At 70.0% G+C, this 51,926-nt stretch carries 64 protein-coding genes, 2 tRNA genes, 1 other RNA gene and 1 riboswitch (2 of these 68 cut by a window edge); of the genes, 34 read left to right on the forward strand and 33 right to left on the reverse strand.

Annotation, left to right across the window (positions count from 1 at the left end; all coding sequences use genetic code 11):
* The 3 genes from L1280_RS07285 to L1280_RS07295 all read right to left on the reverse strand — a co-directional run.
* Positions 1-813, reverse strand: partial view of a malate dehydrogenase gene (locus tag L1280_RS07285; RefSeq protein ID WP_253581431.1) — the 5' portion only. Its footprint begins 183 nt before the window's first position; only the first 813 of its 996 coding nucleotides appear in the window; its start codon is at positions 811-813; the stop codon falls past the left edge of the window.
* An 89-nt stretch (positions 814-902) separates the two neighbouring features.
* Positions 903-1,772, reverse strand: a complete 870-nt coding sequence (locus tag L1280_RS07290; RefSeq protein ID WP_253581432.1) for an aminoglycoside phosphotransferase family protein — start codon at positions 1,770-1,772, stop codon at positions 903-905.
* A 28-nt stretch (positions 1,773-1,800) separates the two neighbouring features.
* Entirely contained in the window at positions 1,801-2,637 is an 837-nt protein-coding gene (locus L1280_RS07295) for an enoyl-CoA hydratase/isomerase family protein (protein ID WP_253581433.1), read from the reverse strand.
* Between the two features lie 98 nt (positions 2,638-2,735).
* Here L1280_RS07295 and L1280_RS07300 point away from each other — a divergent pair, with 98 nt between their 5' ends.
* Positions 2,736-3,347: a hypothetical protein gene (locus tag L1280_RS07300; protein ID WP_253581434.1), complete on the forward strand. Its 612-nt coding sequence runs from the start codon at positions 2,736-2,738 to the stop codon at positions 3,345-3,347.
* 162 nt (positions 3,348-3,509) lie between these two features.
* Here L1280_RS07300 and L1280_RS07305 read toward each other — a convergent pair whose 3' ends face one another.
* The 6 genes from L1280_RS07305 to L1280_RS07330 are packed head-to-tail and all read right to left on the reverse strand — an operon-like array spanning position 3,510 to position 6,350.
* Complete coding sequence (locus L1280_RS07305) at positions 3,510-4,109, reverse strand: hypothetical protein (protein ID WP_253581435.1); 600 nt, start codon at positions 4,107-4,109, stop codon at positions 3,510-3,512.
* Positions 4,110-4,139: 30 nt separating this feature from the next.
* Positions 4,140-4,418 carry a hypothetical protein gene (locus L1280_RS07310; protein ID WP_253581436.1) on the reverse strand — a complete coding sequence of 93 codons (279 nt, stop codon included), beginning with the start codon at positions 4,416-4,418 and terminating at the stop codon, positions 4,140-4,142.
* A 12-nt stretch (positions 4,419-4,430) separates the two neighbouring features.
* A complete protein-coding gene (locus L1280_RS07315) occupies positions 4,431-4,775 on the reverse strand; it encodes a hypothetical protein (RefSeq protein WP_253581437.1) in 345 nt (114 codons plus the stop codon).
* The gene (locus tag L1280_RS07320; RefSeq protein WP_253581438.1) at positions 4,772-5,380 is read right to left on the reverse strand and encodes a hypothetical protein; all 609 of its coding nucleotides are present in this window, start codon (positions 5,378-5,380) and stop codon (positions 4,772-4,774) included. Before L1280_RS07320 ends, L1280_RS07315 begins: the two co-directional genes overlap by 4 nt.
* The gene (locus L1280_RS07325; protein ID WP_253581439.1) at positions 5,377-6,039 is read right to left on the reverse strand and encodes a hypothetical protein; all 663 of its coding nucleotides are present in this window, start codon (positions 6,037-6,039) and stop codon (positions 5,377-5,379) included. Before L1280_RS07325 ends, L1280_RS07320 begins: the two co-directional genes overlap by 4 nt.
* A complete protein-coding gene (locus L1280_RS07330; protein ID WP_253581440.1) occupies positions 6,036-6,350 on the reverse strand; it encodes a helix-turn-helix transcriptional regulator in 315 nt (104 codons plus the stop codon). The genes L1280_RS07325 and L1280_RS07330 overlap by 4 nt, the downstream gene beginning before the upstream one ends.
* A 66-nt stretch (positions 6,351-6,416) precedes the next feature.
* On the opposite strand from L1280_RS07330, the gene L1280_RS07335 reads away from it, so the two are divergent.
* Positions 6,417-6,932 carry a DinB family protein gene (locus L1280_RS07335; protein ID WP_253581441.1) on the forward strand — a complete coding sequence of 172 codons (516 nt, stop codon included), beginning with the start codon at positions 6,417-6,419 and terminating at the stop codon, positions 6,930-6,932.
* A 3-nt stretch (positions 6,933-6,935) separates the two neighbouring features.
* On the opposite strand, the gene L1280_RS07340 is transcribed toward L1280_RS07335, so the two are convergent.
* Both L1280_RS07340 and L1280_RS07345 read right to left on the reverse strand, forming a co-directional pair.
* Complete coding sequence (locus tag L1280_RS07340; RefSeq protein ID WP_253581511.1) at positions 6,936-7,553, reverse strand: histidine phosphatase family protein; 618 nt, start codon at positions 7,551-7,553, stop codon at positions 6,936-6,938.
* On the reverse strand, positions 7,550-8,026 hold the full coding sequence (locus tag L1280_RS07345) for an acyl-CoA thioesterase (protein ID WP_253581442.1): 477 nt from the start codon (positions 8,024-8,026) through the stop codon (positions 7,550-7,552). The genes L1280_RS07340 and L1280_RS07345 overlap by 4 nt, the downstream gene beginning before the upstream one ends.
* 191 nt (positions 8,027-8,217) lie before the next feature.
* Here L1280_RS07345 and L1280_RS07350 point away from each other — a divergent pair, with 191 nt between their 5' ends.
* From L1280_RS07350 to sugE, 6 genes are all read left to right on the forward strand, one after another.
* Positions 8,218-9,357, forward strand: coding sequence for an ABC transporter substrate-binding protein (locus tag L1280_RS07350; RefSeq protein WP_253581443.1), 1,140 nt, complete (start codon positions 8,218-8,220; stop codon positions 9,355-9,357).
* Positions 9,358-9,486: 129 nt separating this feature from the next.
* The gene (locus tag L1280_RS07355) at positions 9,487-10,347 is read left to right on the forward strand and encodes a branched-chain amino acid ABC transporter permease (protein WP_253581444.1); all 861 of its coding nucleotides are present in this window, start codon (positions 9,487-9,489) and stop codon (positions 10,345-10,347) included.
* 37 nt (positions 10,348-10,384) lie between these two features.
* The gene (locus L1280_RS07360) at positions 10,385-11,368 is read left to right on the forward strand and encodes a branched-chain amino acid ABC transporter permease (protein ID WP_253581445.1); all 984 of its coding nucleotides are present in this window, start codon (positions 10,385-10,387) and stop codon (positions 11,366-11,368) included.
* Positions 11,361-12,212, forward strand: coding sequence for an ABC transporter ATP-binding protein (locus L1280_RS07365; protein ID WP_253581446.1), 852 nt, complete (start codon positions 11,361-11,363; stop codon positions 12,210-12,212). Before L1280_RS07360 ends, L1280_RS07365 begins: the two co-directional genes overlap by 8 nt.
* Positions 12,205-12,912 (forward strand): ABC transporter ATP-binding protein, encoded by a 708-nt coding sequence (locus tag L1280_RS07370; RefSeq protein ID WP_253581447.1) that lies wholly within the window; start codon positions 12,205-12,207, stop codon positions 12,910-12,912. The genes L1280_RS07365 and L1280_RS07370 overlap by 8 nt, the downstream gene beginning before the upstream one ends.
* 100 nt (positions 12,913-13,012) lie before the next feature.
* Positions 13,013-13,084, forward strand: a riboswitch (guanidine-III (ykkC-III) riboswitch).
* 9 nt (positions 13,085-13,093) lie between these two features.
* Positions 13,094-13,414, forward strand: a complete 321-nt coding sequence (gene sugE, locus L1280_RS07375; protein ID WP_104989674.1) for a quaternary ammonium compound efflux SMR transporter SugE — start codon at positions 13,094-13,096, stop codon at positions 13,412-13,414.
* A gap of 189 nt (positions 13,415-13,603) precedes the next feature.
* Here the strand turns inward: sugE and L1280_RS07380 are convergent, their stop codons facing one another.
* The 5 genes from L1280_RS07380 to L1280_RS07400 all read right to left on the reverse strand — a co-directional run bounded on the left by L1280_RS07380 (position 13,604) and on the right by L1280_RS07400 (position 17,796).
* Positions 13,604-14,551, reverse strand: coding sequence for an acetyl-CoA carboxylase carboxyltransferase subunit alpha (locus tag L1280_RS07380; protein WP_253581448.1), 948 nt, complete (start codon positions 14,549-14,551; stop codon positions 13,604-13,606).
* A complete protein-coding gene (gene accD, locus L1280_RS07385) occupies positions 14,548-15,411 on the reverse strand; it encodes an acetyl-CoA carboxylase, carboxyltransferase subunit beta (protein WP_104989672.1) in 864 nt (287 codons plus the stop codon). The genes L1280_RS07380 and accD overlap by 4 nt, the downstream gene beginning before the upstream one ends.
* 106 nt (positions 15,412-15,517) lie before the next feature.
* Positions 15,518-15,976, reverse strand: coding sequence for a LapA family protein (locus L1280_RS07390; RefSeq protein WP_253581449.1), 459 nt, complete (start codon positions 15,974-15,976; stop codon positions 15,518-15,520).
* A gap of 62 nt (positions 15,977-16,038) precedes the next feature.
* The gene (locus L1280_RS07395) at positions 16,039-17,346 is read right to left on the reverse strand and encodes a thymidine phosphorylase (protein ID WP_253581450.1); all 1,308 of its coding nucleotides are present in this window, start codon (positions 17,344-17,346) and stop codon (positions 16,039-16,041) included.
* Between the two features lie 39 nt (positions 17,347-17,385).
* Positions 17,386-17,796 (reverse strand): DUF4279 domain-containing protein, encoded by a 411-nt coding sequence (locus L1280_RS07400; RefSeq protein WP_253581451.1) that lies wholly within the window; start codon positions 17,794-17,796, stop codon positions 17,386-17,388.
* A gap of 56 nt (positions 17,797-17,852) precedes the next feature.
* On the opposite strand from L1280_RS07400, the gene L1280_RS07405 reads away from it, so the two are divergent.
* Positions 17,853-18,257: an ACT domain-containing protein gene (locus L1280_RS07405; protein WP_253581452.1), complete on the forward strand. Its 405-nt coding sequence runs from the start codon at positions 17,853-17,855 to the stop codon at positions 18,255-18,257.
* Here L1280_RS07405 and L1280_RS07410 read toward each other — a convergent pair.
* Together L1280_RS07410 and L1280_RS07415 are read right to left on the reverse strand one after the other, a co-directional pair.
* Positions 18,254-18,784 carry a (4Fe-4S)-binding protein gene (locus L1280_RS07410; protein WP_253581453.1) on the reverse strand — a complete coding sequence of 177 codons (531 nt, stop codon included), beginning with the start codon at positions 18,782-18,784 and terminating at the stop codon, positions 18,254-18,256. The two genes, L1280_RS07405 and L1280_RS07410, sit on opposite strands and share 4 nt — an antisense overlap.
* Positions 18,759-19,745 carry a YafY family protein gene (locus tag L1280_RS07415; RefSeq protein ID WP_253581454.1) on the reverse strand — a complete coding sequence of 329 codons (987 nt, stop codon included), beginning with the start codon at positions 19,743-19,745 and terminating at the stop codon, positions 18,759-18,761. Before L1280_RS07415 ends, L1280_RS07410 begins: the two co-directional genes overlap by 26 nt.
* A gap of 78 nt (positions 19,746-19,823) precedes the next feature.
* Here L1280_RS07415 and L1280_RS07420 point away from each other — a divergent pair, with 78 nt between their 5' ends.
* From L1280_RS07420 to L1280_RS07435, 4 genes are read left to right on the forward strand one after another with little or no spacing between them, the layout of a single operon-like run.
* Positions 19,824-20,306, forward strand: coding sequence for a DinB family protein (locus L1280_RS07420; RefSeq protein WP_253581455.1), 483 nt, complete (start codon positions 19,824-19,826; stop codon positions 20,304-20,306).
* Between the two features lie 5 nt (positions 20,307-20,311).
* Complete coding sequence (locus L1280_RS07425; protein ID WP_253581456.1) at positions 20,312-20,626, forward strand: DUF1905 domain-containing protein; 315 nt, start codon at positions 20,312-20,314, stop codon at positions 20,624-20,626.
* A 40-nt stretch (positions 20,627-20,666) separates the two neighbouring features.
* Positions 20,667-21,188 carry a DinB family protein gene (locus L1280_RS07430; RefSeq protein WP_253581457.1) on the forward strand — a complete coding sequence of 174 codons (522 nt, stop codon included), beginning with the start codon at positions 20,667-20,669 and terminating at the stop codon, positions 21,186-21,188.
* Positions 21,188-21,706 carry a DinB family protein gene (locus tag L1280_RS07435; protein WP_253581458.1) on the forward strand — a complete coding sequence of 173 codons (519 nt, stop codon included), beginning with the start codon at positions 21,188-21,190 and terminating at the stop codon, positions 21,704-21,706. The genes L1280_RS07430 and L1280_RS07435 overlap by 1 nt, the downstream gene beginning before the upstream one ends.
* Before the next feature lie 61 nt (positions 21,707-21,767).
* Here L1280_RS07435 and ftsH read toward each other — a convergent pair whose 3' ends face one another.
* Both ftsH and L1280_RS07445 read right to left on the reverse strand, forming a co-directional pair.
* Positions 21,768-23,636, reverse strand: a complete 1,869-nt coding sequence (gene ftsH / locus L1280_RS07440; RefSeq protein ID WP_253581459.1) for an ATP-dependent zinc metalloprotease FtsH — start codon at positions 23,634-23,636, stop codon at positions 21,768-21,770.
* Between the two features lie 118 nt (positions 23,637-23,754).
* A complete protein-coding gene (locus L1280_RS07445) occupies positions 23,755-24,225 on the reverse strand; it encodes an ATP-dependent metallopeptidase FtsH/Yme1/Tma family protein (RefSeq protein ID WP_253581460.1) in 471 nt (156 codons plus the stop codon).
* 110 nt (positions 24,226-24,335) lie between these two features.
* Between L1280_RS07445 and L1280_RS07450 the strand changes: the two genes are divergently transcribed.
* Positions 24,336-25,742 carry a tetratricopeptide repeat protein gene (locus tag L1280_RS07450; RefSeq protein WP_253581461.1) on the forward strand — a complete coding sequence of 469 codons (1,407 nt, stop codon included), beginning with the start codon at positions 24,336-24,338 and terminating at the stop codon, positions 25,740-25,742.
* A gap of 63 nt (positions 25,743-25,805) precedes the next feature.
* On the opposite strand, the gene L1280_RS07455 is transcribed toward L1280_RS07450, so the two are convergent.
* The gene (locus L1280_RS07455; RefSeq protein WP_253581462.1) at positions 25,806-26,567 is read right to left on the reverse strand and encodes an ABC transporter substrate-binding protein; all 762 of its coding nucleotides are present in this window, start codon (positions 26,565-26,567) and stop codon (positions 25,806-25,808) included.
* A 73-nt stretch (positions 26,568-26,640) separates the two neighbouring features.
* Complete coding sequence (locus tag L1280_RS07460) at positions 26,641-29,067, reverse strand: glutamine--tRNA ligase/YqeY domain fusion protein (RefSeq protein ID WP_253581463.1); 2,427 nt, start codon at positions 29,065-29,067, stop codon at positions 26,641-26,643.
* A gap of 71 nt (positions 29,068-29,138) precedes the next feature.
* On the opposite strand from L1280_RS07460, the gene L1280_RS07465 reads away from it, so the two are divergent.
* Complete coding sequence (locus tag L1280_RS07465) at positions 29,139-29,864, forward strand: GNAT family N-acetyltransferase (protein ID WP_253581464.1); 726 nt, start codon at positions 29,139-29,141, stop codon at positions 29,862-29,864.
* A gap of 86 nt (positions 29,865-29,950) precedes the next feature.
* Here L1280_RS07465 and L1280_RS07470 read toward each other — a convergent pair whose 3' ends face one another.
* Positions 29,951-30,430: a multidrug DMT transporter gene (locus L1280_RS07470; RefSeq protein ID WP_253581465.1), complete on the reverse strand. Its 480-nt coding sequence runs from the start codon at positions 30,428-30,430 to the stop codon at positions 29,951-29,953.
* 106 nt (positions 30,431-30,536) lie between these two features.
* Positions 30,537-31,682: a S1C family serine protease gene (locus tag L1280_RS07475; RefSeq protein ID WP_253581466.1), complete on the reverse strand. Its 1,146-nt coding sequence runs from the start codon at positions 31,680-31,682 to the stop codon at positions 30,537-30,539.
* Between the two features lie 89 nt (positions 31,683-31,771).
* Here L1280_RS07475 and L1280_RS07480 point away from each other — a divergent pair, with 89 nt between their 5' ends.
* Positions 31,772-32,194: a gamma-glutamylcyclotransferase family protein gene (locus L1280_RS07480; protein WP_253581467.1), complete on the forward strand. Its 423-nt coding sequence runs from the start codon at positions 31,772-31,774 to the stop codon at positions 32,192-32,194.
* A gap of 43 nt (positions 32,195-32,237) precedes the next feature.
* On the opposite strand, the gene rpsO is transcribed toward L1280_RS07480, so the two are convergent.
* Positions 32,238-32,513, reverse strand: a complete 276-nt coding sequence (gene rpsO, locus L1280_RS07485; RefSeq protein WP_104989655.1) for a 30S ribosomal protein S15 — start codon at positions 32,511-32,513, stop codon at positions 32,238-32,240.
* A gap of 169 nt (positions 32,514-32,682) precedes the next feature.
* Between rpsO and L1280_RS07490 the strand changes: the two genes are divergently transcribed.
* The 3 genes from L1280_RS07490 to L1280_RS07500 all read left to right on the forward strand — a co-directional run bounded on the left by L1280_RS07490 (position 32,683) and on the right by L1280_RS07500 (position 33,516).
* Positions 32,683-32,766: transfer RNA gene (locus L1280_RS07490), tRNA-Leu, on the forward strand.
* An 81-nt stretch (positions 32,767-32,847) separates the two neighbouring features.
* Positions 32,848-32,946: signal recognition particle sRNA small type (ffs, locus tag L1280_RS07495), an RNA gene on the forward strand.
* 36 nt (positions 32,947-32,982) lie between these two features.
* Complete coding sequence (locus tag L1280_RS07500) at positions 32,983-33,516, forward strand: arsinothricin resistance N-acetyltransferase ArsN1 family A (protein WP_253581468.1); 534 nt, start codon at positions 32,983-32,985, stop codon at positions 33,514-33,516.
* Here the strand turns inward: L1280_RS07500 and L1280_RS07505 are convergent.
* Genes L1280_RS07505 through L1280_RS07515 form a run of 3 tightly spaced genes read right to left on the reverse strand, consistent with a single transcriptional unit; the run spans position 33,483 to position 35,147 of the window.
* The gene (locus L1280_RS07505) at positions 33,483-34,421 is read right to left on the reverse strand and encodes an aminoglycoside phosphotransferase family protein (RefSeq protein ID WP_253581469.1); all 939 of its coding nucleotides are present in this window, start codon (positions 34,419-34,421) and stop codon (positions 33,483-33,485) included. The genes L1280_RS07500 and L1280_RS07505 overlap by 34 nt on opposite strands.
* Before the next feature lie 5 nt (positions 34,422-34,426).
* Positions 34,427-34,807 carry a hypothetical protein gene (locus L1280_RS07510; protein WP_253581470.1) on the reverse strand — a complete coding sequence of 127 codons (381 nt, stop codon included), beginning with the start codon at positions 34,805-34,807 and terminating at the stop codon, positions 34,427-34,429.
* A gap of 34 nt (positions 34,808-34,841) precedes the next feature.
* Entirely contained in the window at positions 34,842-35,147 is a 306-nt protein-coding gene (locus L1280_RS07515; RefSeq protein WP_253581471.1) for a winged helix-turn-helix domain-containing protein, read from the reverse strand.
* A 134-nt stretch (positions 35,148-35,281) separates the two neighbouring features.
* On the opposite strand from L1280_RS07515, the gene L1280_RS07520 reads away from it, so the two are divergent.
* From L1280_RS07520 to L1280_RS07535, 4 genes are all read left to right on the forward strand, one after another.
* Positions 35,282-36,769, forward strand: coding sequence for an NADP-dependent isocitrate dehydrogenase (locus L1280_RS07520; protein ID WP_253581472.1), 1,488 nt, complete (start codon positions 35,282-35,284; stop codon positions 36,767-36,769).
* Between the two features lie 175 nt (positions 36,770-36,944).
* Positions 36,945-37,592 (forward strand): carbonic anhydrase, encoded by a 648-nt coding sequence (locus L1280_RS07525; RefSeq protein ID WP_104991842.1) that lies wholly within the window; start codon positions 36,945-36,947, stop codon positions 37,590-37,592.
* Positions 37,593-37,694: 102 nt separating this feature from the next.
* Positions 37,695-38,429, forward strand: coding sequence for a YebC/PmpR family DNA-binding transcriptional regulator (locus tag L1280_RS07530; RefSeq protein WP_253581473.1), 735 nt, complete (start codon positions 37,695-37,697; stop codon positions 38,427-38,429).
* A gap of 71 nt (positions 38,430-38,500) precedes the next feature.
* Entirely contained in the window at positions 38,501-38,665 is a 165-nt protein-coding gene (locus L1280_RS07535) for a hypothetical protein (RefSeq protein ID WP_253581474.1), read from the forward strand.
* A gap of 10 nt (positions 38,666-38,675) precedes the next feature.
* On the opposite strand, the gene L1280_RS07540 is transcribed toward L1280_RS07535, so the two are convergent.
* Entirely contained in the window at positions 38,676-40,181 is a 1,506-nt protein-coding gene (locus L1280_RS07540; protein ID WP_253581475.1) for an amidohydrolase, read from the reverse strand.
* A 77-nt stretch (positions 40,182-40,258) separates the two neighbouring features.
* Between L1280_RS07540 and L1280_RS07545 the strand changes: the two genes are divergently transcribed.
* The 3 genes from L1280_RS07545 (at position 40,259) to alaS (ending at position 44,796) form a co-directional block, all read left to right on the forward strand.
* Positions 40,259-41,293 carry a response regulator gene (locus tag L1280_RS07545; protein WP_253581476.1) on the forward strand — a complete coding sequence of 345 codons (1,035 nt, stop codon included), beginning with the start codon at positions 40,259-40,261 and terminating at the stop codon, positions 41,291-41,293.
* Positions 41,294-41,436: 143 nt separating this feature from the next.
* A complete protein-coding gene (locus tag L1280_RS07550) occupies positions 41,437-41,994 on the forward strand; it encodes a hypothetical protein (RefSeq protein WP_253581477.1) in 558 nt (185 codons plus the stop codon).
* A 123-nt stretch (positions 41,995-42,117) separates the two neighbouring features.
* Positions 42,118-44,796 carry an alanine--tRNA ligase gene (gene alaS / locus L1280_RS07555; protein WP_253581478.1) on the forward strand — a complete coding sequence of 893 codons (2,679 nt, stop codon included), beginning with the start codon at positions 42,118-42,120 and terminating at the stop codon, positions 44,794-44,796.
* A 48-nt stretch (positions 44,797-44,844) separates the two neighbouring features.
* Here alaS and L1280_RS07560 read toward each other — a convergent pair whose 3' ends face one another.
* Together L1280_RS07560 and L1280_RS07565 are read right to left on the reverse strand one after the other, a co-directional pair.
* Positions 44,845-45,201, reverse strand: coding sequence for an MmcQ/YjbR family DNA-binding protein (locus L1280_RS07560; RefSeq protein ID WP_253581479.1), 357 nt, complete (start codon positions 45,199-45,201; stop codon positions 44,845-44,847).
* Between the two features lie 72 nt (positions 45,202-45,273).
* Positions 45,274-46,158 carry an alpha/beta fold hydrolase gene (locus L1280_RS07565; RefSeq protein WP_253581480.1) on the reverse strand — a complete coding sequence of 295 codons (885 nt, stop codon included), beginning with the start codon at positions 46,156-46,158 and terminating at the stop codon, positions 45,274-45,276.
* A 141-nt stretch (positions 46,159-46,299) separates the two neighbouring features.
* Between L1280_RS07565 and L1280_RS07570 the strand changes: the two genes are divergently transcribed.
* A complete protein-coding gene (locus L1280_RS07570) occupies positions 46,300-46,845 on the forward strand; it encodes a TetR family transcriptional regulator (protein WP_253581481.1) in 546 nt (181 codons plus the stop codon).
* A 3-nt stretch (positions 46,846-46,848) separates the two neighbouring features.
* Here the strand turns inward: L1280_RS07570 and L1280_RS07575 are convergent, their stop codons facing one another.
* Complete coding sequence (locus tag L1280_RS07575; protein WP_253581482.1) at positions 46,849-47,292, reverse strand: Rrf2 family transcriptional regulator; 444 nt, start codon at positions 47,290-47,292, stop codon at positions 46,849-46,851.
* A gap of 185 nt (positions 47,293-47,477) precedes the next feature.
* On the opposite strand from L1280_RS07575, the gene L1280_RS07580 reads away from it, so the two are divergent.
* Genes L1280_RS07580 through hmpA form a run of 3 tightly spaced genes read left to right on the forward strand, consistent with a single transcriptional unit; the run spans position 47,478 to position 49,483 of the window.
* Positions 47,478-47,900 (forward strand): group III truncated hemoglobin, encoded by a 423-nt coding sequence (locus L1280_RS07580; RefSeq protein WP_253581483.1) that lies wholly within the window; start codon positions 47,478-47,480, stop codon positions 47,898-47,900.
* Complete coding sequence (locus L1280_RS07585) at positions 47,890-48,177, forward strand: cupin domain-containing protein (protein WP_253581484.1); 288 nt, start codon at positions 47,890-47,892, stop codon at positions 48,175-48,177. The genes L1280_RS07580 and L1280_RS07585 overlap by 11 nt, the downstream gene beginning before the upstream one ends.
* Before the next feature lie 52 nt (positions 48,178-48,229).
* Complete coding sequence (hmpA, locus tag L1280_RS07590; RefSeq protein WP_253581485.1) at positions 48,230-49,483, forward strand: NO-inducible flavohemoprotein; 1,254 nt, start codon at positions 48,230-48,232, stop codon at positions 49,481-49,483.
* A 95-nt stretch (positions 49,484-49,578) separates the two neighbouring features.
* Here the strand turns inward: hmpA and L1280_RS07595 are convergent.
* Positions 49,579-49,652 (reverse strand) — tRNA-Phe (locus L1280_RS07595).
* A gap of 246 nt (positions 49,653-49,898) precedes the next feature.
* On the opposite strand from L1280_RS07595, the gene L1280_RS07600 reads away from it, so the two are divergent.
* From L1280_RS07600 to L1280_RS07615, 4 genes are all read left to right on the forward strand, one after another.
* The gene (locus tag L1280_RS07600; RefSeq protein WP_253581486.1) at positions 49,899-50,168 is read left to right on the forward strand and encodes a hypothetical protein; all 270 of its coding nucleotides are present in this window, start codon (positions 49,899-49,901) and stop codon (positions 50,166-50,168) included.
* Positions 50,169-50,458: 290 nt separating this feature from the next.
* Entirely contained in the window at positions 50,459-51,307 is an 849-nt protein-coding gene (locus L1280_RS07605; protein ID WP_253581487.1) for a PrsW family glutamic-type intramembrane protease, read from the forward strand.
* Positions 51,304-51,690, forward strand: coding sequence for a hypothetical protein (locus L1280_RS07610; RefSeq protein ID WP_253581488.1), 387 nt, complete (start codon positions 51,304-51,306; stop codon positions 51,688-51,690). The genes L1280_RS07605 and L1280_RS07610 overlap by 4 nt, the downstream gene beginning before the upstream one ends.
* Positions 51,691-51,699: 9 nt before the next feature.
* Positions 51,700-51,926, forward strand: partial view of an SHOCT domain-containing protein gene (locus L1280_RS07615; RefSeq protein ID WP_253581489.1) — the 5' portion only. The gene runs 499 nt beyond the window's last position; 227 of the gene's 726 nt are visible here — the first part of the coding sequence; it begins with the start codon at positions 51,700-51,702; its stop codon lies off the right edge, out of view.

A 51,926-nucleotide genomic window follows, 5' to 3' on the forward strand; every position in this document is an offset into this window, starting at 1 on the left:
CGACGGGATACCCATGCTGACCCACTCGCCTTCGGGGGTGCCCAGCGCCCAGTCGCGCATGTGGTCGATGGCGGCGCTCGCGGCCGAGGCGGCGCTGCTGGCCCCCCGCGCCTCGATGATCGCCGCGCCGCGTTTGGCGACGGTGGGGATGTAGGTGCCCTCGTACCACTCGCGCTCCACGAGGTCGAGGGCGGGCTGGCCGTTCACGGTCGCCTGCGAGAGGTCGGGGTACTGGGTCGAGGAGTGGTTGCCCCAGATGGTGATGTTCTTGATCGCGCTCACGGGCTGGCCGGTCTGCTCGGCGAGCTGCGAGATCGCGCGGTTGTGGTCCAGGCGGACCATCGCGGTGAACTGCCTGGGGTCGAGGTCGGGCGCGTTCTGCTGCGCGATCAGGGCATTGGTGTTGGCGGGGTTGCCCACCACGAGCACCTTCACGTCCCGGCTCGCCACGGCGTTCAGCGCCTCGCCCTGCGGCTTGAAGATGCCGCCGTTGGCGCTGAGCAGGTCGCCGCGCTCCATCCCGGCCTTGCGGGGCATCGCGCCCACGAGCAGCGCGTAGTCCGCGTCCTTGAAGGCGACCATCGGGTCGTCCGAGGTCACGATGTCGGCCAGCAGGGGGAAGGCGCAGTCGCGCAGCTCCATCACGACACCCTGAAGGGCCTTCAGCGCGGGCGTGATTTCCAGCAGTTGCAGGATGACGGGCTGGTCCTTGCCCAGCATGTCGCCGGACGCGATGCGGAAGAGCAGGCTGTAGCCGATCTGCCCGGCGGCGCCAGTAACGGCCACGCGGACGGGTTTCTTGGTCATGGTCATGGGGAATCCTCCTGAAAGGTGAGATTGATCGCCCAACAATAACGCGGGGGCGGGAGGAGAGGCGGGAGCGTTCCCCGTGGGGAGACAGTTCACCCCACCCGCCCCAAGCTCTCTATCACCCGCTCACAGCGGGGCGGATCGACGGTCAACCCCGCTTCCAATCCCCAGAGCCAGTAATCGAGGGTGCGAACGTAAGTCCAGGCGCGGGTCAGGTCGGCGTCCAGGTCTGCCGAATCCACGATGCGGTCGAGCGCCCGCCTCACCCCGCCACTCGACTCGATCTCCTCCAGCCCCCACCACAGGAGTTGGGCCACGCCGTATTCCAGGTCCCCCGCGAGCACCTGAGGGTCGGTAACCAGCCAAGGCTCGCGCTCTGCACGCAGCACGTTCCCGTCATGAATGTCCCAGTTGACGAGCAGGTTTCCGACCGAGGGGGCGAGCTCGGAAGCGAGGGCAACGGCTCGTTCGACGACCTGCCGGGATAACGGTCGGCCCTGCTGCTCCCAACGCTGGGGCAACGTGGTCCCCACCCGCCGGGCCACCGCCGCCAGTGAGGGGAAACTCGCCGGGGCCGGGACAGCAAGCCGCCTCAGCAGGCTCCCGGCCACAGGGAGGGCTTCCTCCACCCCGACCCGGCTCAGGTCTGCCGTGCTGTCGAGGCGTTCGAGGAGAAGGGCCTGCCGTACTGTGTCTGCCCGCAGCAGCCGCACCGCACCCCGCCCGTCCCACAGCGTCAGAGCCTTGACCGCCCGTTCCATGCTGCCGTCCTCGCTCGGCCAGGTGACCTTGAGCACGGCGGGGGTGCCCGCGCCGCGCACGGCGAAGACCAGGCCCCATTCCCCATGCCTGGCCGGACCCTCCACCTCCAGGCCCCAGGTGGCGCAGACTTCAGCGACCAGAGTGGGCAACGACTCGAGCCAGCGGCGACCCGCCTCGCCCGACCGGGAGACCGTCCTCATGGCAAACGCTTTGGGAACGGCGATCATCTCAGATCGGCGCGTCCTCCTGAAACGTCGGCTCCCGCTTCTCGCGCAGGCTCGCTAGCCCTTCGCGCACGTCGGGGCCAGTGAAGCCCAGGAATTCCAGGGCGAGGCTGGTGTCGAAGGTCGGCCCCATCGCCCGCAGCCAGTTGTTCAGGGCGTATTTCGTCCAGCGCACGGCGGTGGGGCTGCCGGAGGCGAGCTTGCGGGCCACGGCCCAGGCGCGGTCGAGGAGTTCCTCGTCGGGCACGCACAGGCTGACCAGACCGATACGCTCGGCCTCCTCCCCGGAAACGGGTTCCCCCGTCATCAGGTGGTATTTGGCCTTGTTCAGCCCGCACAGCAAAGGCCAGATGATGGCCGCGTGGTCGCCCGCCGCCACGCCCAGCCGAACATGGCCGTCCAGAATCCGGGCGCTTTTGGCGGCGACGCTCACGTCCGCGAGCAGGGCGACCGCCAGCCCCGCGCCCACGCAGGGGCCGTGAATGGCACTTACGACGGGCTTGCCGCAGTTCACGAGGTTGTACACGAGGTCCCGGGCTTCCTTCCACACGCGGGCGAGGGCGGTGAAGTCCTGGCTCATCTCCTCGATCAGCGCGAAGTCGCCGCCCGATGAAAACCCTCGGCCCTCGCCGCGCACCAGCACGCAGCGGACGCCCGAAGCGGCGTCGATGTCGCGCCAGATGTACGTCAGGGCGCGGTGGGCCTCGGCATCCACGGAGTTCAGCGTCTTCTCGTTGCGGAGGACGACTTCGAGGATGCCGTCCCCGTGCAAGGTGAGGTGCAGGCCGGGGTAGGCGCCCGGCGCGGTGAGTTGCTGGGCGGTCAAGGAGTGGGCGGACATGGCGGGAGGCTAACACCCCCCGGCGGGGGTGCGAATGTGCGCAGACGCGGGAGCGGCGCACGTCCTACGCTGGCACCGGTTTCCCCGGAGGTGCCCCCATGCGTCTGACCCTGCCCGCCCTGCTGTGTTCCCTGCTGCTCGCCGCCTGTGACGGCGGAACCCCCGCCCCGACCCAGGTCACGGTCGAGGTCAGCGATCCCGACTTTGGCGACACTTTCAGCTACCAGACAACCACCGACTTCCGCCCCGCGCTCAGCCCCCTGGCGGGCTTCCCACAGACGGGGGCCGAGAAGGCCATGCTGGACGCGGTGAACGCCGAGCGCAGCCGAGGCGGCAGTTGCCCGGACGGCCGGACGTTCCCGGCCCGCCCCACGCTGACCTTCGAGGGGCACCTGCACGAAGCGGCCGACGGCTACGCGGCGGTGCTGGCAGGTCGGGGCACCCTGGAGCTTCCCCACAAACTCGGCACGAGCACCCCGGCCCGGCGCATGGTGGGGGCAGGCTTCAAGCCCGCGCCTCCCACCGGAACGGTCCTGCGCTTCGAGGAGAGTCTGGCCGCCGGAATGACCGACCCCGCCGAGGTCATCGCGGCCTGGAAAGGCAGTGCCTCCCACTGCGCGGCCCTGTACAGCGCTGTGTCCTACGGCAGCGTGGCGCGGGCCGAGGGGGCAGGCCGGGCTTACTGGGTGCTGAACACGGCGGGCTGGTAATACGGTTGCCGTCCCATCGGTTCTCGAACCGGGAGAGCGCCGACAGGGAAACGCCTTTCCCGGCCACCGTTGTGTTCCTGCTCGCTCTGCCTCGCAGCTTTGCCAGTCCGCTCGGGGTGAACAGGGTGTGTCACCGCTGGGCCGGAATCTGTAGCAGGCCCATCAGGGCAGGCCCACCAGCAGCCCCTGCCCGTTGACCAGGGCCGCCCCCACCTCCAGCTCGGCGGCGAGCGCGGGGGCGGGGCGGCCCGGTTCGCCTGCAAACAGCAGCACCGGGCGAGCCTCCAGGCCCACACTGCCGTGCTCGTCCAGTCGGGCCAGCACCGCCCCGAAGGTCCAGTCCCGCGCCCACAGCCGCTTGAGGGCATGCAGGGCGGCTGTTCCAGGCGGCGTGACGGCCGCAGCCTCCGTCTGCTGCCCACCGGGACGGCGCAGATGCACCTCGCCCATGCTCAGGCCCGCGTTGCCCAGCGCCCGGTAGAACAGTTGCACCGCGTCGTCCGACAGGGCGCTCGTGCGGACCAGCTCGGCGGCGCGGGGCGCGAGCGTCTCCAGCAGGTCCTCGTCCAGCCGGGCGGGATTAAGGCCCGAAAAGAGGCGCCGGAGTTGCTCGGGCAGGTTGTTGCCCCGGTAAAAGGCCTCCTCATAGCTCGCGGGGACCACCATCCCGGCGCTCAGGCGCCCGGCGTGCGCGGCCAGCCGGTGCGTCTCGGCCCCGACCACGGCGGCGGGCTGCCGGGCCGCCTCGGTAAAGGTCAGCATATGGAGGGGAGCTTAACAGGGCAAAGGGGATCAGCGGGCGCCGCGCAGGGCTTTGGGGAGGTGGGACCAGAGGGGACGCAGCAGGATCAGGTGGACAATCCCCGCGCCTACGGCCACCCCGAGGATGGCCGCCCCGAACGAGGAATCCTGCGAGAGCCAGATCGCGTAGAGGCTGAGCATGACGAACAGCGACCGGGCCGACCGTAGCACCACCAGCACCCGTGCGCTGCGGGCGGGCCAGCGGCGAGGAATGGCCCATTCCACCGCGCCCAGCACCAGCACTCCAGCCACATAGATTCCGTAGGCCACCCAGGAAAAGCCTCAGCCCACGAGGAGGGACATGAAGGGCAGGGCCAACCCGATCACCGCATCAAAGACGAGTCCACCCCATTCTCGCGGATCAGCTTTTCGGTAGGCCCGGTTCGCCCACAACTCCTCTTCCTCCAACCGCGTGAAGTGCGCCCCCATCGGCGCCTGCTGCACCTGGGACGCCGACCCCAGCGCCGCCTGGGCCGCGCCCTCCGGGTCGGGGTGCCCCGCTGCCCGCAGGGCGTCGGCGTGGGCCAGCGCGTGTTCCTCCAACTCGTGCCGGATACGGCGGGCCGTGTCGGGCGGGAAAGGAGCGGTCACGGTGTCCAAGTAGCGGCTGAGCGGAGTCTGGGTCATGGGCGGCTCTCCTTCAGGGCGAGGGTGCGGCGCAATCGGCGGTCGTCCCGAAAGGCGACGGCCAGCGCGGCCAGCAAGGCGGTTCCCAGCAGCCCGACTCCCCAGACCTCCGTCTCCTGACCCCGCCACACATCCACCACGTCATTGATCCACAGCATGGAGATCACACACAGACTGCCCCACTGCGTGCGCCACAGCCGACGCCGCTCGGGGACGGTGCGGGCCGTAACGCCCCACACGAGCAGGTTGAGCAGCGTCGCCAGGGCAGGCCCGGCCGCGCCCCAGGGGAGGGTCACCCCCTCACCCCGCTCCCAGCTCCACCAGTCCCAGACCATGTAGCCGCCATACAGCAGGGGCAGCAGCCAGACGAGGCCGAACAGTCCCCGCGCCAGCGACTCTTCCCTCAACGTTTCCAGCCGTTCCGCGCCCAGATACGTCTGCCCCAGCGACCGCCGCACCGCTTGCGGTGAACCCAGCGCCGCGACCGCCTCGGCCTCGGGCACCCCCGATTCCGCGACGTGGGCGGCGTACTCGGCCCGCACCCGCTGGGCGACTTCGGACGGCAGCCCAGCGGTGGCCTCCCGCAGCCAGTGCTCCAGGGTCATGCGGTTTCCCCCTCCTGCTTGGCGGCGGCGCGGAGAGAAGTCGGGAGGCGCAGGAGGTGAGACAAAGGCAGCAGCGCCAACCCCAGGATGAAGACGTATTCCAGCAACGTGGCGTCAGGGCCAGGCCGCAGCCCCCCCAGCGGTTCGCGGCCCGACTTCAGGCTGGCGACCGTGATTCCCACGAGCAGCCCACTCAGCACGGTCCACGGGTGCAAGAGCCACGAGGCCACAACCCGCCAGCGCACCCTGGACGCGAGCCGGGAGACGACCAGCCAGCGCAGGCCCGTCAGCAGCAGGACAATCCCGGCCCACCCCCAGAACGCGGGCGCTGACCCGGCTTCCCCACGCACCATCTGAAGCGTCACGATCAGGGCGGGACCCACGATGAACCCCAGATCTTCCCCCAGCGCCTGCCGCAGCCCGGCCCAGGTCGGCGCGTAGCCGGGGTGCAGGGCGCGGGCTTCCTGTTCGGTCAGGTGGACCCGGCGCAGTTCCCGGCCCACCCGGTGGGGGTCGCCCCAGCCAGCGAGGATCTCGTACGGCCATTCCCCAGCGGCCTGGGCATCCTCGAAAGCCGCCGCGTACTCCCGCCGCACCCGTTCGGCCGCCGCCGGGGCCAGGCCGCGTGTGGCGAACTCCAGCCAGCGCTCCAGCGTCACGGCGTGCCTCCCAGCACCGCACCCACCGCCCGCACCTGCTTTTGCCAGTCGCCCCGCGCCTTGGCCAGCACCTTACTGCCCTTCTCGGTCAGGCGGTACTCGCGCCGCACCCGGCCGCCCGCCTCGCGCTCCTCGCTCTCGACCAGTCCCTCGGCCTCCAGCGCGTGCAGGGCGGGGTAGAGGGTGCCTTCCTTGGCGGTCAGCAGCCCCTCGGAGCGGGCCTTGATCGCCTGCGCGATGGCGTAGCCGTGTTCGGGTTGCCGCTCCAGCACGGCCAGAATCAGCATCCGGAGCTGCTCGCGGGAGTTCATGGTTCCAGTATACCTCTAAATTCAATGTATCGGGAAGGAAGGTAACTGGGCGGGGGATACTGCCCCATGGCAGACGACGCCCGCCGCTTTCCCATCGGCCCGATTCAGGACCTGCCCACGCGGGACCGGGCGGCGCTGGAAGCCGTCGCCGCGCGGATGGAGGCGACCGGGCGCGAGTGGCGGGAGGCCGTGACGGGGCTGGACGCGGCCGGGCTGGCCCGCAGCTACCGCCCTGGGGGGTGGACGGTCGCGCAACTCGCCCACCACGCAGCGGACGCACACATGCATGGCCTGAACCGCCTGAAGTACGGCCTGACGGCCGAAGGCTACGTCATCCAGCCCTTCGCGCAGGAGGCGTGGCTGACCCTGGCGGACGCGGCGCTGCCGGTGGCGGAGGCGCTGGCGCTGATGGACACGGCGAACGTGCGCTGGGCCGCTCTGCTGCGCGGCACCGACCCCGAACAGTTCGCCCGCCGCGTGACCCACCCGCAGGAGGGCGAGCAGGACCTGTGGCGGCTCGTCGCCAAGCACGACTGGCACCTGCGCCACCACCTCGCGCATGCGCGGCTGGCGCTGGCGTAACCGCTAGTCCCCCAGGTGGGCGTGGTCGTTGTAGACGTGCAGGGTCCACCCGACGCCGCGCCGCTCCAGCCGGGTGATCCCGGTGTGTGCGTGGCGGTAGGGAAAAGGCAGCACGTAGCCGGGCTGCGGGGGCGCGGGCCAGCCGAAGAGGGTGCACAGCAGCGCCCGCAGCGCCGCCCCGTGGGTGAAGGCGGTCACGGTCCCGCCCGGTAATTCCTCTGCCCAATCCCGCATCCGTGCCCCCACCTCCTCCAGACGCTCGCCGCCGCCGGGGGTAGGGAGGCGCCAGGGGTCGCGCTGCCACGCGGCGTAGTCGGGGTCGTGGAGCACCTGTTCGGAGGTCGCCCCCTCGTAGCGCCCGAAGTGCAGTTCGCGCAATCGGGGGTCCAGCCGGACTTCTGCGCCGGGCAGGGCCAGGCGGGCCGTCTCTGCGGCCCGGCGCAGGTCGCTGGCGTAGACGAGGCCGGGGTCGCGTTCGGCCAGCCGTACGCCCAGCCGCCGTGCCTGCCTCTCCCCCACCTCGCCCAGCGGGGTGTCGGTCCAGCCCTGCCAGCGGCCCTCCCCGTTCCAGACGGTCGCGCCGTGGCGAATCAGGGTGAGGTGGAGGGGGCCGGGCGTCAGGGGCGGGCCTCGGTGTCGGGCTCGGCGCTGGCGGTATCGAGCCCTTCGGCGAGGGGCGGGACCGGGCGGGGGGCACCGTCCTCGCCCAGCGCGACAAAGACGAACAGGCCCGTGGTGGCGAGTTCCTGCTCGCCGGAGGCCATGTGCTCGCGGTACACGTCCACCTGAATGGTCATGGACGAGCGGCCCACCCGGACCACGCGGGCGTCGAGGGCCACCGCGTCCCCCACCCGGATGGGCGTGCGGAAGTCCACCCCGTCCATGCGGGCCGTGACCACCGCGCCGCCGGGTCCCGCGTGCCGCACCGCCGCCACGCTGGCGGCCTTGTCCATCAGCGAGAGCACGAAGCCCCCGAAGGCTGTGCCCAGGTAATTCGTGTCCTTGGGAAAGACGAGTTCGAGCATCCGGGCGCGGCTGCGCGGCGCGGGCGTGCGGGACTGGGGGGGCTGAAGGGAAGTGGACGGGTCGGTCATCGCGCCCGGCAGTGTACGGCCCCCGCCGGGGAGGGTGAAGGAATGGGGGCAAGGCAATTGACACCCCCCCCGGTCCATGCCAGCATGCGCCTACCCACAACCCTGCTTCACACCCATGCGCTGTTCAGCTGCCAGCCCACCTGGCGAACGCCAAGTCTCGTGCGGCACCATCCCGCCGCGCCGGAGGTCTTATGAAGAAGCGTCTTTTGCTCTCGCTGGCTCTTGCCGTCTCGGCAGCCCCCGCCCTCGCCGACAAGGTGGTCAGCATCGGCTACAGCGGGCCGCTGTCGGGCGGCGCGGCCTTTTACGGCAAGGATGTCCAGAGCGGCATCGAGATGGCGATCAACGAACTCAACAAGGCCGGGGGCATCACGGTCGGCAATGAAAAGGTCACCTTCCGGCTGGTGTCGCTCGACGACCGCTACCTGCCCAACGAGACGGCGACCAACGTGCGGCGCCTGACCTCGCAGGGCATCGACGTGATCTTCGTGCCGCACGCGGGCGGGATTCAGGCGGTGCAGCCGCTTGCCACGCGCGACCCCCGGTTCCTGCTCGTCGCGTATTCCAGCGAGCCCGCGATTCTGGCGGCGAAAAACCCGCTGACCTTCATGCTGCCGCCGCGCTACGACAACTACGTGCAGCCCTTTGTCCAGACGCAGATGAAGGCCTTCGGCAAGCGGCTGGGGCTGATCGGCACCACCAGTGCCTACGGCAAGCAGTGGACCGAGGCCATCAGCGACGGCTGGCGCAAGCAGGGCGGCACGGTGGGGACCAACAACGGCGTGGACTACAACACCACCGTGGACTACTCCAGCGCGGTGACCAAGGCGCTCTCCGAGCGGCCCGACGTGCTGTTCGTGGGCGGCCCCAGTCAGCCCACCGCGCAGGTCATCAAGGCCGCGCGGGAACAGGGCTTCAAGGGCGGCTTCATCGTGATGGATCAGGCCAAGTTCGAGCAGATGGACGACGTGATTCCGCGCAGCTACCTCAACGGCAGCGTGGGGGTGCTGCCCACCATCGAGTATCCCGGCACCCAGCTGTTCCGCACCCAGTACTCGCGGGCCTACAAGAAAGACCCCACCAGCGAGGCCGCGCTGAATTACATGGGCATGAACATCATCGCCCGCGCGATGACGCTCGCCGGAACGACCGACAACCCCGAGGCCATCCGCGCCCAGCTCAACGCCGCCGCCAAGGCCCTGCCGCAGCGCCAGACCATCTACAAGCTCGCCGGAGTGACCGCCGGGGGCCACGTGGACGCCGAGTTCGTGATCGCCAGCGTCAAGGACGGCAAGTACAACCGCCTGCGCGTCACCAAGGTCTACAAGTAAAGCGCTGATGGGGAGAGCGCGTCCAGAACCCACCCCGGAGCCTCTCCCCTGCCCAGGCCGCGCCCCCCGCCCAGCGGAACGCGGCCCTTTTTCTCTTACCCCCGTTCTGACCTTCCAGGAGACCCGACCTTGACCACCCTCTTTCAACAACTCTCCAACGCGCTGGCGCTGGGCGGCGTGTACGCGCTCGTCGCGCTGGGGCTGACGCTGGTATACGGCGTGATGCGGGTGCCCAACTTCGCGCACGGCGGGCTGTACATGCTGGGGGCCTACTTCACCTACGCGGTGCTGAGCGGGCTGGGCGTGCCGTACCTCGCCGCGCTGCTGATCGCGGCGGTGCTCGTCGCCGGGCTCGCGGCGCTGCTCGAACGGCTGGTCTTCTACCCCCTGCGAAATGCCCCGCACGTTCACGCGATGATCGCGGCGATCGGGGTGCTGTTTTTCTTCGAGGCGGCGGTGCAGCGCATCTGGGGCGCGGACTTCAAGCAGATCGCCGAGCCGATTCCCGGCATCCTCGACCTCGGCGGGGTGGTGATCACCTGGCAGCGGCTGCTGGTGATTGTGGCCTCGGTGCTCGTCATGCTGGGGCTGAACTTCTTTCTCAAGCGCACGCTGACGGGCGCGACCATCGAGGCGATGGCCCAGAACCGCGAGGGAGCGCGGCTGGTCGGCATCAATGTCAACCGGGTCGGGATGCTGACCTTCGCCATCTCGGGGGCGCTCGCGGCGGTCGCGGCGGCCCTGATCGCGCCCATCGTCTCGGTGACGCCCGCGATGGGCGAGGTGATGAACCTCAAGGTCTTCGCCATCATCATCCTGGGCGGCATGGGCAGCGTGCCGGGCGCCATCGTGGGGGCCTTTTTGCTCGCGCTGGCCGAGATCTTCGGGGGGTTTTACATCGGGCTGGATTTCGCGGAGGTGATCGGGTTCGTGGTGCTGGTCCTCGTGCTGGCGATTCGCCCGCAGGGGCTCTTCCGGAGGGGAACGTGATGCCGGTCGGAGGCAAAGGTCACGGGGGGGGCGCCCGATGACGCGCTCCGCGTTCAAACCCGGCCCGCTGGTGTGGGTCGCCGTCTTCGTGCTCGCCGCGCTGCTGCCGCTCCTGCAACCCGGCGGCTACGTGCTGGACGTGGCGATCAACGTGATGATCTGGTCGATGCTCGCCTACGGCCTGAACGTGATGCTGGGCTACACGGGGCAGCTTCCGCTCGCGCACGCGGGCTTTTTCGGGATCGGGGCCTACGCGGTGGGCATCCTGACGCTGAAACAGGGCTGGAACTTCTGGCTGGCGTGGCCCACCGCCGTGCTGATCTGTGCGCTGGGCGGGCTGCTGATGGGGCTGGTGGCCTTCCGCACGCGGGGGGACGTCTTTTCCATCTTCACCCTGGGCGTGGGCGTGATCATCGCGCTGGTGATCAACAAGTGGGACAGCCTGACGGGCGGCGGCGACGGCCTCAACGGGGTGCCGCCCGCCTCCAGCCTGTTCGGGATCGATTTTTCGCGTTCGGCCAACTTCTACTACGTGGCGCTGGCGGCGCTGGCGCTGACGGTGCTGATCGTGGCGCGGACCCGCCAGAGTGTGTTCGGGCGCTCGCTGGTCGCCATCCGGGGCGGCGATGACCTCGCGCGGAGCGCGGGCATCGACGTGTACTCGCATAAATTGCGGGCGCTGATGCTCTCCACTGCCCTGGCGGGACTGGCGGGCGGCGTGTACGCCGCCTACGTGGGCTTCCTGGGCTCGGCGGTGACCGGCCCGACGACCACCTTCACCGTGCTGCTGTACCTGCTCGTCGGAGGGGTGGGCACGCTGGCAGGGCCGCTGCTGGGGACCGGGCTGATCTACGTGGCGCTGCAATTCCTGAAGGGGCTGCAAGACTACCAGTACATCGTGTTCGGGCCGCTGCTGGTGCTGCTCGTTCTCTTCGCGCCGCAGGGGCTGGCCGGACTGTGGGACCGCTGGAGCGTGCGCCGGGCGAGCGCCCGCACCGAGAGGACGGTGGACCATGCCTGAGCCGGACGCCATTCTGCCGAACGCCATCTTGGAGGTCGAGGGGCTGGGCATTCGCTTCGGGGGCCTGCATGCCGTGCGCGACGTGACGACCCAGCTTCCGGCCGGGAAGATCACCGCGATCATCGGGCCGAACGGGGCGGGCAAGAGCACCTTTTTCAACCTGATCTCGGGCTTCTATCAGCCGACCTCGGGGCGCATCCGCTTTCAGGGCGAGGACATCACCCGCCTGAGGACCCATCAGGTCGTGGGGCGCGGCATCGCCCGCACCTTTCAGACGACCACCATCTACAAGGAACTCAGCGTGCTCGACAATGCGATGATCGGCCACCGGGTCCGGACGCGGGCGGGAGTGTGGGACGCCCTGCTGCGCACGGGCCGCGAGCGCCGCGACGAGGCGGAAAGCCGCCAGGGGGCACTGCGGGCGCTGGAGCGGGTGGGGCTGGCAGGGCAGGCCGGACGGCCCGCCGGGGCCTTGACCCAGGAAGGCCAGAAGCGCGTCGGCATTGCGATGGCGCTCTCCAGCGATCCCAAACTGCTGCTGCTGGACGAACCCGCTGCCGGGATGAACCCCGAGGAGACCGTCAACCTGATGGGATTGATCCGGGAACTGGTGGGGGGCGGCCTGACGGTCGCGCTCGTCGAGCACAAGATGAGCCTGGTGATGGGCCTCGCCGACGAGATCGTGGTGCTGCACCACGGCCAGAAGATTGCGCAGGGCACGCCGGGAGCGGTCAGCCGCGACCCCGCCGTGATCGAGGCCTACCTGGGCGGGCACGCCCACGGCGGGCAGATGGGGCAGCCGGGCACCACCGGGAGTGGGAGCGGGGAGGGTGCCCATGCTTGAGGTGCAGCGCCTCAGCGTGAATTACGGCCCCTTCCGGGCGCTGCACGACGTGGACCTGACCGTGCAGGAGGGCGAGATCGTCGTGCTGCTGGGGGCGAACGGGGCGGGCAAGAGCACCCTGTTCCGGACGCTCAGCGGGCTCCAACGTCCCTCGGCGGGCACGGCGACGTGGCGCGGGGTGCCGCTCACGGGCGGGCGGCCCGAGTTCAACGTGTCGCAGGGGGTCTCGCAGTGTCCGGAAGGCCGCCTGCTCTTTCCCGACCTCAGCGTGGAGAAGAACCTGCGGCTGGGCGCCTTCGTGCACCGCCGGGACGCGGCGGGCACCGAGCGCGAGCTGGGGCGGGTCTACGACCTCTTTCCCGATCTGGTGGGCAAGCGGAACGCCCCCGCCGGGAGCCTGTCGGGCGGGCAGCAGCAGATGGTCGCCATCGCGCGGTCGCTGATGGCGCGGCCCCAGCTCCTGCTGCTCGACGAGCCGTCGCTGGGGCTGGCCCCGCTCGTGGTCGAGCAGGTCTTCCAGGCCGTGCAGCGGGTCAACGAGGCCGGGGTCAGCGTGCTGCTGGCCGAGCAGAACGCCTTCGCCGCGCTGGGCATCGCGCACCGGGGGTACGTGCTGGAGGGGGGCCGGGTGTCGCTGCAAGGCTCGCAGCAGGCGCTGCTGGGTGACGACCGGGTGCGGAGCGCGTACCTGGGGGTATAGCCGCCAGTCCCCAGCAGGAGCGGCGTGTAACGGGAGGCTTACACGCCGCTCCTCCTTTGCTTACGCGGGGCCGCTACACTGCTGGCAGTCGCCCCCCTCCGTATGCACGGGACTGGGGGCCGAACTCCGGACGAGAGCACCGCCGTACCCGGTCACGACAAGACGGCGCAGGAGGTGTCGTATGGCATGGATTCTGCTCGTGATCGCGGGGCTGCTCGAAATCGGCTGGGCGATCGGCCTGAAGTACACCGAGGGCTTTACCCGGCCCGTCCCCACGGTGCTGACCCTGCTGAGCATGGTCGCCAGCATGGGCCTGCTGGGGCTGGCGGCCAAGACGCTGCCCATCGGCACGGCCTACGGGGTCTGGGTGGGCATCGGCGCGGTGGGCGCGGCGATTCTGGGCATCGTGCTGTTCAAGGAACCGGTCACGCTGAGCCGCCTGCTCTTCTTGGGCATGATGATCGTGGCGATCATCGGGCTGAAGGCGACGAGCGGGCACTGAGAGACCCCTCTCCCAGGGGAGAGGGGGTTCTTTCGGTCAACTGGGCTGGAGCCGTCGCCAACACGAACCGCTGCGCTCTGGGTGACATGCCCGGCGTCCGTCAGCCGCTGGCAGAAGAACGGCGCCCAACAACAAGCCCCCTCTCCCACGGGGAGAGGGGCGCGGCGAAGCAGCGGGGTGAGGGGTCTCTCACCCCTCCCGAAACGCCCCCAGCGCCCGGAAGCGGGCCGCCCGCCCGGCCTTCAGCTCGTCCGGCCCCAGCGCCGACAGCTCCGCGAGGTGCCGCGAGACGGCCTCGCCCAGCGCCGTCGCCGCCGCACCCGGATCGAGGTGGGCGCCGCCCACGGGTTCGGGCACGACTTCCTCGACCAGCCCCAGTTCCAGCAGGTCGGGGGCGGTGAGGCGCAGGGCCTCGGCGGCTTCGGGGGCCTTGGCCGCGTCCTTCCAGATGATGCTGGCCGCCCCCTCGGGCGAGATCACCGAGTACCAGGCGTTTTCCTGAATCAGCACCCGGTTGCCCACGCCCAGCGCGAGCGCCCCACCCGAGCCGCCCTCGCCGATCACGGCGCAGACGGCGGGCACGCGGAGGCGCACCATCCGCTGAATGCTCTCGGCGATGGCCCAGCCCTGGCCGCGTTCCTCGGCCTCGATACCGGGGTAGGCGCCGGGCGTGTCGATCAGGGTCACGACCGGCAGCCCGAAGCGGTCGGCGAGGTCCATCAGCCGGACCGCCTTGCGGTAGCCTTCGGGGTTGCTCATGCCGAAGCGGCGCTTGATCTTGCCCTTGGTGTCGCGGCCCTTCTGTTGCATCAGCAGCATCACGGGCACGCCCCCCCAGCGGGCCGGGCCGCCGATCAGGGCAGGGTCGTCGCCGTAGGCGCGGTCGCCGTGCAGCTCAGTGAAGTCGGTGCAGAGGCGCTCCACGTAATCCAACGCGGTGGGGCGGCCCGGCGCCCGCGCGAGGCCCACCCGTTCCCAGCGGGTCAGGCGGGCGTGGCCCTCGCCGCGCAGCCGCTCGACCTCGGCCCGCAGCGGCGTCAGGGCCGCGTCGAGGTTCTGCCCGGTGCGCTGCGCCGTGTCCTCCAGGTCGCGCAGCCGGGCTTCGAGCTCGCGCAGGGTGTCGGCGGGGGCGGTCACGCGCCCACCTCGGGGGCGGGCTGCCGGGTCAGCACGCCGAGCAGCGAGCGCAGGTAGGCCCGGTGCTCGCGGCGGTCCACGACCGCGTCCACCATGCCGTGTTCCAGCAGGAATTCCGAGCGCTGGAAGCCCTCGGGGAGGTGCTGGCGGATGGTCTGCTGAATCACGCGCGGCCCCGCGAAGCCGATCAATGCGCCCGGCTCGGCCACGATCACGTCCGCGACGGTGGCGAAAGAGGCGGTTACGCCCCCGGTCGTGGGGTCACTCAGAATGGAAACGTAAGGCAGCCCGCGCTCGGCGAGGCCTTCGAGCGCCACGGTCGTCTTCGCCATCTGCATCAGCGACAGCGCACTCTCCTGCATCCGCGCCCCGCCGCTCGCCGCGACGAGGACCAAGGGCGTCCCGGCCCCCGCCGCGTGCTCGGCGGCCCGCGCGATTTCCTCGCCCACCACGCTGCCCATGCTGCCGCCCGAAAAGGCGAAATCCATCGCAGCCACCGTCACGGGCAGGCCCAGGATGGTCCCGGTCCCGGTCAGGATCGCGTCGGGGCGGCCCGTCTTCTTCTGCGCCCGCGCCAGCCGCGCCGGGTAGGGCTCGGTGTCCTCGAAGCCCAGGGGGTCGACAGGCTGCACCCGGCCCGAGAGCTGCCGGAAGCTGCCCCCATCGAGCAGCACCTCCAGCCGCCGCCCCGCGTCGAGCCGCAGGTGGTGGCCGCAGCGCGGGCAGACGTGGGCGCTGAGTTCGAGGTCACGGTTGTAAACCCCCTCCTTGCACTGGGGGCACTGGGTCCACAGGTCCGGCAACTCCGCCCCGCCCTGCGGCTGGGGACGGCGTCTGCGGAAAAAACGGTCGAGCGCCATAGCCTTTTCACTCCTCTTTGGGGAAAACCAGCTTCCCGGCGCATTCTAGACGCGCCGAGAAGGGCCGGACCCCAGTTCTGAACCGGGTGCAAGGAGACGGGCAGCCTTACTTCAGTCGCCGCTTGAGGTAATCGTCCATCTGCGCGAGTTGCAGGTTCAGGTCGCGTTGCAGGGCGTCGAGGCGGGCGTTCGTCTCCGCGAGGCCGGGGGCGGGCAGCGCCGGGCGGCTCACGCTCTGGCCCAGCGTTTCGAACCGCTCGTCGATATATGCCTGAAGCTGCGCGAAGCGGCTCCCCTCCTGCGCGTCGAGGTTGGCCCGCAGCGCCTCCATGTCGCGCAGCAGCCGGGCGCTGTCGGCCTGCCCGCGCAGCCGCTCGACGTTGGCCCACAGGAAAAACAGCAGCGCCAGAAAGAGGCCCGCGAGCAGCAGGATCAGTCCCAGCGGCACGCCCGTGTAGGTCACGAAGCCCAGGTTCAGGGTGTGCCCGAACATCAGCGCGTGACGGTTGAGGACCGCGAAGATGGCCGCGAGCACGACGATGATGATCAGGACGACCGTCCGCATGGGGTGAGGGTAACGCACCCCCCACGCCATGCGGCAGAGGGGGAACGTTCACCCAGCGGTGGTCAGTTCACCCGGTCGAGAATCAAGGGCTGGGGCGGCGGGGCCGTTTCTGTCACGCTCAGGCCCTCTTCCAGCAGTCGGCGGGCGGCGTCCAAGCCCCGGCCGTCCCGGTGGTAGAGGCGCAGCACGGGTTCGCCCGCCTCCACCGCCTCGCCGGGCTTCTTCAACACTTCCACGCCGACCCCGTGGTCAATGGCCTCGCCCTTGCGCTCGCGCCCACCGCCCAGCACCAGGACCGCCCGGCCCACCGCGAGGGCGTCGAGGCGCTCCACGAAGCCGGGGGCGGGGGCCACCACGTCCGCCCGGCCGGGGGCCACGTCCAGCCGCTCGGGGCGGTCCACCAGGGAGGTGTCCCCGCCCTGCGCCTCCACGAAGGCGCGGAACTTCGCCAGGGCCGAGCCGTCCGTGAGGGTGGCGCGGGCGCGGGCCTCGGCCTCTGCGGGGTCCTCCCCATAGGCCGCGAGCGCCCCCACCGCGAGGGCCACGCACAGCTCGGTGAGGTCATCGGGGCCTTCGCCGCGCAGGGTGCTCAGGGCCTCCTGCACCTCCAGGCTGTTCCCGGCCATGTGCCCCAGCGGGGTATCCATGTCGGTCAGCACGGCCCGCACCTGCCGCCCCGCCCGCGTCCCGATATCCACCATCGCGCGGGCGAGGCCCCGGCCGTCTTCCAGCGTCCGCATAAAGGCCCCGGCGCCCACCTTCACGTCCAGCACGACGGTGTGCGCCCCGGACGCGAGCTTCTTGCTCATGATGGACGAGGCGATCAAGGGCAGGCAGTCCACGGTGGCGGTCACGTCGCGCAGGGCGTAGAGCTTGCCGTCGGCGGGGGCGAGGTCCCTGGTCTGCCCGACGAGCGCGAGGCCGATCTCGCTCGCCTGGGCCAGAAAGCGGTCTTCCGGGAGGTCGGGGCTCCAGCCGGGAAAGCTTTCCAGCTTGTCGATGGTGCCGCCCGTGTGGGCCAGCCCGCGCCCGCTCATCTTGGCGACGGTCAGGCCGAGGGCCGCCAGCATCGGCGTCAGGATCAGGCTGGTCTTGTCACCCACGCCGCCCGTCGAGTGCTTGTCCACCGTGCGCGGCAGCCCCGCGAGGTCCATCTGGTCACCCGAATCGGCCATCACCAGCGTCAGGTCGGCGGTTTCCTGGGCGGTCATGCCGCGCAGGTAGACGGCCATCAGCCACGCGCTGACCTGATAGTCGGGCACGTCGCCCCGCGTGTAGCCCAGCACGAGCTGCTCGAGTTCGGCGCGGGTGTGCTCTGCGCCGTCACGCTTCTTGCGAATCAAGTCGGGGATGGTGAGGGTGGTGGTCATACGGCAGTTTAAGGGAGAGGCTCGGTCACCCTCTCTCAGTCAGGATGCGTACAGATCCACATCCAGAAAAGCTCCGAGCCGAGCCAGACAAGCGATCTGCTGGACGCTCAAGGTGACAGCCGGTGCAGAGGACTCTGCTGGATTCCAGTAGGCAACGATCCTCAGAACGACGCCCAAGTCGTGTGCTCTGGTCACGGCGTTGATTTGTGCCTCGTGTCCAGCTAGGCGCGCGAGAAGGTCGTCAACCACCCCTTCCATATCCCAGGTCCGTCGCTCGGCCATTTCCAGGTCCCAGGAGTCGCAACGTGGCACAACCCTTGCCCCGTCACGCTCACCGCGACGCGCCGTTCTGTCTGCCCGCAACCCCACCAACTCACTGAAGTTCAGTGGATCGAAGTCGCCCGTCACACTCAGGTAGACACGCACCAGCGGCTGTGACTCGTTTTCCATGGCCCTCTCCGTCACCCGTCTATCTCTTTCGTCTTCTGTCCGTGCCATTCTCCCTCATGACTCCTCCGGCCCGCCCGCGCCTTACGCTCTCGGTCCTGGGAGGTGCCGCGCCCACCGAGTTCGCCGTCGCCCAACTTCCGCCGGAGGCCCCCCTGCCGCCGCTTGGGGGAGGGTTTTTCAGCCTGACGCGCACCGCCGAGGAACTGTCGCTGGTATGCGAGGTCGCGCACCTCCCGCCCGGCACTCGGCATCAGGCGGGGTGGGCCGCGCTGCGGCTGCACGGCCCCTTCGACTTCGGGCTGACAGGCATTCTGGCCGCCGTGCTGGAGCCGCTGCGCGGGGCCGGAGTGGGCATCTTCGCGCTGAGCACCTACGACACCGATTACGTGCTGGTCCCGGCGGCGCGGTTGCCGGACGCGCTGGCGGCGCTGCGGGGGGCGGGGCACACGGTCGCGGATTAGTCCCGCCGCGCCCCGTCGGCCTGCTGGCCTTCTTCCGGGTGGCCGTCGCCGCGCTGGTCGGGGGTGGCCTGACCGCCGGGCTGGTCGCTCTTCCAGCCGATGCGGGCGTGGGTGCCGTCGCAAAAGGGCTTGTTGCCGCTCGCCCCGCAGCGGCACAGGGCGGCCCGCACCTCGCGCACCTCACCCGCCGGGGTCTGGATCACGAGGTCGCCGCGCATCACCAGGGGGCCGTCCTTCACGGGCATGACGGTGGTGGGCACGGCGGGGGCTTCGGGGGGTGCCCCGTGCAGCGCGTAGTGCAGCGCCCCGGTCGGGCACGTCCGCACGACCTCGGCCACGCGCTGGGCATCGGCCTCGTTCCAGAGCTGAATCCAGGGCCGCTCCTTCGGCCGGAAGACGGCGGGCAGACCGCGCACGCAGTTGGCAACGTGGGTGCAGCGGGGAGCGTCGTAGGCGACGGTGATCTCCCCCTCCGTGTACGCCTTGCCGCGCAGCAGGTCGTCAGGGGGCACCGGGTTCTGGGTCATGGGCCAGTGTATCCCCCGCCCCTACCGCCGCGCACCGCCCCGCCAGCCGCCCGAAGACCTCCCGCAGCTCGGGCGGGCCGTCTACCCGAAAGGCGCACCCCAGCCCCAGCAGGAATGCGGCGAAGCCCTCCAGATCCTCGCGCTGACAGCGCAGCCGGGTGCCGCCGTCCTCGGGGGTGAGGTCGGTGCGCCACAGCGAAACGCGCCCGGCGAGGGCCTCGGGTGGGGCCGCCAGCCAGACGCTGACCCCGTGGGTGGGGGGCAGCTCGGTCAGGGTGTCGCGCAGGTACGCGAGCGCGTCGAAGGCGTCCGGTGGAGTGAAGCCCAGCTCCAGCACGCTCAGCCCGCGCATCCGGTCCAGCCGGAAGCAGCGCCGCTCACCGCGCAGGTGGCACCAGCCCACCGCATACCAGCGCCCGCCGAGGTGAACGGCGCGGTACACGTCCACGTCCCGCCCGGTGACCTCGCCCCGGTGCGAGACGTACTCGAAGCGCACCGTCCGCGTGGCCCGCACCGCCTCCAGCACCCGCGACAGCAGCGCCGCGTCGGTCGTGACCACCCAGGGCGAGGCGTCCAGTTGCACCGCGCCTTCCAGCGCCTGCACGCTCTCGCGCAGGGCGTGGGGCAGGGTGCGGCCCAGCTTGGCGCTCGCCGCCTGCGCGGCCGGAGTCAGGGCCTGCAAGCCCAGGTGCCGCAGGGCCTGGAGCCCCAGCGCGAGGCTGAGCGCTTCCTCCCCCGTGAACATCAGCGGCGGCAGCCGGAAGCCGGGTTTGAGCCGGTACGTGCCGCCCACCCCCCGCCGCCCCTCGACCGGGATGCCCAGGTCTTGCAGCCGCGCCACGTACCGCTGCACGGTGCGCGGGCTGACTTCCAGCCGCCGGGCGAGCTCCGCGCCCGTCACGGTTTCCCGCGTTTGCAGCAGTTCCAGCACGGTCAGCACCCGCATGGAGGGGTCGTACATGGCAGACAGCATGACACCCAAATGCGTCAACACCTGACGGGAAGCCCGGTTACGCTCTGGACGTAAGGAGGAGTTCGTATGACGCACACCGCGACCGCCACCCTCGTCTCGCCGCAGGAGTTTCTGGCCCACTGGCAGGGCCACCGCGCCCTGACCCGCCGGGTGATCGAGGCCTTCCCGGAAGATCACCTGTTCACCTTCACGGCTGCGCCGCCCATGCGGCCGTTCGGGGAGATGGCGTGGGAGATTCATCAGGTCAGCGAACTGACCCTGAATGGCCTGCTGACCGGCGCGTGGCCCGAACCCGACTGGCGGGAGGGCGTCTCCCAGGACCGCGCCGAACTGCTGACCGCCTGGGACGCCCTCTCTGAGCGGCTGGAGCGGGAATTTCCAAGAGTGGACCTCGCCTCTTTCCCGCAGACGCACACCCTCCCCTGGGGTCAGATGACCGGCTGGGCCGCCGCCATCTACACCATCGACAACGAGATTCACCACCGGGGCCAGGGCTACGTCTATCTGCGGGCGCTGGGGATTGAGCCGCCCGCCTTCTACGAGCGGTGAGGAACGTGTCGCAGTCGGACCTTCCCCTGCCGTCCACTCGGCTGGAGTTCAGCGGCCCGCTGTGGTTCTGGCGGGGTCCGGCCCCCTGGTACTTCGTGACCGTTCCAGCGGAGCAGTCCGGCGAGTTGAAGGCCGCCTCCAGCCTCGTCACTTACGGCTGGGGCATGCTTCCGGTGCGGGTCCAGATCGGTGAAACCCAGTGGAAGACCTCGCTCTTTCCCAAGGACGACCTCTACGTCCTGCCCGTCCGGGCCAGTGTCCGGCAGGCCGAGGGGTTGGAGGAAGGCGACCCCGTGGCCGTACAACTGGAGCTGGCTTGATGCTTCTCCCGCACCGGTTCCCCTTTCCCCAGAGGTTCCCATGACTGAACTCGCTCTCCTGCTCGACTCTTTCCGCCGCAACGGGCGCGTGAACGAGGTGCTGCTGAACGCCCTGACGCCCGCCGACTTCGACCTGTCCGACGGCCGGGGCGGTTGGACCGTGGAACGGCACCTGCGGCACATGGCGGGCTTCCGCGTCGGCTGGCTGTGGAACCTGTCGCGCGAACACGCGGACCCGCTGCTGGACCACACCCAAAAGGACGCCGACGGCGACCCCCAGTGGCGCTGGCATGGCAGCCCGCCCACCGAGCTGGCCGCCGCCTTCGCGGCAGGCGACGAGGCCGCCGTGAACGCCGTGCAGGCCCACCTCGCGTCGGGCGAGCCCTTCGCGGACCCCTGGAACGAGGGGGGCTACCGCTCCAGCCCCGCGCACTTTCTCCAGCACACCATCGTCCACGACAGCCACCACAGAGGCCAGATCATGGCCCTGCTGCGGCTGGGCGGCCGGACGAAGGAGCAGATGGACGCGCTGGACGACCATTGGGCAATCTGGCGGGAATGATGAACCTCCCCGATCTTTACGCCTACCTCGTCCGCGCCCGCCGCGACCTGTGGGCCACGCTGGAGGGCGTGCCGGACGAGGTGCTGTCGCGCCCACTGCTGGACGGCGAACGGTTCCACTGCATCAAGGACCTGGTGGCGCACACGGCAGCGGTGGAAGACGGCTGGATTCATTACACGGTCTTGCGGGACACGCCCGTGGAGGACAGCTTCCCGGCCATCAAAGCCGCCGGGGACGGCCCGGTTTACGCGGCCTTCCCCCTCCCGGAGTTGCTGGACTATTGGCGGGCGGTCGAGGCGAGCACCCTGGCCTACCTCGCCACACTCGGGGACGCCGATCTGGAGCGGGTCGTGGAGGACGCGCCGGGGGAGCACTTCAAGTTGGACGGCCTGCTGTGGCACCGTCTGCTGCACGAGGTCCGGCACACGGCGCAGATCGCGGCGCTGCTGCGGACGCAGGGGATTCGGCCACCCCCACTGGACCTGTTCTTCTACCTCCCGAACGTCTACAGGGCCTGACTCCCGCCGGCACAGCGAAAACCCCCCGCCACTTGGACGGGGGGCTGCACTTGCGGCGGGTTTACATCGTCGGCTGCGGGGTCGGCGTTCCGGCCTGCGGGCTGCCGCCCACGCGGGCAACGGCCTCGCGGACCACGTCGCCCGTGATGAGTTCCTGCGAGAGCAGGGCGTCGGCGACCTCGTGCATGGCCGCCCCATACTGGGTGACCAGGCCCTTGGCCCGCTCGTAGGCGCGGCCCAGAATGCGCTTCACGTCCTCGTCGACGAGCTGCGAGGTGTGTTCGCTGAACATCTTGGGCTTGGCCATGTCCTCGCCCAGGAACACCGGACCGGAATCGGTGCTCAGGGCCATGTTCTTGAAGTTGTCGCCCATGCCCCACTCCAGCACCATCTTGCGGGCGATGTTGGTGGCCTTGCGGAAGTCGTCGGCGGCCCCCGAGGTCACGCTGCCCATAAAGACTTCCTCGGCGGCGCGGCCCCCCAGCGCGACCACGAGCTGGTTTTCCAGCCGCTCCTTGCTCATCAGCACCTGCTCTTCGGGGAGGTAGAACGCGGCGCCCAGCGCCCGCCCGCGCGGGATGATAGAGACCTTCTGAAGCTTGTCGCTGCCCGGAATCACGGCGGCGGTCACGGCGTGCCCGGCCTCGTGGTACGCGATGGCCTTTTTCTCCTGCGGGCTGACAGTCAGCGAGCCGTTTTCCAGGCCCAGCGTGATCTTGTCGAGCGCCCGGTAGAAGTCGCTCATGTCGATCTGGGTCTTGCCCAAGCGGGCGGCTTCCAGCGCGGCCTCGTTGGTGACGTTCTTGAGGTCGGCGCCCGAGAAGTACGGGGTGCTCTTGGCGACCTCGGGCACGTCCACGCCGGGGGCGAGGGGCTTGTTGCGCAGGTGGACCTTGAGGATCGCCTCGCGCTCCTTGAGGTTCGGCAGGTCAATGGTCACCTGACGGTCGAAACGGCCGGGGCGCAGCAGCGCGGGGTCCAGCACGTCGGGGCGGTTGGTCGCGGCCAGCACGATCACGCTGCTCGACTTGTCGAAGCCGTCCATCTCCGAGAGGATCTGGTTGAGGGTCTGCTCGCGCTCGTCGTGGCCGCCGCCGATCCCCGCGCCACGCTTGCGGCCGATGGAGTCGATCTCGTCGATGAACATGATCGCCGGGGCCGACTTGCGGGCGTCCTCAAAGAGGGTGCGCACGCGGCTGGCGCCGACGCCCACGAACATCTCCATGAACTCGGACGCCGAGACCGAGAAGAAGGGCACGTCCGCCTCGCCCGCGATGGCCCGCGCGAGCAGGGTCTTACCGGTCCCGGGAGGGCCGACGAGCAGCACGCCCTTGGGAATCTCGGCGCCGATCTGGTGGTACTTGGCGGGGTTTTTCAGGAAGTCCACGACCTCGATCAGCTCGCGCTTGGCCTCCTCGTGGCCCGCCACATCGGTGAACTTGGTCTGGACGCGGTTTTCCTTGCCGTACTTCTTGGCCCGCGACTGCCCGAACTGCATCACGCCGCTCTGGCCACCCTGCGCCCGCATGAAGAAGAAGTACATCAGGCCGAGCAGCAGCAGGATGGGCAGCAGATTGATCAGGATGGCGAACCACTGGCTGGGCGCCTCGAAGCGGTAATCCACCCCCTGCCCCTCAAGCTGCGAGATCAGGGTGGCGTCGGGCGTGGCCTGGTTGCCCGGCAGCCGAACGGTAAAGCGGTCCGTCTCGATGGGCTGCTGCCCGTTCACGACCGGGACCTCGGTAGGTTCGGTCAGCCGCACCTGGGCGACGTTGTCCCGAACGACCACCTGCTCGATCCGGTCTTGCGCGAGCAGATCTTTGAAGACGTTGTAACCGACCGTGGCCCGCGCACCGCCAGGGGCCTGGGAAAACATCAGGAACAGAGCCAGAACGAACAGGACGATCAGCCAGGGATTGAGCCGCCTCAAGGGTGCCTCCAGGGAATTAGAACGATTGGGACGGCATCCGCCCCGCTGAGGTTGAGTGTACCAGACTCAAGATGTGTGTGCGTATCCCGCGTCACACCTGCGCTTCATGGAGGGGCGGTTAAGGGGTCCGGGGTCGCCCGCGCCGCGCCAGCACGGCGAGCAGGGCCGCGAGGACGGCGAGCGGCAGCAGGAAAAAGAGCAACACGGGCAGGAAGTTCAGCCCGATGCCGAACCACTGGCTGGGCGCCTCGAAGCGGTAGGCCACCCCTTGCCCCTCAAGCTGCGAGATCAGGCTGGCGTCGGGCGTGGCCTGGTTGCCGGGCAGGTGCACGGCGAATCGGTCGGTCTGAACCGGCTGCGGCCCGTTCATGACCGGCACCTCGGCGGGTTCGGTCAGGCGCACCTGCGCCACGTCGTCCCGCACCACCACCTGCTCGACCTGGCCCGCCTCCAGCAGCCGCGTGAAATCGGGGTAGGAGACGGTGGAGGAAGTCGGAAAAGCCGTTCGCAGCAGCCACAGGCCGAAGAGGGTGAAGACGAGGAGGGGCAGGGCGAGGGCCAGGAACCTGGGCAGGCGGGACAGTGACATGGGAGAAACCTCCGGGAACAGGCCAAGTTCACCACACGGCAGGCGGGGCGCGTCGTCCGCCGAAAGGTGGCCCCCCGCCCCCTTCCCTGCCCGCGCTATCCTGGGGGGTGATGATCGATGTCGCCACCACCTGGCAGCAGGCTTGCACGGCGCTCGCGGGGGACGACTACGACACGGCCTTCAGCGTGCTGGAGGGGGCCTTGCACGAGGCCGACCGCCCCCAGAAGGCCCGGCTCTCGCTGTACCTCGCCAGCGTGCAGGCCCTCTACGGCGACCCCGCCACCACCGAAGTCGGTGCCGCGCTGCGGGACGCCCGCACCGCCGACCCGGCGATTCGCACCGACCCCCTGTACGTGGCCCTGAGCGCCGAACTCGACGCCCGGCTGCGCGGGCCGGACGCGGCGCCGCCCCCGCCCGAGGTGCGGGGGGCCGACGACCCCCTGGCCCGCTACCACGCCCTCGCCGCGCTGTCGCTGGCCGGGCACCCGCAAGACGCCCTGGACATCCACCTGCCCCTCGCGGAGCTGCCCGCGCACCTGCGCTGGCGGCTGCGGAGCTGGCAAGCCGACGCCGAGGAAAGCCTCGGGCACACGGTCGAGGCCCGGCACCTCTACGCGGAAGCCGCCCACCACGCTTCCGGCCTCAACCGGGCGGTGATGCTGCAAGAGGGCGCGGCGCTGGAGTTGCAACTGGGGGACATGGGCGCGGCGCTCTCGCTGCTGGGGCAGGCCCGGCCGCTCTACAGCGGGCAGAACGCGGAGGAGGAGGAGGGCCTCAACCTCGCCACCTGGCATTACCTTCAGGCGCAGGCGCTGCTCCAGACGGGCAAACCCGAGGAGGCACTGGAGAGCATCCGCGAGGCCGACCGGCTGGAGCGTCAGCACGGCGACCCCAGCTACGGGGTGGCGCTGGTGTGGGGGCAGGTCCTGACCCACCTGGGCCGCCACGACGAGGCGCTGGCCCAGTTCGGGCGGGCGCTGACGCTGGCGAGCGACGGTGACCGCCCCTTCGCGCAGCATGAGCTGGGGGTGGCCCTGCTCGACCTCGACCGCCCGCTGGAGGCCCGCGAGCATCTGGAAGCGGCGCTCTCGGACCCCGAATACCCCTACCGCCCGGAGGTGCTGGCTGACCTCGCCGAGTGCGACTACCGCCTGGGCCGCTTGCAGGAGGCGCAACTCGCCGCCGAGCAGGCGCTGGCGCAGGGCGCGGTGATTCCCGCCAGCATGGTGCTGGGCAACGTGGCGCTGGAGTACTACCACCTCGACGAGGCGCTCGACCACTTCGAGCGGGTGGTGCGCGAGTCGGCCCAGGGCACCCGCGACTGGGTGATGGGCCACCAGATGGCCGCCGACGTGATGGCCCAGCAGGGCTTCCGCGACCCCGCCGCCGCCTACGCGCATGCCCAGCAGGCGCTGGAATTCACCCCCGAAAGTGACGACTGGCGCGGCACACTGGAAGACCACCTCCGCAAGGCCGAGACGCTGATGGGGCAAGGGGGAGGAAGAACGCTGAACTAGCCGGGAACCAACGACAAAGAGCAGAGGACGCCGAGGCCCTCTGCTCTTTGCATGGTCCTGAGTTTACTTGCAGCGAATGTCTTCACCGAAGTACTTGGTGGAAATCTTTTTGTAGGTGCCGTCGGCCATCACGTCCCGCAAGGCAGCATTGACGGCGTTCCGCAGCGGCGTATTCCCTTTCTTGACGGCGATGCCGATCTTCTCCTGAAAGAGCATCTCGCCCAGCTTGAGGTTCGCCTGCGGGAACTTCTTGCGGGCTTCCAGCGCGACGAAGCGGTCGGTGACAAAGGCGTTCACCCGGCCATTGAGCAGCATCTGGAGGGCGTCGGCGTTGGTGGGGTAGGTCTTCACGCTGCCCAGGCCGGGGAGCTTCTGCGCCCGCTGCGCGTAGGTGGTGCCCAGTTGCACCCCGACCGCCTTGCCCTTCAGCGCCGCCACGGTGAGGGGGCCGTTCGACTTGGCGAGCACCACGCCGCCCGAGCAGTAGTGGGGGGTGGCGAAGTCCACCGCCTTCTGCCGCTCCGGGGTGATGCCGTGGCTGGAGATCACGAGGTCGAAGCGGTCCCGGTCCAAGCCGATCAGCAGCGTGTCGAACCCGCTGGGCCGCCACTCCACCTTGACGCCCAGCTTGCGGGCGATCGCCTCGGCGAGTTCGGCCTCGAAGCCCACGACCTTCTTGCCCTGGGTGTAGGTGAAGGGCGCGTAGGTGGGTTCGGTCCCCACATACAGCACCCCCGACGCCTTAATCGCCGCGAGGTCGCGGGCCGAGGCGGTGCCGAGGGCGCCGGAGAGCAGGATCAGGGAGGCGAGCGCATACTTATGCATCAGCCTGGGGTTATAGCGCATGGGTCTGACGCGTCCATGTGAGGGGTCGGGTGGGCGGGACAGGGCCCCCCCCTCAGCCCCCCAGCGCCTCCAGCAGCGCCGCCGCCACCTTCGCGGGGTCGGCCTTGCCCCCGGTGGCCCGCATCACCTGCCCGGTGAAAAAGCCCATCAGGGCCGTCTTCCCGCCCCGGTACGCCTCCACCTTGTCGGGGTTGGCAGCGAGCACGTCAGCCACCGCCCCCGCCAGCGCCTCGTCGCTGAGGCCCGCGCCCAGCCCCTCGCGCTCGACGATCGCCAGCGGGGCCTCGCCGGACGCCGCCGCCCGTGCCAGCACGTCGCGGGCCACGCGGGTGGTCAGCCCACCGGAGGCCAGCCGCTCGGCGAGGGGCGCGAGGTCTGCCGCCGTGACCCGCACCTTGCCCGCCCGCAGCGGCCCCGCGAGATCGTTGACCGTCCACGAGGCGACCTGGCCGAACGTGGTGCCGGACTGCGCCCCCGCCAGGAACGTGAGCAATGCCGGGTCCCGCGCCACTGTGCGGGCGTCGCCCTCCGAGGCCCCCAGTCCGGTCAGGCGGGTGGCCTCGGCCTCCTGCTCGGGGGTGAGGGGGGCGGCCTGGGGTTTCTGGCCGGGGACCTGGGGAGCCTCCGTGTTCGGCGCAGGATTAGGCGCTTTGGCTTCCACCTTCGGCGCGTCCTTCTGCGCCTCCTTCGCCCAGGTGTCCTTCAGCGTGATGATTCGCCCGAACACGAGCGCATCCTCGCGGCTGTCCACCGGATCGCGCCAGAAGTAGCCCTGCCGCTCGAACTGGTAGCGGGTGTCCACCGGGTCGCCCGCCACGCTGGGTTCCACGTACCCCCGCACCACGCGCAGGCTCTGCGGGTTCAGAAACCGCAGGAAGCCCGCGTCGAGGGGCGCGGCCTCGTTTTCGTGGCTCATGCGCTCGGGGTCGAAGTCGGGGGCGATGTCGTTCGGGTTCTCGCCCTCGGGGTGGGCGACCCGGAAGAGGCGGTCGTAGAGGCGGAACTCGGCGGGGAGGGCGCGGTCGGCGCTGACCCAGTGGATCACCCCAGCGGCCTTGACGTCCTCGCCCAGCAGGGTCGCGTGGATGGTGGTCACGTTGCCCGCCCCATCCGTCTCCACCTCATCGGCGCGGATGATCCCGGCCCCACGCAGGCGCACGGTGCCGCCCCGCGTCAGTCGCTTGTAGCCCTTTGGCGGGGTGAGCGCGAAGTCCTCGCGCTCGATGTACAGCTCACGGGTCAGCGGCACCTCGCGCACCGCCGCCCCCGGCGCCACCCGCTCGCCGCCGGGCAGGGCGACGAGGCCGTCGGGCGAGTCGCGGATCACGTCGTGGGGCCAGTAGGGGAGCGAGAGGGAACGGACCTCCCCTTCCGGCAGGTTGGTCAGCACAACCCGCACCGGGTCCAGCACCGCCATCGCGCGGGGGGCGCGGTGGTTGAGGTCGTCACGCACGGCGTTCTCGTAGATGCTGATGTCCACCGTGCGGTTGGTGCGGCTCACGCCGATCTGGGCGGCAAAGGCCCGCACCGCTTCCGGCGTCACTCCCAGGCGGCGCTGCGCCCGCAGGGTGGGCATCCGGGGGTCGTCCCAGCCGGAGACGTGGCCCTCCTGCACCAGCCGCCGCAGCTTGCGCTTGCTGGTCACGGTGTATTCCAGCCCCCGGCGACCGAACTCGTACTGGTGGGGGCGGGGATCGAAGCCGAGCCGCTCCATCAGCCAGTCGTAGATCGCGCGGTTGTCCACGAATTCCAGGCTGCACATGGAGTGGGTCACGCCCTCCAGCGCGTCTTGCAACGGGTGCTGGAAGTCGTACATGGGATAGATGCACCACGCGTCCCCCGTGCGGTAGTGGTGCCCGCGCAGGATGCGGTAGAGCACCGGGTCACGCAGCTTCATGTTGGAGGCGGCGAGATCGATCTTGCCGCGCAGGACGTGCGCCCCGTCAGCGAACTCGCCCGCCCGCATCCGCCGGAAGAGGTCGAGGTTCTCCTCCGGCGTGCGCGAGCGGTACTCGCTGGGCGTGCCCGGCGTGGTCGCGTTGCCGCGCAGCCGCGCCATCTCGTCGGCGTTCACCGAGTCCACGTAGGCGTCGCCCTGCCGGATAAGCTGCTGGGCGTACCCGTAGTACCGCTCGAAGTTGTCGGAGGCGTAATACAGGTGCTCGCCCCAGTCCCAGCCCAGCCAGCGCAGGTCGTCCTGTATGGCCTGGGCGAATTCCACGCTCTCGCCCTCGGGGTTGGTGTCGTCCAGCCGCAGGTGGTAGCGCCCGCCGTACTGCACCGCCGTCTGGAAGTCGAGAAAGGAGGCGAAGGTGTGCCCGAGGTGCAGGTACCCGTTGGGCTCCGGCGGAAAGCGGGTCACGACCTGCGGGTACTTGCCCGCCGTGAGGTCGCGTTCGATGATCTCGGTGATGAAGTTGGGGGCCACGCGGGGCGTGTCGGCGGCGCCGGGCTTGGCGGAGGGTTCGGGCGCGGTCATGCGGGCAGGATAGCGGCCCAGCGTGCCCGGCTTCCGGTCGCGGGTGGGGGCACGGGCGTAGGCTGCCGCCCATGAGCGCCTCTGTCCACGTCCGCCGCGTGACCGACCCGAACGACCCCGCCCTCGCCGCTTTCGGGGAGATTCAGGAGCGCAGCTACTACGCCCCCGACATGCTGATTCCGCCCGCCGCCTTTCCGCGCCTGGTGTCGGGCGGGGGACAGGGACCGCGCCGCGACCGCATCCTGGTGGCCGAGGACGCCCCCGACCGCGTGCTGGGCGGCACCGTGTACCACCTGCTGCCGGAGGCGGGCTTCAGTTCCTTTCTCGCGGTGGCCCCGGAAGCGCGGGGGCAGGGGGTCGGCCACGCGCTGAACGAAGTGCGGCTGGAGGACGTGCGCTCACACGGCCTGGCGGGCCTGTTTGCCGACAGCGTGTTCGCGGATCGCCAGAGCGCCGAGGAACGGGCCGCCGAAGCCCGCATCGGCACCGACCCCCATGCCCGCCGCCGCGCCCTGCACGCGCTGGGCTACCGCACCGCCGACCTCCCCTACTGGCAACCCGTGGGCGGCCCGGACGGCGGCCCCCTGACCGACCTTGACCTGCTGTTTCACCCGCTGGACGGGGCCGACACGGTGCCCACCGCCCTGATCGCCGCCACGATGGAGGCCTACTGGTCGGGCTGGCTGGGAAACAGCCGCGCCCGCCGTGAAGCCGAGGCCCTGGCCCAGCGGGCGGGGACAGACCGGGTGCGCCTGCTGCCCGCGACCCAGACGCCGGGGTACTGGCGGGCGGGGTAGGGGTGGGGGAAAACCGAATCAAGATGGCCAGCCCGAAAAAAGCGCCACGCCCCCCGAAGAGAACGTGACGCGCTTCGCAAACTCCGTTATGCCGCAGGCTGATCCGTCGGCACCTCGGCCTCCGCCCCGCGCCGCCCCCGTCCCGGCCGCTCGGCCGCCGCCTCAGCGGGAGCCGGGGCCGCCGCCGGAGCGCCGATTCGCGCCAGCGTGTCCCCGAAGGCCCGCATCGCGTCGCTGGCTTCCAGTTCCGAAACCGCACGGGCGTTCAGCGCCTTGAGTTCCTCGCGGGTGACCGCGTACTCAGGGGCGTCGTGCCCCTTGAGGGTCCGCAGCACGCTGTAGGCGTTGCCCGCCTCCACCGTCGCGCCCTTGCTGGTCGTCACGCGCTCGTCGGTGGTCATGTCGGCCCCGACCAGCGTGATCGCCTCCGGGGAGATCAGGGTCACGCGGTCGCCCCGCTCCTCCATGTGGGCGGCGAGTTGCAGCAGCCCCCGCAGGTGCAGCATGTGCGTGAAGAGGTCGAGGTGGGCGAGCATCGCGCCCGCTTTCTTCAGCAGGGTGTCCATAGCTGCATTGTTCTGTTTATGGCAGAATTGTCAAGTCCTCTTCTCGCAATTCATGAAATGGGGGCGGGCCACCCGCAGGCAGCCCCGCCCCTCTCCTGGCCTGAGTTCAGTTGCGCACAGCGGTGCGCGGCACCAGCGTCAGGCGCAGGTCGAGCGTCTTGCCGTCGCGCAGCACGCGCAGGGTGATGGTGTCGCCGGGCTGGTAGCGCCGCACCGCGAACTGGAAGTCGGAGAAGTTGTTGACCCGCTGCCCGTTCACGGCGGTCACGATGTCGCCCGCGATGCGCTTGCCGTCCTCGTCGTAGTCGAGGGCGCGGAGTCCGGCCTGGGCGGCGGGACTGCCGGGCGACACACGGGTGAAGAAGGCGCCAGGGGTGGTGCCCAGTCCCAGACCCAGCAGCTCGTCGGCTTCGGCAAAGCGGTCGGCGGGCAGATTGGTCAGGAAGTCCAGCCGCGAGTCCAGCCCCACCCCGATCACCGGGTATTCGCGCTTGACCCCCCGCCGCAGCTCGGCCAGCCGGGCATCCGTGCGGGTGACGGGCACCGCGTAGGACGTGATGCCGCCCCGCCGCGCCACGCTGATGTAGCTGATGACGCCGACCACCTCGCCCTGCGCGTTGATGATCGGACCGCCGCTGTCGCCGGGCTGCAACCGGGTATTGAGTTCGAGCACCCCCGAGGGGAAGTCGGCCTGATCCGACGCCACGTCCAGCCCGGTGACGCGCCCGGTCTTGAGGGTCAGGAAGGTGCCGTTGCCGTTGCCGATGGCGAGCGTGGGCGCCCCCACCGCCGGACGCGCGGTCGCCAGCGGCATGGACGGAATCTGGGCGGGCAGGTTCACCTTCAGCAGGGCCGTGTCCGAGTTCTCGTCGAAGCCCACGACTTCCAGGGTGTAGCGCCCCTTGCCCAGCGTCACCGCGCTGAGGTTGCGGCCCTCCGACACGACGTGGTAGGCGGTCAGCGCGTAGCCGTCCCCGATGTGAAAAGCGGTGCCCACCCCATTGGGCTCGGTGCAGTCGTTGGGCGGGCAGTCCTCGATCCGCAGGGTGGCGGGGCGCAGCTTCTCGTAGAGCGCCCGCAGCGACGCGGTCTCGGCCGCCGTGAGGGGCGCGGGGGCCGCGCGGGTCGGCGTGGCGGGAGCCGCCGGGACGGCAGCGGGGGCGGCGGGTTGGGCGTAGACGGTGTCGGCCGCGACCAGCAGGGCGGCCAGGAGGATCAGGCCGCGCGGCGCGGCGGTCCGGTTGGCGTTCATGATGCAGTGTGACCCCCCCGGCCGGTGGGATGTGTGCCCGCACTTTCCTTGTGAGCCGTCCGTGTGACCGCCCGGCGTAGGCTGGCCGGATGAGTCCCGAGTCTCCTCCCCGCGTCTTCGTGTACGGCACCCTGCGGCCCGGCGGGCGCAATGCGGCGCTGGCCGCACGCTTCGGCCCGCCCCAGGCGCAGGCGGCGACCCTGTCCGGCTTCCGGCTGCTGCACCTCTCGCCCGAGAACTACCCCGCCCTCGTGCCGGGGAAGCCCGGCGAGCGCGTCCGGGGCGAGGTGCTGACCTACGCGCCGGAGGTCTGGGCACGGGTCCTTCCCCTCCTCGACGCGCTCGAAGGGGTGGGCGAGACGCCGCCCCTGTACCACCGGCAGCGGGTAACCGTGGTACTTGCGCCGGGCGAGGCGGAGGAGGTCTGGACCTACGTGTACGCCAGGACTGCGCGACTCGCCCTTCCCGGCGCGGCGCCCGTGCCCGGCGGCGACTGGGTCCAGCGCCCATAAAAAGCGCCCCCAGCTTGCGCCAGGAGCGGGCAATGAAGGGCGTTTAGCGGACGATGCGCTGGCCGCGGCGGATGCCGAGCTGGTCGGTCAGGGCAATGTACTCGTCGTAGCTGGTGCGCTCCAGGTACTTCAGGAGGCGGCGGCGCTGGCCGTTGAGGAGTTGCAGGCCGCGCTGGCCGTGCTTGTCCTTTTTGTTCTCGGTCAGGTGCCGGGACAGGTTGTTGATGCGCTCGGTGAGGAGGGCCACCTGCACAGCGGTGCTCCCGGTGTCGTTCGCGCTCTTGGCGTAGGTCTGGATGGTCTGCTGTTTGTCGATCACTGTGTACCTCTCTTGTTATGAAGTCCCGCACGCAGCAGCCGGGGCAAACGGCAGGCGACCAAGGCCCAGCCCGGCCCCACCACTCGCGGCGGCAGCGCCGAGCTTAGCACACCCGCCGCGCTTGACAAGGTCACGGTGGCCCCGTAGCATTGCTTCTGCCCTTCACCCTGCTCGGGTGGCGGAATTGGTAGACGCGCACGTTTGAGGGGCGTGTAGGTTTCCTGTGTGGGTTCAAGTCCCATCCCGAGCACCACGAGTCGCCGGAGTCGCCGTACTCCGGCACTTTTTTTGGTCTGGTCGCCTGCGGCGGGCCTGTGCTATGCTCTGCGGCGCATTGCTGGTGCAGCGCAGCGGGAACGCTCGAACCTGGTCAGGGCCGGAAGGCAGCAGCCATAAGGGATGATTCTCGGGTGCCGTTGCTTCCCGGCAATGCTTTTTTTGTGCCTTGGAGGATGTGGCAGCATTGGCCATGTCCCAGACACGAGCGGCCACCCCTGCCGACGCGCCCGCCGTCACGCGCATCTACAACCAGGGCCTTCAGGACCGGGGGGCGACCTTCGAGACGCGGGAGCGGCACGAGAACGAGATTCGGGAACGGCTGTCCGGCACGCAGCCTGCCGTCGTCGCGCTGAACGGGGCGGGAGAGGTCGTGGCCTTTGCGTGGAGCAGTCCCTACAGCACCCGGCCCGCCTACGCGACCATCGGGGACCACGGAGTTTACACGGCGCGGGAGGCGCGGGGACAAGGCCACGGCGAGGCGGCGCTGCGAGCTTTGCTGGGGGCGGCCCATAAAGCCGGGCTCCACAAGCTCACCAGCCGCATCCTGACCGAGAACGCCGCCAGCCGCCGACTGCACGCCCGCTGCGGCTTCCGCGAGGTCGGCGTGCACCTGCGCCACGCCCGGCAAGGCGGCGAGTGGCGCGATGTGGTCGTCGTCGAGGTGCTGCTGGACGGGCCAGAGCCATCCGGTCACGCCAGTAGCCTGAACGCCACCTCCAGATAGAGGGCGCCGAGCTTCGGCAACCCGTGATGGCCGACATACAGTCCAGTGGAAACCCGCTCCAGGTACGTCCACTGCCAGATGGCCTCGGGGTCGGTGCCCGTCGCCTGGGCCATCTGATCGCACCAACCGCGCACTTCTGCTTGCGGATCGTCCGAGGCCAGCAGATGCGAGTTCCAGCCTCGCAGCGCCACCCCGAGGTCGTATTCGGGCTCGCAGAGAAATCCCTCGGGGTCGACGAACACGTAACCCGTCTCGGCGCCGATACGGGTGCCCTCTACCCGCAGCAGATTCCCGACATGGGGGTCGCCGTGGACGATGATCTGCCGGGCCGGGTCGCGGGCCTCCCACCGCTCGTGGGCGTAGCGCAGAGCCTGCTCCACCACCGCCTGAATCTCCCGGTTCTCCCCGGCGAGGTCGCGCACGAGGGCCAGGAGGCTGGCCGCCTTGTGTTCGGCCTCGCCCGGCAGGGCGCAGCGTTCGGGGGGCACCTGCCAGGCCCGCTTCAGCGTCTCGGCGGTCAGGGCCAGCACGGCGGGAAGGTCATGGTCCTTCTCCGCCGACGGCCCGAGGGCCTCCATCAGCAGGGCTCCCCGGCCGGGGTCATGCCTCAGCACCCGCACGTAGCCCTGTCCCTGGGCCGCCAGGAGGGTGGACATCTGCGCAGTGAGCGCGGGTTCCGGCAGGGCCAGCTTGAGCACGGCCCGCCCACCGTCCGCGCGGGTGACCCGGCACACGTAAGAACGGCTGCCCCCCGTCAGGGCCTCGCCCCTCTGAAGCTCCCAGTCCCGGCATTGCCGCTCCACCGCGCCCGCCAGCGAGTCCAGCCACCGCCGCCCGGCAGCGCCCAGGCTCCCCGCGTAGGCCCGCACGGTGGGTTCGACCTCCACGGGAAAGGCGTCGTCCATGAGCCTCAGCGCGTCTTGGGCACCAGCACCAGCGCCTGCGTTTCCCGGACCACGGCGAGGTCGCGCAGCCGCTCGGGGTCGAGGTCGCCCGCTTTGGCGAGCGCCTCGGCCCGTTTGCGGTCGATGGTGGCCGCCTCCAGCGCCGCCGCGTCCCCGAACACGTCGCGGAAGCGGTCGAGCGGGTACTCGACCCGGCGCGACACCTTGAGTTCGGCGCGGTAGAGGTCGGTTTCGGCCCGCTCCCCCGAGGCCAGCGCCGCCTTGATGCGGGCGGCCAGCTCGTCGCGCTCGGCCTCCAGCCCCAGCAGGGTGTCGCGCAGGGTGGCGTAACGCTCCAGCAGCTCGCCAAGCGTCAGGGCCTCGGTGGGATCGAGCGGCGCCGTCATGGGGTCAGCCTAGAGCATGACCCCGGCCTCCCGGTCAGGCCCCCGCCTCCTCCCCCTCCAGCAGGGTCAGCAGTTCGCCCACGGTGCGGCGGGCCTCCAGCGGGTGCCGCAGATGAAAGCCGGGATTCACCGCATAGCGGTTGCGGCGGCCCTCGCGGGTGCGCGTGATCACCCCGGCCTGTTCCAGATCGCGGATGATGCGCTGCACCGCCCGCTCGGTGATCCCCACCCGCTCCGAGACTTGCCGCAGGGTGCCCCCCGGCGCCCGCACCAGACACAGCAGGACGTGGGTGTGGTTGGTCAGAAAGGTCCAGGGACGGTCAGGGGCGGGGTCAGTCATGGCAGGAGGGTGCAGCCGCCCCAACGTACTGCCTGCTTGAACGCAGTTCAAATCACGACAAGAAATACACGACATCTTTTTCGTTATAGTGGTCGCGTTCCCGGCCACGGTGCCGGGCGTTCCAAGGAGAGGCCATGAACAGCACCGATGTCCACCCTGCCCCGCAGGCGCCCACCCCCCCCACCCTCACGCCCATCGCCGTCGCGCCCGGCGACGGAATCGGCCCGGAAATCATGGCGGCCACCCTACGGGTGCTGGAAGCCGCGGGCGCCCGCATCGAGCCGCGCCCGGTGGAGGTGGGGCAGGAGGTCTACCTGCGCGGCGTGTCGTCGGGAGTCGCGCCGGAGGCCTGGGAGGACCTGCGCCGCACGGGCGTGCTGCTCAAGGGGCCGATCACCACCCCGCAGGGCGGCGGGTACAAGAGCGTGAACGTGACCCTGCGTAAGGCGCTGGGCCTGTACGCCAACGTGCGCCCGGCGCGGGCCTACGCGCCCTTCGTCGCCACGCACCACCCCGGCATGGACCTCGTGATCGTGCGCGAGAACGAGGAAGACCTGTACGCGGGCATCGAGCACCGCCAGACCGACGAGGTCTACCAGTGCCTCAAACTGGTCACCCGCGAGGGCTGCGAGCGGGTGGTGCGCTACGCCTTCGAGTACGCCCGCGCCCACGGGCGGCGCAAGGTTACGGCGATGAGCAAGGACAACATCATGAAGCTCACCGACGGCCTGTTTCACCGGGTCTTCGGCGAGGTGGCGCGGGAGTACCCGGAGATCACGGCCGACCACCTGATCGTGGACATCGGCGCGGCGCGACTGGGCGCCCAGCCCGAACGCTTCGACGTGATCGTGACCCTGAACCTCTACGGGGACATCCTCTCGGACATCGCCTCGGAGGTCGCGGGGTCGGTGGGCCTGGGGGGCAGCGCGAATATCGGGCAGACCGTCGCCCTGTTCGAGGCGGTTCACGGCAGTGCCCCCGACATCGCCGGGCAGGACCGGGCCAATCCCAGCGGCCTGCTGCACGCGGCGGCGCTGATGCTGACGCACATCGGGCAGGGCGACGTGGCCGCGCGGGTGCAGAACGCCTGGCTGCGGACCCTGGAAGACGGCATCCACACCGGGGACATCGCGGGCGAGCACACGTCCCGGCGGGTGGGCACCCAGGCCTTCGCGGACGCCGTGATCGAGCGTCTGGGCCAGATGCCGGAGCGCCTCCCCGCCGTGCAGGGCGAGGCGGCCTCCCAGATTCAGGCGAGCCTCACGCCCCGGCCCCGTGCCGAGAAGGTGCTGGTGGGCACCGACGTCTTTCTGGAGTGGTGGGACGCGCAGAGGCGGCCGGATGTGCTGGGGGCGCGGCTTCAGGGAGCAGAGGGCACCGACTGGACCCTCGACATGATCTCCAACCGGGGGGTCAAGGTCTGGCCGCAGGGCCTGCCCGAGACGACCTGCTCGGACCACTGGCGCTGCCGCTTCCTGTGGCGCGGCGAGCGGCCCGCCACGCCCGCCGACGTGCTCGCGCTGCTGGCCCGCGTGTCGGAGGCCGGGCTGGATTTCGTGAAGACCGAGCACCTCTATACCTTCGACGGCCAGCCGGGATACACGGCCGGACAGGGGCAGTAGCCGTTCCTGCTTGAGAGACGCGTTTCCCAGGCAGGAACGGTCACCGCCTCCGGTCATCCTGGGCCTGCGGGTCTAGGATGACTGGGTGAGCACTTCCGTTCCCGACGCCCGGACCCCGGCTCCCGTCTCCGATCTCGAACGGCGCATCCTGGACGCGGTGCGGCGCGGGGCCAGCATGAAGGACATCGCGGCGCTGCGCCAGGGCCGCATGACCTCGCCGGAAGCCGCCATCGAGGCCCTCAAGGACGGCAACGCCCGCTTCTTCTCCGGTCAGGCCACCCGCCCCGAGGCGGACGCCAACCAGCGCCGCGCCCAGATCATGGGCCAGACGCCCTTCGCGGCGGTGCTCGCGTGCAGCGACAGCCGGGTGCCCGTCGAGATCGTCTTCGATCAGGGGCTCGGGGACCTGTTCGTGGCGCGGGTGGCGGGCAACGTGGTGGGCGATTCGGAACTGGGCACGCTGGAGTACGCGATCCGGCACCTCGACGTGCGGCTGATCGTGGTGATGGGCCACGAGGGGTGCGGGGCCGTGGCCGCCGCGCTGCTGCCCGATGACGATCTCGCCCACGAGCCCGAGCACCTGCGCCGCCTGATCGCCCGCATTCAGCCCAGCGTGCAGGGCCTCCCGCCCATCCGCGACAAAAAGGCCCGGATGCGCGAGGCCGTGCTGAACAACGTCCGCCATCAGGCCGCCGCCCTGCGCGAGCAGCCCGTGATCCGCGAGGCCGAGGCGAGCGGGCAGGTGCGGGTGATCGGCGCCTTTTACGAGATCGGCTCGGGCGCGGTGGACTTCCTGACGGAAGAAGACGACCTGCGGGTGTGACGGGCTTCCGACGGGCCGCGCGGCCGCCGCGTTAGAATGCTCGCCACCACGCGCCCCCGCTCTCCCCGGGTGAGCGCGTCTTTCCTGAAGGAGACACGGAACATGGCCGGACACAGCAAATGGGCACAGATCAAGCGCAAAAAGGGTGCCAACGACAAGAAGCGCAGCGCGATGTACTCCAAGCACATCCGCGCCATTCAGGCGGCCGTCCGTTCGGGCGGCAGCGGTGACCCCGCGGCCAATCTCAGCCTGAAAAACGCCATCGCGGCGGCCAAGGCCGACACGGTGCCCGCCGACAACATCGAGAACGCGATCAAGCGGGCGGCGGGCGCGGCCGAGGGGGCGGCCGAGTACAAGGAAGTCACCTACGAGGGCTACGGCCCCGGCGGCACCGCCATCTTTATCGAGGCCCTGACCGACAACGTGAACCGCACGGTGGCCGACATCCGCGCCGTGTTCAACAAGCGCGGCGGCAGCCTCGGCACCAGCGGCTCGGTCGCGTGGCAGTTCGAGAAAAAAGGCGTCCTGCTGCTCCCCGACGCGTCGGAGGCCGCGCAGGAAGCCGTCATCGAGCACGGCGCCGAGGACTTTCAGGAGTCCGAGGACGGCCTGGAGATCAGCACGGCGCCGAACGACCTCTACAGCGTGCAGGACGCGCTCGCGGCGGCGGGCTTCAAGCCCGAGAGTGGCCAGATCACCATGATTCCCAGCAACACGGTGGCCGTGAACGCCGACGACGCCCGCAAGCTGATGACCTTGGTGGACGCCCTCGAAGACCTCGACGACGTGCAGAACGTGTACACCAACGCGGAACTGCCGGAGGAAGTCGAGGCGTAAGCGGAGCGCCCGGACGGGCACCGCAGGGGGAGACAGGAAGCTGACCTGTCTCCCCTACCCTTGAGGGCACCATGATTGGACTGCTGCTCCTTGGAGTGTTCCTCGGCACGATGGCGTTCTTCGCCGCGCGTCAGGCGAGGCTGAACCGTGCCATGAATGCGGTGGACCGACCCACACACGAGGTGGGTCACGTCGGCCCGAGTCTGCCCGGACCCGGCGGCACAACCGGGTTATAAGGGCAGCGGCTTACAGCACCAGCGCCCGCGCGTTGCCGCCCAGCCGGTCCCACAGCGTGAAGGCCGCACGCGCTCCGGGGCGGATGATGCCCTCATCGTCCCACCCGGCGGCGAGGGCGGGGCCGCGCGTGTGCGCCCACAGCACCTCTCCCTCGGTCAGGGCCTCGCCTGGGGCGATCGCCTCGCCTGCGTCGTCGCGGCGGGTGATCGCGGCGGCGAAGTTGGCGCGGTACTCGGGGGGCGCGACCGGTGCGTCGGACCCGAAGGCGAGGATGGCCCCGGCCTGTTGCAGAGAGCGGAACGGGTAGCTCGTCTCCAGCAGGTGCGGCAGCAATTCCCGGATCATCGGCCCATCGGCCTGGAGGTGGATGGGCTGCACGCTGGCGGTCAGGCCCCGGAAGCGGGCGATGTCCCCGGGACGGAGGTGCTGGGCGTGCTCGATCCGCAGCCGCACGCCCATCTCGTCGGCCAGGGGGCGCAGGGCGTCGTACACGTCGAGCACTTCGGTATTCGCCCGGTCGCCGATGGCGTGGGTCACGGGCGTGAGGCCCAGCCGCAGTGCCTCCTCGCCGCGCTCGCGGATCAACTCCGGGGGGTCGAGGGGAATCCCGGTGCCCGAACCGTCCGCGAAGCCGGGGGCGTGCAGCCAGGCGGTCCGGCTCCCCAGCGCCCCATCCGCGAAGAACTTGACCCCGCCCCACTGGAAGAGGCCGCCGGGCGTGAGGCGCAGGCCCAGGTCGCGGGCGTGCTCCAGCCGGTCGTGCGGCAGCGTGGCCCAGACCCGCAGCGGCAGTTCGCCGCGCTGGGCGAGCAGTTGCACGGCCCTCGGCGCCTCCACCGGCTCAAAGGCCATCGTGTGGGCGCTGACGTAGCCCCGCGCGGCCAGATCGTTGGCGCCCACCTTCGCCGCCGCGAGGTACTCGGCGTCGGTGGGCGTGGGCAGCGCCCGCGCGACGAGGCCGCTGGCGTGCTCCAGCAGCGTGCCCAGCGGGCGCACGATCTTTCCGCCCTCGGGGTCGGGGGTGTCCGCCGTGATTCCGCTCAAACGCAGCGCGAGCGAGTTCGCCCAGCTCAGGTGCAGGTCGCGCGAGTAGATCAGGACGGGGTGGTGCGGGCTGACCTCGTCCAGCAGCTCGGCGGTGGGGTACTCGGCGAGGCCGAGCTCGGAGAGCAGGAAGCCGCCGCCGCGAATCCAGGTGCCGGGGGGCGTGTTCATCGCCCGCCCCGCGACCTTCGCCTGCACCTCGGAGACGCTGCGGGCGCCGTGCAGGTTCAGCTCCGAGAGCGAGAAGCCGTAGCTCACGAGGTGGACATGGGCTTCCGCGAGGCCGGGCGTAAGCAGCAGGTCGCGGTGGTCCTGCACCGCCGCCCCCGGCGCGAGCGCCCGCAGCTCCTCACGGCTCCCCACCGCGAGGACGCGCCCACCGCCCACCAGCACGGCCCCGGCCTCGGGCTGCTGCGGGTCCAGGGTGAGGGTCCGGGCGTGGAGGAGGGTCAGGGGCGCAGACGTGGTCATGCCCCAGCCTAGCCCGGCGGCAGGGCCTGTGAATCCCAGTACGTGCCGTGGCCCCGGCCGCTGCTACACTGCCCCCCATGCCGCGCATCCTGGTCGTGGATGACGACGCCGCCATCCTCAAGCTCGTCAGCGTGATCCTGTCCCGCGCCGGGCACGAGGTCCGCACGAGCAGCCACCCGGTGGAGGCGCTCGATCTCCTCAAGGTCTTTACCCCCGACCTCGTCATCAGCGACGTGGTGATGCCCTACATGACGGGCCTGGAGTTTCTGGAACAGGTCCGCAGTCACGACAAACTGGGCGCCGTGCCCTTCGTGCTGCTCTCCAGCCACGCCGAGCGCGGTGACGTGCGCCGGGGCATGAACCTGGGGGCCGACGACTACGTGCCCAAGCCCTTTACCCCGCAGGACCTGACCACCGCCGTGGACGCCCGGCTGCGCCGCGTGGGCCTGACCCGCACCCAGGAAAGCGGCATGTCGGCCCGCGCCCTGGGCACCGCGCAGGTCGTGTGGCAGGGTACGGCGGTCGCGTGGGTGTCGCGCAAGGCGCTGGAGCTGTTCTTCTACCTGCTCGAACGCCGCGAGGTGACCTCCTGGGAGGCGGCCGAGGCGCTATGGCCGGAAAAGGACGAGGCCCGCGCCAGCAGCCTCTTTCATACCACCCTGCACCGCCTGCGCCGCAGCCTGAGCAGCGAGGCCGTCGTGAGCGCCAACCGCCGTTACGCGCTCGCCGCCGACCTTCAGCCCGACTACGACGTGGCCCGCTTCGAGCTGCTTGCCAAACAGGCCGAGTCGGGTAGCCTGGGCCTGGAGGAGCTGCGCGAACTCGCCGACCTGTATGGCCTCTTTCTGCCCGGCGCCGACAGTCCCTGGGTAGACGAGGTCCGTGCCCGGCTGGAAGCCAAGCAGCTCAGCGTGCTGGGGCTGGCCGCCGAGGCCGCGACGGCGGCGGGCCGTCCCAAGGACGCCGCGCAGTTTCACCAGCGGGCACTGGCCCTCGACCCCATGAGCGAGAGCGACTGGCGGGGCCTCACCCGGGCGATGGAGGCCCTGGGCGACCCCCGCGCCAAGCTCGCCGCCCGGCGCGAGGCATGGTGGTCGGTAGACCTGGACTGAGCCCAGCCCCCGAAGACGGCGGCCCTGCGCGAGGTCGCCGTTGCTCCTTTCTTCGGGCACCGGGGGAAGACCCCACCCGCTGGGCGGCGGCGCTTGGCCTTCCTCTCATACCGGGCGCGGGGGAGGCCCCGCAGACTGCGCCCATGCGACACCTTCTCTTTCCCAGCAAGGCCCAGGCCGACGCCTTTATCGCCGATCTCCGGAGCCAGGGGCTGATTCAGCCCGAGATGGGCCAGACCACCGTCAACCGCCGCGTGGCAGATGGCATGGCGGGCACGACGACGGGCACCATGACCACGACCGATACGGCCTCCGTGGAGGGCGGCGGCACCCCCGAGGACGCGGGCGAGGGCGCCATCAAGGGCACGGGCGTGGGTGCCGCCGTCGGGGCGGCGGCGGGCGTCCTGGGCACGGCGGCCACGGTCGCGACGGGCGGGCTGGCCCTCCCGGTGATTCTGGGCATGACGGCCCTGGGCAGCGGCGTGGGCGCGGCGGTCGGCGCCATCGGCGGCGCGGCGGGCGTGGACGAGACGGGTGGGGCGAGCCGGAGCTACAGCGCCTCCTCCGACGTGAGTGACGAGCAGTACGAGCGCCTCAGCAGCAGCGCGAGCGAAAGTGGCCGCGCGGTGGCCGTCGAGGAGAGCATTCCGGCAGACGCGGTCGAGGCGGCGGCGGCCCGGCACGGCGGACAGTTCGTCTGAAACGGGAGTTACTCCGAGAGGTGGGGTCGTAACCCCACCTTTTGTGTTGGGCAGGGCGACCTACGCCCCTCCCAGGTGCCCCCGCCAGAATCGCCCCGCAGCCCCCGCGCTACACTTCCCCCCATGACCGGGCCGCTGACCACCGCTGAAATCCGCGAGAGATACCTGCAATTCTTCGCCCTGAAGGGGCACCTGCGGCTGCCCTCGCACTCATTGATCGCTCCCGACCCCACCACGCTCTTCACGGTGGCGGGGATGCAGCCCTTCAAGCCCCAGTTCATGGGCGCTCCGGCGAAGTTTCCCGGCCACGGCGAGAACCGGCGCGTGACCACCGTGCAAAAGTGCCTGCGCGTGGGCGACATCGAGAACGTGGGCCGCACCCTGCGCCACTGCTCGCTGCTGGAAATGCTGGGGAACTTCTCCTTCGGAGACTACTTCAAGCGCGAGACCCTGACCTGGGCGTGGGAGTTCCTGACCTCGCCGGAGTGGATGGGTCTCGACCCCGAGCGCCTCTACGCGACCATCTACGAGGAGGACGAGGAAGCCTTCGGCATCTGGACGCAGGAGATCGGCCTCCCGGCAGAGCGCATCCTGCGCTTCGGAGCCGACGAGAACTTCTGGCCCGCCGACGCGCCCAGGGAAGGCCCCAACGGTCCCTGCGGCCCCTGCTCGGAAATCTTCTATGACCGGGGTCCGGCCTACGGCGACGACACCTGGGCCGACTACGCACAGACCCGCGAGAGCGCCCGTTTTCTGGAAATCTGGAACTGCGTCTTCCCGCAGTACGACCGCCAGGACCCGCTGCCCGACGGCACGCCCGTGCTGGCCGATCTGCCCTTCAAGAACATCGACACCGGGATGGGCCTGGAGCGCATCGCCACCGTCGTGCAGGACGTGTACGACTTCTACTCCAACGACGTGTTCGCGCCCCTGATCGCGCGGGTGGCCGAGCTGTCGGGCAAGCCCTACGAGGGGCCGCAGAGCGTGTCGCACCGGGTGGTGGCCGAGCATGTCCGCAGCGTCAGCATGGTGATCGCGGACGGCGTGGCCCTGAGCAACACCGGGCGCGGCTACGTCATCCGCAAGATTCTGCGCCGCGCTTCCCGCCACGCCTACCTGCTGGGCCTGCGCGAGCCGACGCTGCATACGCTGGTGCCCCTGGTGGTGGAGAAGATGGGCGACGCCTACCCCGAACTTCGCACCGAGCAGGAACGGGTGCAGGCGGCCATCCGCGCCGAGGAGGAGCGCTTCTTGAAGACGCTGGAGGGCGGCATCCAGCGCCTCAGCGGGCTGCTCTCCGGGCTGGGGCAGGGCGGCACGCTGCGCGGGGAGGACGCCTTCGTGCTGTACGACACCTACGGCTTCCCGGTGGACCTGACGAAGGAAATCGCGGAGGAGTACGGCGTTTCGGTGGACGAGGCCGGGTACGCCGAGAGCCTGGAACACGCGCAGAACCTCGCCCGCGCGGGGAGCAAGTACGGCAAGTCCGAGCTGTTCGGCGGCTCCCAGGAGGCGCTCGACGGCCTGCCCGCTACCGAGTTTGTCGGGTACGACGAGCTGGAAGCCGAGGGCGAGGTGCTCGCGCTGATGGGCGCGGGCGAGCGGCTGGAACACCTGCCCGCCGGAAGCGAGGGCATGGTGGTCCTCTCGCGCAGCCCCTTCTACGCCGAGGGCGGCGGCGAGGTGGGCGACACCGGGCGGCTGGAGTGGGACGGCGGCGCGGGCCAGGTGCGCGACACCCGCAAGACCCCGGCGGGCGTGTTCCTGCACGACGTGCGGGTCGAGGAAGGCGAGTTGCGCCCCGGCGTGCGCGTGCGCGGCGTCGTGTCGGGCGAGCGCCGGGCCACCGAGCGGCACCACACGGCCACCCACCTGCTGCACGCGGCGCTGCGGGCGGTGCTGGGGTCGGGCGTGCGGCAGGCCGGGTCGCTCGTCGCCCCCGACCGCCTGCGCTTTGACTTCGCGCATGGGGCAGCCCTGAGCGGGGAGGAGATCAGCCAGGTCGAGGCCCTGGTCAGCCGCTGGGTCACTGCCAACTTCCCGGTGACGTGGCAGGAGATGCCCATCGAGGCGGCGAAGGCGGCGGGCGCGACCGCCCTCTTCGGGGAGAAGTACGGCGACACCGTGCGGGTGGTCAGCGTGGAGGGCGGCGTGCCCTTCGGCGGCGCGACCGTGACCAGCAAGGAGCTGTGCGGCGGGGCGCACGTGCGCCGGACCGGGGACATCGGGGCCTTCGTGATCGTGTCCGACGAGAACGTCGCGGCGGGCGTGCGGCGCATTGAAGCGCTGGCGGGCGAGGCGGCCACCGCCTGGGTGCGCGGGCGGCTGGAGGCGGCCTCGCGGGTGGCCGGGCTGCTGAACACCGGTGTGGAGGGCCTGGAAGCCCGCGTGCAGGGCCTCCAAGCCCAGCTCAAGGCTGCCGGGCAGGAGACGGCCCAGGTCCGTCGCCAGCTCGCGGAAGCCCAGATGGGCGGCGGGGGGGGCGCGGGGCAGCAGGTGCGCGAGTTGGGCGGCTTCAAGGTCGCCGCGCTGAAGCTCGCGGGCATCGAGGGCAACGAGTTGCGCGGTGCCGCCGACAAGCTGCTGGACACCAGCGGGGCTGACCTCGCCGTGATCGCCAGCGACAAAGGCCTCGTGGTGAAGGCGACCAAGGACGCCGTCTCGCGCGGGGCGCATGCGGGGCAGCTCGTGGGCAAGCTCGCGGCGGCGGCGGGCGGCAAGGGCGGTGGGCGGCCCGACATGGCCCAGGCCGGGATTCAGGACCCGCAGGCGGCGCTGGGGGCACTGGACACGGCGTTCTGAGGTCAGGACGCCAGAAGGGAGCCGGGACGAACCTGGCTCCCTTCTGGTTTATCCCCCCAGCCCCGCCCGCTGCGCCCGCGTCAGCCCCGCCACGACCAAAGCGTGACTTCCGGCGAGCAGTTCACACACCGCCCCCTCCGGCACCGTCCCGTCCAGCGTCACCGTGACCCAGTGGCGCTTGTTGAGGTGGTAGCCGGGCTGCACGGCCGGATACGTCGCCCGCAACGCTTCCCCATCCTCCGGCCGCACCTTCAGCGAGAGGGTGACCGGATCGGCGGTGAGGTCGGTCAGGGCGTACATCTTGCCCGCGACCTTGAAGACCAGGGTGGTCGCATCAAAGGGGAACGTCTCGCGCGAGCCGGGCAGGGCCGCGCAGACGCCGCGCACGTCGGCGGTGGAGTGCATGGGGGAAGTCTGGCAGGTGAACAGGCGAGGGACGCGGAGGCCGAAAGCTCCCCGCGTCCCTCTGCATCCTGCTCAGCGCAGGTTGTTCGCCCGCGCCCAGTCCAGAATGGCGCGGTTGGCGGCGTCCGCGTTCTCGAAGATGGCGGCGTGGGCGGCGCCCGGAATCAGCACGAGGCGGCTTCCGGCGATGTTCTGCTGCATCTTCCGGCTGAACTCGGGCGGATACACCGTGTCCTCCACGCTCCCCAGCACCAGCGTGGGCACCTGGATCGTCTTCAGGAAAGGCACGTAGTCGGGCCGGGTCGCCAGCGCGTTCGCCCCTGCCACGTCCGCCGCGACCGTCGCCTGCTTGACGATATTCGTCAGGAAGGCGGCGTCGGCGGGGCGGTTCGTCCGGGTAGCCCCGGTCAGCATGTCCTTGAGCAGCTCACCCACCAGCGACTGCGGCCCGAAGGTGCTCGCCTTCTGCGCCATGCCGCGCCAGATGTGCTGCTCGACGATGGAGGCGGGGTTGGCAATGGTGTTGATCAGGACCAGCCCCAGGAAGCGCTGCGGGGCCGCCTTGTACATCTCGAAGGCGATGGGACCGCCCATGCTCATGCCGCCCACGATGGCCTTTTGGACGCCGAGGCGGTCCATCACCGCGAGGGCGTCATTCGCATAGGTCGTCAGGCTGCCGGAGTCGGCGGCGGGCGCGGTGCTCTGGCCGTAGCCCCGGTGGTCGACGGTAATCACGCGGTAGCCAGCGGCGGCCAGCGCGTCACGGTTGCGGGCGAACAGTTCGCCGCTCAGCGGATAACCGTGCAGCAGCAGCATGGGCGTGCCCTGGCCCTGGGACACGTAGTGAATCCGCGCCCCGTTCACGTCGAGAAAGCCCTCCTGGCGGGCACCCTCGGCCCCTCCCGCCTGCGCGGCTCCCAGGCCCAGCATCAGCGCCAGCATCGTCGTCTTTTTCATAGGTCTCCTTGCCCTGCCGCCCCGCAGGACGCCAGAGAGCCAACCACTCAGTTGGCTTTCTGACTCAGGGTAGGGGGAGGGGCCGGGCCAAATCTCAGCGCCGCTTCATGGCATCTTGACCCCGGAGGGAGGGCCGAGAACGTGACGACGGGCAAACGCGAGCAGATCGTGCGGGGGGCGCTGCACCTCTACCGGACCCAGGCGGTGTGCGGCAGCACCCTCAAGGACGTGGCCGCCGTGTCCGGGGTGCCGCTGGGCAACCTGTACTACTACTTCCGGACCCGTGAGGAGTTGCTGCTGGCCGTGCTGGACGCCTGCGAGGCCGAGCTGCGCGGCGTGCTGGACGACCTCGCGCCCCTGCCGCCCCCGGCGTGGCTGGCGGCCTACTTCGACTGGCTGCTGAGCGACCCGGACTCGGCCGCGCACCAGGGCTGCCCCTTCGGGACCCTGGCGGTGGAACTGCGGGCGCTGCGTGACCCCGCCGCCCCCCGCGCCGCCCGAATTGTGCAGCGCTACCGCGAGGCGGTCGCGGCCAGGACACGGCTCGTCTTTCCTGCCGATGACCCCGACGACCTGTTCCTGACTGTGCAGGGGGCCTACACGGTGGCCCGCGCCCTGGATGACCCTGACCTCTTCCGGCAGCGGGTGAACAGCCTGCGCGGTCGTCTGGCTCCCTCCGGCTCCTGAGCTTCAGGAGGTGGGCTGCTCGGGCACGGGCCAGACCGGGGCTGCCGGGTGGCTGGGGTCGGGGTCAATCAGTTCCTCCAGGGTCGTGCTCGCCAACTGGCGCTCGGTGGCGGCCACGGCCTCGTCGATGCGGCGGTGCAACGGGCACAGGCTGGTGTGGTCGGGCCGCCCCAGCGGGCACTCGCGGATGCGGGCCAGCGGCTCGACGGCATTGACCACCTCCAGCATGCAGATGTTCGCCGCCGGACGGCTCAGGCGGTAGCCCCCGCGCAGCCCCCGCGCCGCCGTGATCAGCCCGGCCCGGCCCAGCGTCTGGAGCACCTTGGAGAGGTAGCCGGGGGGCACCTTCGTGCGGGCGGCGATCTCGGCAGTCGTGAGCGGCTGGCCCTCTGCCCCCGCGAGGGTCACGACGGCCCGCAGCGCATATTCGGTGGTCTGGGAAAACAACGGCTCGCCTCCTGGGTCCGTGAGTGGTGGACCTTGACATCCACTTTATAGGCGACTACGCTGGGCCGGTCAATGGATATGTGGACCTGCATATCCGGAATGAATCGGCTGATGTTCATTCTTTCCTCTCCTCTTCCCGCCCGCTCTCCGGTCCACATCACCCGGACGCCCCTGGAGGCCTGACCATGACCCTCTCCCTGACACCAGAAGGCAGCCTGTTCGCGCGGGTGGGCGAGGAGCGGCTCCGGCGGGTGCTGTGGGCCTTTTACGCGAAGGCCACCGCCGACGACCTGCTCGGCCCGGTGTTCGCGCGGATCGGTCCTTTTCCGCGTGGCGGCTGGCCGCTGCACATTGCCCGGCTGGAGGGGTTCTGGCGGGCGGTGACGGGGGGGCCGAGCGCGTACCGGGGGCAACCCGGCCCGGCGCACACCAGCCTGGGCATCGGCCCGGCGCACTTTGGCCGCTGGCTGGCCCTGTGGGAGCAGACGCTGGGCGAGGAACTGCCCGCCGCCGAGGCCGCCGCCCTGCTGGGGCTGGCCCGCCGGATGCACCCCAACCTCGAACGCCATGCCCTCGCCACCCCACCGGAGGCTCCCCATGTCCACTGACCCCCGTCCCCTTTCCCCGCAGGTGCTCGTGAAGACCCCGGCGGGCCGCGCCCTGCTGTTCGAGTACCGCGTGGGCGAGGGCCTGCCCCCCCACACCCACGCCGGACAGGCCGTGGTCGTCGCCGTGCTGCGCGGGCGGCTGCGCCTGAGCGTGGACGGGCGGGAGCACGAAGTCCCGGCGGGCGAGGTGCTCCACCTCCAGACCTCCGGCCTGTTCTCCAGCCGGGCGCTGGAAGACGGCACCCGCGTCCTCGTCACGCTGCTCGACCTGGGCTGAGGCCCACTTCCCCTTTCTCCTCCTCTTTCCCTTTCCCGGAGACTTCCCCACCATGCTGACCCCCCAACAGACCGCCCTCGTCCAGGCCACCGTCCCGGCGCTCGAAGCGCACGGCGAGACGATCACGCGCACCTTTTACGCCTCCATGTTCGCCGCGCACCCGGAACTGCTGAACATCTTCAACCCGGCCAACCAGAAGACCGGGCGGCAGGCCCGCAGCCTCGCGGCCTCAGTGCTGGCCTATGCGGCGTACATCGACCATCCCGAGCGGCTGGGCGGCATGGTGGGGCGGATCGCGCACAAGCACGTGAGCCTGGAGGTGCAGCCCGAGCACTACCCCATCGTGGGCGAGCACCTGCTGGGGGCCATCGCCACCGTGCTGGGCGACGCCGCCACGCCCGAGATTCTGGACGCCTGGGCGGCGGCCTACGGGCAACTTGCGGAGATCATGATCGGGGTGGAGGGCGGCATGTACACCCAGGCGGCGGAGCAGCCCGGCGGCTGGCGCGGCTTCAAGCCCTTCCGGGTGACCCACAAGGTGCAGGAGAGCGGCGTGATCGCCTCGCTGGTGCTCGAACCCGTAGACGGGCAGCCGCTTCCCCCCTTCCGGCCAGGGCAGTACCTCAGCCTCAAGGTGCGGGTGCCGGCGCAGGAGCGCGACCAGATTCGTCAGTACAGCCTCTCGGACGCGCCCAACGGCCGCAGGTACCGCATCGCCGTGAAGCGTGAACTGGCCCCCCAGACCGAGCCGTTCGCGCCCGGCGGCCTGATCTCCAATTACCTCCACGACGACATTCAGGAGGGGGACGAGCTGCTGATCCACACCCCGGCGGGCGACTTCTTCCTGCAAGACTCGGACCGTCCGGTCGTGCTGCTGAGTGGTGGGGTGGGCATTACGCCGATGTTGAGCATGCTGAACACCCTGGTCGCCTCCGGCTCGACCCGCCCGGTCCTGTTCGTCCACGCGGCGCTGGGGGCCTCGGCCCACGCCTTCCGCGAGCATGTCAACGAGGTGGCCCGCATCTACCCGAATATCCGCAAGCTGGTCTATTACACCGAGGTGGGCGCGGAGGACCGCCCCGGCGAGCACCACGACGAGGCCGGGCTGATCCGGCTGGAAACGCTGCGCCCCCACCTGCCGCAGGGCGACGCCGAGTACTACTACTGCGGCCCGGAAGGGTTCACGCGGGCAGTGGAGGTCATCCTGGACCGCCTGAACGTGCCCGCCGAGCGCCGCTTTACCGAGACCTTCGGCCCCAGCCAGAGCTTCGCGCCGGTGCTGGCCCCGGCGGGCGCGGCCGACTGAGCCGACACCGCGCCTTCAACCCTCGGCCGGAGCTGGCCGGGGGTTTTGCTTCCTCGGCATGAACAGCAAAAACCCCGCCCAGTGCGGGGTTTTCTTGGTGGCCAGGGCCGGACTTGAACCGGCGACCCAACGATTTTCAGTCGTTTGCTCTACCAACTTCGCAAATGCCGTTCAGGACAATATAAAACGATTTCGTCCTCCTGTCAAAACCCTTGTAGAGCACACGATACCGCCCCTAGTGCATACGTGGGAAAGCCGTCCCAGAGCGGGTTTGAAGGCTCCAGGGATACAACGACCGGAAATCGTTCAGTGGATTCCTGAATAAAGGCTTCCACCACAGCGAAAAACTCGCATAAACCTCTCCTCCTCTGGTCTGCCCTCCGGCAGCCGGGGGATTTTCCTTTGGAGGAACCCGATGTACTTCACCTTTGTTGAGCAGGTCCGCGCCCGTCTGTCCGAGAGCGACGTTCCCACCCCCGTTGCCCAGGCTTACCTGCAAGTCTTGGGCAACTTGAATGCCCTCAGCCTGCTGATGGCTCCCCATGGAGACGACGACCTGGACAGCCCAGACATGGCCCAGCTCACCCGGCTCTTCGCCCAGCACCAAAGGCGACGGGCGAAGATGGAAGACGATCATCCGATTCTGGCGGTCCTGTCGCGCCCAACTGGGTGGCAGGGCAACTGACCTGAGATTGGGGGATATGGGGGGGAACTGCTGGATTTGCGTCTCAGCGGCTCCTCCTTACTCCTACCCTGCGGGTAAAGGCCATGACTGACCCGAATCCCACTGTTGTCGTTGACCCATCCTCTCCCCCAGTCACGTTCCCCCCACCTCCACCCGATGGAACTGCCACACCGCTCGTCCCTCTGCCTCGGTCGGAGCGGCCCATCCAAAACCTGATTGACGACTTCAAGGCCCTCCCCTTCGAGGTCCTCTTTCCCGTGCAGCGGTGGCTGGGCGACCAACCCTGGAAAATGCGCTGGGTCCAGGCCCTGCTCTTTTTCGCGTTGTTCCCGCTGTCCCTGGCCTACCTCTGGGGCAGAGACGCCGAAATCCACAATGCGGCCTGGGCCATCGGCACGTACTTCGCCCTGCTCTGGGGCTACGTCCTCTGGCTGCTGGTCCAACCCGGCACTCTGAAGCGGCGCAACCTGCTTATCACCGGGACCTTCACCGCCATCGTCGGCGTGCTGCTCGTCCTGCTGCTTCAGGAGCTGCCCTTCATCAGCGTGCTGTACGACGCGACCGAATGGTCCTTCAGCCCTCTGCGGCTGGTGGGCTTTGTCGCAGGAGTCGGGCTGGTCGAGGAAGCCGTCAAGCTGCTGCCGGTCTTCTGGCTGGCGGTAAAGCTGCGGGAAATCCGCACGCCCCGCGAAGCGGCCTTCTACGCTGGCATCAGCGGGCTCGCCTTCGGGGTCGCTGAAGCGGTGGCGTACTCCATCAGCTATACCGACCTCAACACCATTGGCATGGCCTACGGGGTGGTGGGCAGCGGGAACTACGTCATCATGGAATTCCTGCGGCTCATCAGCCTGCCCTTCCTGCACTGCGTCTTCAGCGGCATCGCCGGGTACTACCTCGGCCTGAGCCTGCTGGCCCCGCAACGGCGCACCGCACTGGTGTTGCTTGGCCTAGGCGTCGCGGCCACCATCCATGGTCTCTACAACTTCTTCTCTGGAGGCTGGCTGGGCCTGCTGGTGGCCGGTACAGCCATCCTGGTCTTCGTCGCCTACCTGCGAAGCGCCGAACACATCACGCAGCACATCACCGGCCAGGATTCCACTGTCCAGGCCGAGCTTTCTGTACAGGAGATGCCCGCATGACCGGACGCCACACCGTTCCCACCGCCCAGATGCCGAATGAAGCCGCCCCTATTGCTCCAGGGACTCAGCAGACCACACCAGCAGCCCCTCCTGCTCGCCAGGAATCCACCCGGCCCGACACGGGGTTCTTGAAGTACCTACCGCGCACCCTGATGGCAACCAACGTCATCCTGCTGGTGTTGCTGGCCTTCCAACTGACCCACCGGCCCAAGTACGAGTACATGACGACCGCACCGAGCGACTACACGTTCAACGAGGAGATGAACAAACTGGGGGCATGGGGCTGGAAGACCGAGAGTTGCCGTCGCGCAACGTCTGGCGGGAACTTCACCACGACAGCCAGCTACGAGTGCATCATGTCCCGCCCCAAGCTGGGCTGGTGAGGTAACGAGATGTCGTTTTGGAAAAAAGTCGAGGAAATCGGAAAAAAGGCCACTGAAGTTGCTGCTGAACTGGGGACCGAGGGTCAGAAACGGCTGACCGAATACCAGCAGAAGGCTGAGGAACAGCGCAAAGTGACCGAGGCCGAACTGGCGGCGCGGCAAACTGAACAGGATGCTCTTCTTGCCCAGCATGTCCCTGGCGTCGTCAAGTTCAACGTTGCAGCCAACTACCACGG

Source organism: Deinococcus sp. HSC-46F16 (genome assembly GCF_024171495.1).
In the GTDB taxonomy this organism is placed as follows: domain Bacteria; phylum Deinococcota; class Deinococci; order Deinococcales; family Deinococcaceae; genus Deinococcus.

Coding starts and splice junctions, on each gene's coding strand:
- L1280_RS07290 (WP_253581432.1), bottom strand. CDS start 1,772: ATGAGGACGGTCTCCCGGTCGGGCGAGGCGGGTCGCCGCTGGCTCGAG.
- L1280_RS07295 (WP_253581433.1), bottom strand. CDS start 2,637: ATGTCCGCCCACTCCTTGACCGCCCAGCAACTCACCGCGCCGGGCGCC.
- L1280_RS07300 (WP_253581434.1), top strand. CDS start 2,736: ATGCGTCTGACCCTGCCCGCCCTGCTGTGTTCCCTGCTGCTCGCCGCC.
- L1280_RS07305 (WP_253581435.1), bottom strand. CDS start 4,109: ATGCTGACCTTTACCGAGGCGGCCCGGCAGCCCGCCGCCGTGGTCGGG.
- L1280_RS07315 (WP_253581437.1), bottom strand. CDS start 4,775: ATGACCCAGACTCCGCTCAGCCGCTACTTGGACACCGTGACCGCTCCT.
- L1280_RS07320 (WP_253581438.1), bottom strand. CDS start 5,380: ATGACCCTGGAGCACTGGCTGCGGGAGGCCACCGCTGGGCTGCCGTCC.
- L1280_RS07330 (WP_253581440.1), bottom strand. CDS start 6,350: ATGAACTCCCGCGAGCAGCTCCGGATGCTGATTCTGGCCGTGCTGGAG.
- L1280_RS07335 (WP_253581441.1), top strand. CDS start 6,417: ATGGCAGACGACGCCCGCCGCTTTCCCATCGGCCCGATTCAGGACCTG.
- L1280_RS07345 (WP_253581442.1), bottom strand. CDS start 8,026: ATGACCGACCCGTCCACTTCCCTTCAGCCCCCCCAGTCCCGCACGCCC.
- L1280_RS07350 (WP_253581443.1), top strand. CDS start 8,218: ATGAAGAAGCGTCTTTTGCTCTCGCTGGCTCTTGCCGTCTCGGCAGCC.
- L1280_RS07360 (WP_253581445.1), top strand. CDS start 10,385: ATGACGCGCTCCGCGTTCAAACCCGGCCCGCTGGTGTGGGTCGCCGTC.
- L1280_RS07365 (WP_253581446.1), top strand. CDS start 11,361: ATGCCTGAGCCGGACGCCATTCTGCCGAACGCCATCTTGGAGGTCGAG.
- L1280_RS07370 (WP_253581447.1), top strand. CDS start 12,205: ATGCTTGAGGTGCAGCGCCTCAGCGTGAATTACGGCCCCTTCCGGGCG.
- sugE (WP_104989674.1), top strand. CDS start 13,094: ATGGCATGGATTCTGCTCGTGATCGCGGGGCTGCTCGAAATCGGCTGG.
- accD (WP_104989672.1), bottom strand. CDS start 15,411: ATGGCGCTCGACCGTTTTTTCCGCAGACGCCGTCCCCAGCCGCAGGGC.
- L1280_RS07390 (WP_253581449.1), bottom strand. CDS start 15,976: ATGCGGACGGTCGTCCTGATCATCATCGTCGTGCTCGCGGCCATCTTC.
- L1280_RS07395 (WP_253581450.1), bottom strand. CDS start 17,346: ATGACCACCACCCTCACCATCCCCGACTTGATTCGCAAGAAGCGTGAC.
- L1280_RS07400 (WP_253581451.1), bottom strand. CDS start 17,796: ATGGAAAACGAGTCACAGCCGCTGGTGCGTGTCTACCTGAGTGTGACG.
- L1280_RS07405 (WP_253581452.1), top strand. CDS start 17,853: ATGACTCCTCCGGCCCGCCCGCGCCTTACGCTCTCGGTCCTGGGAGGT.
- L1280_RS07410 (WP_253581453.1), bottom strand. CDS start 18,784: ATGACCCAGAACCCGGTGCCCCCTGACGACCTGCTGCGCGGCAAGGCG.
- L1280_RS07415 (WP_253581454.1), bottom strand. CDS start 19,745: ATGTACGACCCCTCCATGCGGGTGCTGACCGTGCTGGAACTGCTGCAA.
- L1280_RS07420 (WP_253581455.1), top strand. CDS start 19,824: ATGACGCACACCGCGACCGCCACCCTCGTCTCGCCGCAGGAGTTTCTG.
- L1280_RS07430 (WP_253581457.1), top strand. CDS start 20,667: ATGACTGAACTCGCTCTCCTGCTCGACTCTTTCCGCCGCAACGGGCGC.
- L1280_RS07435 (WP_253581458.1), top strand. CDS start 21,188: ATGAACCTCCCCGATCTTTACGCCTACCTCGTCCGCGCCCGCCGCGAC.
- L1280_RS07445 (WP_253581460.1), bottom strand. CDS start 24,225: ATGTCACTGTCCCGCCTGCCCAGGTTCCTGGCCCTCGCCCTGCCCCTC.
- L1280_RS07450 (WP_253581461.1), top strand. CDS start 24,336: ATGATCGATGTCGCCACCACCTGGCAGCAGGCTTGCACGGCGCTCGCG.
- L1280_RS07455 (WP_253581462.1), bottom strand. CDS start 26,567: ATGCATAAGTATGCGCTCGCCTCCCTGATCCTGCTCTCCGGCGCCCTC.
- L1280_RS07460 (WP_253581463.1), bottom strand. CDS start 29,067: ATGACCGCGCCCGAACCCTCCGCCAAGCCCGGCGCCGCCGACACGCCC.
- L1280_RS07465 (WP_253581464.1), top strand. CDS start 29,139: ATGAGCGCCTCTGTCCACGTCCGCCGCGTGACCGACCCGAACGACCCC.
- L1280_RS07470 (WP_253581465.1), bottom strand. CDS start 30,430: ATGGACACCCTGCTGAAGAAAGCGGGCGCGATGCTCGCCCACCTCGAC.
- L1280_RS07475 (WP_253581466.1), bottom strand. CDS start 31,682: ATGAACGCCAACCGGACCGCCGCGCCGCGCGGCCTGATCCTCCTGGCC.
- L1280_RS07480 (WP_253581467.1), top strand. CDS start 31,772: ATGAGTCCCGAGTCTCCTCCCCGCGTCTTCGTGTACGGCACCCTGCGG.
- L1280_RS07500 (WP_253581468.1), top strand. CDS start 32,983: ATGTCCCAGACACGAGCGGCCACCCCTGCCGACGCGCCCGCCGTCACG.
- L1280_RS07505 (WP_253581469.1), bottom strand. CDS start 34,421: ATGGACGACGCCTTTCCCGTGGAGGTCGAACCCACCGTGCGGGCCTAC.
- L1280_RS07510 (WP_253581470.1), bottom strand. CDS start 34,807: ATGACGGCGCCGCTCGATCCCACCGAGGCCCTGACGCTTGGCGAGCTG.
- L1280_RS07515 (WP_253581471.1), bottom strand. CDS start 35,147: ATGACTGACCCCGCCCCTGACCGTCCCTGGACCTTTCTGACCAACCAC.
- L1280_RS07520 (WP_253581472.1), top strand. CDS start 35,282: ATGAACAGCACCGATGTCCACCCTGCCCCGCAGGCGCCCACCCCCCCC.
- L1280_RS07525 (WP_104991842.1), top strand. CDS start 36,945: ATGAAGGACATCGCGGCGCTGCGCCAGGGCCGCATGACCTCGCCGGAA.
- L1280_RS07530 (WP_253581473.1), top strand. CDS start 37,695: ATGGCCGGACACAGCAAATGGGCACAGATCAAGCGCAAAAAGGGTGCC.
- L1280_RS07535 (WP_253581474.1), top strand. CDS start 38,501: ATGATTGGACTGCTGCTCCTTGGAGTGTTCCTCGGCACGATGGCGTTC.
- L1280_RS07540 (WP_253581475.1), bottom strand. CDS start 40,181: ATGACCACGTCTGCGCCCCTGACCCTCCTCCACGCCCGGACCCTCACC.
- L1280_RS07545 (WP_253581476.1), top strand. CDS start 40,259: ATGCCGCGCATCCTGGTCGTGGATGACGACGCCGCCATCCTCAAGCTC.
- L1280_RS07550 (WP_253581477.1), top strand. CDS start 41,437: ATGCGACACCTTCTCTTTCCCAGCAAGGCCCAGGCCGACGCCTTTATC.
- alaS (WP_253581478.1), top strand. CDS start 42,118: ATGACCGGGCCGCTGACCACCGCTGAAATCCGCGAGAGATACCTGCAA.
- L1280_RS07560 (WP_253581479.1), bottom strand. CDS start 45,201: ATGCACTCCACCGCCGACGTGCGCGGCGTCTGCGCGGCCCTGCCCGGC.
- L1280_RS07565 (WP_253581480.1), bottom strand. CDS start 46,158: ATGAAAAAGACGACGATGCTGGCGCTGATGCTGGGCCTGGGAGCCGCG.
- L1280_RS07580 (WP_253581483.1), top strand. CDS start 47,478: ATGACCCTCTCCCTGACACCAGAAGGCAGCCTGTTCGCGCGGGTGGGC.
- L1280_RS07585 (WP_253581484.1), top strand. CDS start 47,890: ATGTCCACTGACCCCCGTCCCCTTTCCCCGCAGGTGCTCGTGAAGACC.
- hmpA (WP_253581485.1), top strand. CDS start 48,230: ATGCTGACCCCCCAACAGACCGCCCTCGTCCAGGCCACCGTCCCGGCG.
- L1280_RS07600 (WP_253581486.1), top strand. CDS start 49,899: ATGTACTTCACCTTTGTTGAGCAGGTCCGCGCCCGTCTGTCCGAGAGC.
- L1280_RS07605 (WP_253581487.1), top strand. CDS start 50,459: ATGCGCTGGGTCCAGGCCCTGCTCTTTTTCGCGTTGTTCCCGCTGTCC.
- L1280_RS07610 (WP_253581488.1), top strand. CDS start 51,304: ATGACCGGACGCCACACCGTTCCCACCGCCCAGATGCCGAATGAAGCC.